Genomic DNA, 55452 nt, shown 5'->3' with positions numbered 1-55452 from the left:
ATGCCGCCCGGCACGCCCATGACGAGGTCGCAGTGCACGCGGCCGCCGTACGGCAGGCCGTAGCGGTCGATCAGCCGCCGCAGCGCGTGCACCTGCCCGAGGTCGAACAGCTCGAACTCCGGCACCACCTCGCGCTCCTGGCTGAGCTGGTAGAGCTCGCACACGAACGGCCACGGGTTGGAGAAGACGTCGTCGCCGAAGTTGGTGGTGCCCATCGTCAGGCTGCACGAATCGGGACGGGCGTCGAGGACCTTGAGGCGGTCCTCGAGCGGGTCGTGGACCGAGCCGCCGGTGGAGAGCTGGACGACGAGGTCGGTGGCCTCGTGCAGCGCCTCGACCGTCGCGGTCAGCCGGCCGAGGTCGAGCGTGGGGCGGTGGTCGTCGTCGCGGATGTGCACGTGGATCATCGCGGCGCCGGCGGCCTGGCACTCCTGCGCGGTGGCGACCAGCTCCTCGAGCGTGGTCGGCAGCTGCGGGCAGTCGGCCTTGGCGGTCTCGGCGCCCGTGGGGGCGACGGTGATCAGGATGCGGTCGGCGGGCACGGCGGTCACGCGGGCATCCTGCCAGAGTGGGTCTCGGCAGGCTCGACCACCGAGCCCTTTTCACGGGAGGTCCTTGCGTTGCGAGCCGTGGTCCAGCGAGTTCTTGCGGCATCGGTCACGGTCGACGGGAAGATCGTCGGCGCGTTCGAGGAGCCGGGGCTGCTCGTCTACCTCGGCGTCACGCACGACGACGGCGCGGCGGAGATCGCCTGGATTGCCCGCAAGATCTGGGAGACCCGCCTGCTGCGTGACGAGCAGTCCGCGTCCGACGTGGGTGCGCCGGTGCTGGTGGTCAGCCAGTTCACGCTGTACGGCGACGCCCGCAAGGGCCGGCGTCCCACGTGGCAGGCCGCGGCGCCCGGCCCGGTCAGCGAGCCAGCGTACGACGCGGTGTGCTCGGCCCTCGTGGAGCTCGGTGCGCGGGTCGAGCGCGGTGTCTTCGGGGCCGACATGCGGGTCGCCTCGGTCAACGACGGCCCGATCACGCTGATCCTGGAGCGGTAGCGCCTCACGCCCGCCGGGCGCGGGTGATCAGCCGCAGCTTCGAGGCGGCCGCCGGGTTGACCTTGCGCACCTCGCGACTCCGCCGCGGGAGCAGGGTGACCAGCGCCCACAGCGCCATCGCGAGCACGAAGACGGCGAGGACGAGCCACCCGAGCGGGGTGCCGTAGGCGAGCCCGGCACCGACGCCGGCGGTGCCGGTCGCGGCGAGGGTGGAGTGCTGTCCGTACATGGTGTCCCCTAGCTCCAGGCCGCGACGGTGCCGCGGCCGATGTCGTAGACGCTCTTGACGTTCACGGCGTGCTTGAAGAGGCCGTAGCCCATCTCGACGACCATGGTCAGCGCGACCAGCACGGCGAGCGGCCCGGCCCGGCGCACGCTCACGACCCGCTCCAGGACGAAGGTGCTGCCGACGGCGAGCCAGAACGGCGAGAACGCCAGGGTGCCGTGGGCGGCCGCGGTCGCCGTGAGGGCGACGTACGTCAGGAAGAAGAGCAGCTCGATCATCGAGAACGCCTGGCGGGCGGCGTACGGCAGCGTCACCCGGGTGAGCCCGTAGGTCCGCAGGTTGTCCAGTGCGCCGCGTTGCCAGCGCACCCGCTGGCGCCACAGCGAGCGCCAGGTGGGCATCACCTCGGTGCTCACCCAGCACTCCATCGGCGAGAGGCACTCGTGCCCAAGGGTCTTGATCGCCAGCGTCAGCTCGCTGTCCTCGGTGATGTTCTGCTCGTGGTAGTAGACGTCCGGACCGTCGGCCGTGCCGCCGGAGAGCTGGCCTTCGCGACGCGCCTGGCCCACCTCGCGGATGGTCGCGACGGTGTACGCCGTGGCGGTGCCCGTGAGCACGAAGGCGCGGTTGTGGGCCCGGCGCGCGAGCTGGCGGGCGTAGCGGACGTACTCCATCCGCTGCAGCAGCCCGATGAACCCTGCACCGCGCTGGCCGTAGAAGATGCCGCCCACCGCGCCCACGCCGGGCTGCGCCAGGGTGGCCAGCGCCCGCTCGACCCAGTCGGGGGCGATCACCGAGTCGGCGTCCATCACCATCACCACGTCGTCCTCGTCGAGCCGCGGCAGCAGCCAGCGCAGGGCCTGGTTGAGCGCCCCCGCCTTCTTGCAGCCGTTGCGGGTGGAGCTGAAGACGCGGGCGCCGGCGGCGCGGGCCCGCACCGCGGTGTCGTCGGTGCAGTTGTCGGCCACGACCACGACCCGCTCGGGCGGGACGGTCTGGCGGGCCAGGGACTGGACGGCGGCCCGGATCCCCGCCGCCTCGTTGTGGGCCGGCACGAGCGCGACGACCCGCCGGGCTCGGCGCGGCGACGGGCCACGGGCCGACACCGGTGCTGGTGTCGCGGCCCGCGGCCCGTCGTACGCAGCCACGGCATGGCGCATGCCGTCCCCCTTGCGCCCCCGAGCGGCAGTCCCCCGGCCGGTCCCCCCTGGTCCGGCTCTGCCTCGACCTTGGTGGCGGGCGTGCTGCGGAGCACCCTGAATCGGGGACGGGTACGCCAAATTGGTGACGCCGGCCGCTGTCCACAGGCCGCTGACGCCCGCGGTTCCACCTGCGAGCACGCGGGCAACCTCGCCCCATGGTCGGTGTCTCGGAGCTGCTCGCCACCCAGGATGGGGTGGTCAGCCGGCGCCAGCTCGAGGCCGCCGGCGTGGAGAAGCACGAGCTCGACCGGATGCTTCGCCGACGCGAACTCGTGCGCGTGCACACCGGCGTGTACGTCGACCACACCGGACCGCTGACCTGGCGGCAACGCGCGTGGGCGGCCGTCCTGGCCGCCTGGCCGGCCGCACTGGTCCTCGGCTCCGCGCTCGAGCCGCCCTGGGATGGGCCGATCCACGTGGCGATCGACGCCGGGCGTCGGATCGCCGACCCCGACGGCGTGCGGGTGCACCGGATGCGCGGTCTCGCACCCAGGGTCCTCTGGCACGTCGGTCCGCCGCGGCTCCGGTTCGAGGACAACACCTGGGAGCTGGTGGGCCGGGCCACCGACGAGCTCGCGGTCATCGAGCTGGTGACGGGCGCAGTCGCCTCGCGGCGTACGACGCCCGAGCGGCTGCGTGCGGCACTCGGCGCACGACCGCGGCTGCGGCATCGCCGCATGGCCCTCCGGCTCCTCGATGATGCGGCCGCCGGCACCTGCTCGGTGCTGGAGCACGGCTACCTGACGCGGGTCGAACGCGCGCACGGCCTCCCCCGCGGCCACCGCCAGCGGCGGCGTCAGGGAGCCCGCGGGTCGGAGTACCGCGACGTGGAATACACGGCGTACGGCCTCGAGGTCGAGCTGGACGGTCGCGTCGGGCACACCGGCTGGGCCGCCCAGAGCCGCGACGCCGACCGCGACCTCGACGACCACGCCGACGGGCGGGAAGCCGTGCGGCTGCGCTGGCGGCAGGTCTTCGGCACGCCGTGCCGCACGGCGAACCGGATCGGGCGCATCCTGCGCCGGCGAGGTTGGGACGGTTCGCTGGTCGCGTGCGGTCCCGGCTGCACCGCGGTGTGATCGTGGAGTCCGCGGCTCACCTGGTGCGCCGCAGACTCCACGATGTCGCGGTCGGCGGGGCCTGGAGCGTCACATGGTCAGCGCGCGGAACACCAGGTAGGCGGTGATCACGGCCATGAGCGCGATCAGAGCGTTGAACACCATCGTGCGACGTCGGTGCTCGACGACCGGATTGGCGCTCCTGCGACGGCTGGACACAGCTTTCCCCCAAGCGTGGTGACAGAACTCCCCGTTGTGTCCCGAGACGGCGCAAGCCTGCCAGCGAATCCCAGCAATGGAAGGGATTCCTCGCAAACTTCATGGGTGCGTAACGCGATCGCATCGGCCATCGGGTCGCCCACCTGAGGGACGTCCAGACCAGTCTCAGCTCGTTGGCAGGGCTGTGGCAGGTCCGCCACCGCCCGCGCCTCCTAGGGTGGGCGCGTGCACGTCAAGGAGATCGCGTCGGCCGCCGAAGCCGCAGACGGTACGTCACCCCTCGACGAGGCGACGCTCCTGACGCTGGCCCACCACCCGGAGCGGGTCCGGACGTGGACGCGCGAGGGTGGGTTCGCGCTGGTGATCGGGGACGAGCTGACCCTGGTGGTCCACCCGGACCACCGCAACGAGCGGATCGGCACGGCGCTGCTCGACGACGTACTGGCCGAGCACGACGGCGAGCTCAACGCCTGGTCGCACACCGACCACCCGGCCGCGGCGCGGCTGGCCCGGAGCCACGGCTTCGACAACGTCCGCGCGCTGTGGGTGATGCGCCGCGACCTGACCGACCCCCTGCCGGAGATGAACGTCCCCGACGGCATCGAGATCCGCGGCTTCCGCCCCGGTGACGAGGACGAGGTCGTGCGCGTCAACGCGGCGGCGTTCGTCGACCACCCCGAGCAGGGGGCGATGGACCGGGCCAACCTCGCGCAGCGGATGGCGCAGCCGTGGTTCGACCCCGAGGGCCTCCTCCTCGCCACCAGGCAGGGCAATGACCAAACGCTGCTCGGGCTGCACTGGACCAAGCACCACCCGGACGCCTTCGGCGAGGTGTACGTCGTGGGCATCGACCCGGCCGCCCAGGGCGGGGGCCTCGGCAAGGTGCTCACGCTGGCCGGCCTGCACCACCTCAAGCAGCGGGGCGCGACCGAGGTGATCCTCTACGTCGAGTCCGACAACGCCCCCGCGATCGCGGTCTACAGCCGTCTCGGATTTGGTCATTCTGCGAGCGACACCCATGTCATGTATCGCCGAAACCCTTAACATCAACCCCACGAGGTACCAACGGACTCGCTCATGAGTCCCCAGACCGGGCGGATCCGGGACAACCCGGAGTCGCAGTCCGGGGCCCGTCAGGGGAGGGACCGAACGTGCGACGCAGTGTCGGGCGATACCTCGAGCGCGACCGGCCGATCACCGGGGACGCGACGTCAGGACGTGTGTTCTGTCTGTGTGAGCACACGCGCTGACGGATTCCAGGCAACCCGCTGGGCGAACCCCGCCAGCACGGTTACCTGCGAGGCCGGTGGGCGTCCACTGCGGTGGACGTCCACCGGTCGCCGCTGACGAGGACGGTCAGCCGCGGAGGTTGGGCCGCACGTGCAGGCCCACGTCGGGATCGACCAGGACCTCCTGGCCGGCCGGCAGCCCGTCGACCGACAGCTGCGCGGTCACGTCGACGTTGCGCTTGAGCATCGCCAGCGCGATCGGGCCGAGCTCGTGGTGCCGGGCGGAGGTGCCGACGAAGCCGACCGCCTTCTCCCCCAGCAGCACCTCGGAGCCGCGCACCGGCAGCCGGTTCTCCGACCCGTCGAGGTGCAGCAGCGTCAGCCGTCGCGGCGGCCGGCCGAGCGTGTGCACCCGCGCGACGGTCTCCTGGCCGCGGTAGCAGCCCTTGTCGAGGTGCACCGCCGACGGGATCCAGCCGGCCTCGTTGGGGATCGTGCGGTGGTCGGTGTCGAGACCCGGGCGCGGCTCGCCGCGGGCGATCCGGAGCGCCTCGAAGGCCCAGAAGCCGCAGGCCGGACCGGCCGCCGCGGCGTACGACGTCAGCGACTCGCGCGGCACGAACTCGTAGGTGTGCGGGGCCGACGGCCGCCACATCACGGCCAGGGCGGGGGTCTCGTCGGTGACCTCGACGCGCATCATGAACTTCATCCGCTCGAGGAAGCCGATCAGCGCCTCGGCCGCGCCGGGCTCGGTGTGCGCGAGGAAGGACTCGCCGTCGTCGTACCCGAAGAAGGCGTGCTCGACGTGGCCCTGCGGCGACAGGATCAGCGCGCCGGTCCAGGTGTCGGGAGCCAGCGAGGACAGGTGCTGCGAGGTGAGCGAGTGCAGCCAGGTCAGCCGGTCGGGGCCCGCGATCCGGAGCACGTCGCGGTGCGAGAGGTCGACGAACCCCTCGCCGCGCTCGAGGGTGTGCTGCTCGCCGTAGAGCGAGCCGTAGTGCGCGGCCACACCCGCGTCGATGCCCTCGGCCGCAACGGCGCCGGGCAGGTCAAGCAGGGGGCTGGGCATCAGTGGTGCACTCCTCGCAATGGCCGAACACGGTCAGGTGACCGACGTCCGCGACGAACCCGTGGTCCGTGCGGAGCCGCTCCAGGAACGGCGCGATCACATCTGGTCCAACCGAGACGACGCGGTGGCAATTCCGGCAGACGAGGTGGAAGTGCTCGTGGTCGGTGACCGAGTGGTACGTCGGAGCGCGGTCGGACAGGTGCGCGTGCCGGACCAGGCCGAGCTCCTCGAGCACCTCCAGCGTCCGGTAGACGGTGGAGACGTTGACCGCCGAGGAGTCCTCGCGGACCCGCGCCAGCACCTCGTCGGGGGTGGCGTGGCCGAGCTCGTTGACCGCGCGCAGGATCAGCTCGCGCTGGGGGGTCAGCCGCTTGCCGCTCCCTCGGAGCCTGTCCCGGAAGTCCTCCTCGGCCACGGCGATCAGCCTCGCTGCAGACGAGCCCAGGTGTGCGGCTGGAGGGCCTCGCCCATGGCGGCCATGTCGTAGGCGTAGAGCAGGTCGCCCTCGACGTTGCCGTAGAGGCGCTTGCCCGCGACGTACTCCTTGGCGGTCTCGGTGCGGACCACCGCGTCGGTGGTCAGGTCGAGCTTCCCGCCCTCGGCGGTGCCGTAGTAGATCTCCACGAAGCCGGTGTTGTGGGTCAGCAGCAGCTCCACCTTGCCCTCGGGGCGGCAGCGCAGGAAGCCGGTCTCGATCGCGCCGTCACGAACCTTCTCGCCGGCCTCGTCGATGATCCACGCGCGCGCCATGTAGTGGAAGAACGGCCGCCCGTCGTGGTTGAAGATGAGCTCCTGGCTGAACTGGTAGGGCTCGATCGTCGGGTAGTCGCCGTGCCCGTTGCCGCGCCAGGTGCCGAGCAGCCAGGCCGCAGGTCCGCAGTCGGGGTGCAGGTTGTCGGGAAGCTCGAAAGGCATGCCCGCCAGTCTAGGGACGTTCGGGCCTGGGGATGCCTAGGGTGGGCCCATGCCCCGTCCCCTCGTCATCAAGGTCACCTGCGGCGACGAGGACGCCGAGCGCTGCAACCAGGCGTTCACCGTCGCCGCGACCGCCGCGGCCGCCGGCGCCGAGGTCTCCCTCTGGCTCACCGGGGAGGCCGCCTGGCTGGGCGTCCCCGGCCGCGCCGAGGCGTTCGCGCTCCCGCTGGCCACCCCGCTCGCCGAGCTCCGCGACGTCATCCTGCAGGCGGGCACGCTCACCGTCTGCACCCAGTGCGCGAGCCGCCGGGGCATCGGCGCGGACGACGTCCTGGACGGGGTGCGCGTCGCCGGGGCCGCGGTGTTCGCGGAGGAGATCCTCCGGCCGGACGCGCAGGCGCTGGTGTACTAGTCCGACCTCGCCTCGTCGCGCCGAAGATCTTCCCGCCGACCGCAAATCGGTCTAGTCTCACTCCGCCCACTCCGGAGGCAACGTCCGGAGCCGGGGCACAGACGCAGGGACAGGCGCCCGGGAGCCCCGTGGGGGGATGCTCCTCCGGCACCGCGGGGATCTCGGGCCCCACCCCTGCGGCGGTCGGTCGCGATCAGTCCAGCGCCGACAGGATCGCGTCGGCCAGCGCCCGCGCGCCGGCCTCGGTCGGGTGCACGCCGTCCCACGACAGGCCCTCGAGCCACTCCCCGGTCGGCCCGGTCAGCCCCGCCACCGGCACGTACGTCGCTCCCGTGTCCGCGGCGACCTGCTCGGCGGCCGCGGCCATCGGCGCGACCGACCGGCCCCAGACCGCACCGATCGGCGGCGGCCCGATGATCCACACCCGGGCGCCGGCGTCCCGCGCGGCCTCGGCCATCCGCCGCAGGCTCTCCACCGACACCTCCAGCGGCAGCTGGCGGAGCACGTCGTTGGTGCCGCCCATGATCACCACCGCCTGAGGCCGGCGGGCGAGGACGTCCCGCTCGAAGCGCGCCTCCATCTCGCCCAGGGTCTGGCCGGGCACGGCGACGTCCGCCTCGAAACGCCACGGCGACCGCGGGCCGCTCACCGCCCACCGCACCCACGACCCCTCGCCGGGCGTCCCGGTCACCGAGGTGGAGTCCGCCCAGGTGATCGAGTCCCCCATGAACACCGTCCGCATCGGCCCCTCCTGCTCGTCGTCCGCACCTCCCGGCCACCACGTGACCGCCGCCAGCACGACCACGACGACGACCGCCACGGCTGTGGCCAGGGTGACCAGCGTGGCGCGGTTCGACGTACGGGAGTGCATGTCGCCACACAACCACCCAGACGATGCCGTGCTACCGCGGACACCCATTACGCTCGGACCCGACATGAACGCGGCTGCCTCCACTCCCCCCGACGACGGCTCGGGCCGGCGCTGGCGTCGGCGCCCCGACGTCCCGGTCGCCGAGTCCCCCGAGCAGGCCCACAAGCGCGCCGCCGAGGCCGTCGCGGCCGCCGATCGCGCCACCAAGCTCCGGCAGGCCGCCGAGCTCGCCGCCGCCGAGCAGGCCGCCGAGCGGCTCGTCGCGGAGGAGTCCGCCGCCCGGGCCGCGGCCGCCCGCGAGCAGGCCGACCGCGCCGCGCAGGAGCACGCCGCCCTCGCCGAGCAGGCCCACCGGGCCCGGACCGAGGCCGAGCAGGCCGCCGCCAAGCACGCCGCCGAGCTGGCGCGCGCCGAGCAGGCCGCCGGCGACGCGACGCTGCGGCGGCAGGACGCCGAGGCCGCCGCCCTCAAGCAGACCGAGGCCGCCACGTCGTCGGAGGCCTACCGGGTCGCCGCCGAGGAGGCTGCGGCCTACCAGGCCGCCCAGCGCAAGGCTGCCGAGGAGGCCGCCGAGGCCCAGGCCGCTCTCGCCGACACTGCCCACACCGGCCGCACGTTCGCCGAGCAGGCCGCCCGCGAGGCCGCCGAGCAGGCCGCCCAGGCCCACGCCAACCGCAAGGCCGCTGAGCGCGCCGCCACCGAGCAGGCCGAGGCCGCCCAGGCCGCCCACGACGACCGGATCGCCGCCGAGGCCCGCGCCCAGGAGCTGGCCGAGGCGGCCGGGCTCGCCGCCGCGGAGTACGAAGCCGCCTGGCGTCGCGCGATCGAGGCCCGCGAGGCGGCCGAGCAGGCCGCCGCCGACCAGGCCGAGGCCCGCGCCGCGGCCGAGGCCATCGCGGCCGAGCAGGCCGCCGCCCGCGCCAAGGCCGAGGAGAAGGTCCAGCAGCACACCGACATCGCCCTGGCAGCCGTCGAGGCGCGTACGGCGGCCGAGGAGCTGGCCCGCCAGCACGCCGACCTCGCCCGGCAGGCCCACCAGGAGCGCACCGCGGCCGAGTCCGCCGCCCACGAGCACGCCGCTGCCGCCGGCCAGGCCGCCGCCGCGGAGGAGGCCGCCCACCGGGCCGCCGCCGAGCTCGCCGACGCCGCCCGGGTCGCCCAGGCAGCCCGCGAGGCCGCCGACCGCACCACCGAGGAGCACGCCGAGGCCGCCCGCGTCGCCCACGAGGCCCGCACCGCCGCCGAGCAGGCCGCCGCCATCCAGGCCGCGGCCCGCGAGGCCGCCGAGCTCACCGCCCTCGAGCACGCCGAGGCCGCGATCGCCGCGCACGAGGCCCGCACCGCCGCCGAGGACGCCAGCCGCGCCCAGGCTGCGCTGGCGGAGCAGGCCCACCTCGACCGCACCGCCGCCGAGGACGCCGCCCGCGAGGCCGTCACCGTCGCCGACGCCGCCGCGACCGCCCAGGCCGCCGCCCAGCGCGCCGCCGAGGAGCTCGCCGAGCAGGCCCGCCAGGCGCACGCCGGCCGGGTCACCGCCGACCGGGCCGCCGCCGAGCACGCCGAGGCCCGACGGGTCGCCGAGGAGTCGGCCGCCGAGGCCCAGCAGCGCCGCGAGGCCGCCGAGTTCGACGCCCGCGAGCACGCCAAGCTGGCCGGCCAGGCCGCCGGCGAGCGGCACTCCGCCGAGGCCCGGCTCGCCGAAGCGCTCCAGGAGCTCACCATCGCCCAGGACGCCCGGGCCGCCGCCGAGGCCGCCGCCGCCGAGCAGGCCAGGGCCCGCGCCCAGGCCGAGGAGGCCGTGGCCGACCGGGCCTACGAGCGCAGTGCCGTCGAGGCCGCCGTACGCCGTCAGGCCGAGGTCGCCGAGGAGGCGATGCGCGAGCGGGCGATCGCCGAGGAGCGCGCCCGCGACCTGGCCGCCGCGCTCGCCGAGACCCGCACGCTGCTCATGGACGAGATGACCCTGCGCCGGCGCTGGTGGCAGCGGCCCCAGCCCGTGGTGCTGCCGCCGCTCCCCGCCGACCACGCCGACATCGACTCGACCCCGCCCGGTCCGGCCCCCGACCTCGACCTGCTTCCCGACGCCGGTCGCCACGCCTCGGGCGCCGCCGCGGTCGTGACGCCGGGCGAGGGCACCGAGGTGATCACGTTCGGCCCGCCGCGCGGGGTGTTGCTCACCTCGAGCATGCTCGTGGGCGGCGCCGTGGTGCTCGCCCTGCTCAGCGCCCTGGCCACCGTCGGCGCGATGCCCGGCTGGCTGGCCTGGCCGACCGCGGTGCTCGTGCTCGTGCTGCTGGTCGGCGCGTGGATCGCGCGGCCGCCGACCTCGCACGTGCGGATCGACCGCGGCCTCGTCGACATCGTCGACGGCGGCCACCACCACCGCTTCGACCTCCGCAACGACCGGACCGAGCTCGCGATGGCGGGCGCGCCCGGCGAGAAGGAGTGGAAGGTCGAGTTCCTGCGCCGCAACCTCGCGCCGGTCAGCGTCGACGCGCGGATGGTCGACTCGGTGGCGTTCACCGAGGCGCTGCGGTCGTGGCGCCCGGGGCTCTGACCGTCAGGCCAGCGCGGCCTTGAGCTTGGCCGCGACCTCCCCCATGCACGCCCGCGACGTCCGGCCGACGCCGACGATGTTGAAGAAGCCGTGGATCTGGTCGGGGAACCGCTTGAGCTCCACGCTCACGCCCGCGTCGGCCAGCTTGCGGGCGTAGGCCTCGCCCTCGTCGCGCAGCGGGTCGAACCCCGCGGTCACGACGTAGGCGGGCGCGAGGCCAGGGTCGAGGTCGGCGTACGCCATCGACAGCCGCGGGTCGGTCAGCGACGTCTCGCCGACGTACGCGTCGTTGGCGAGGTCCATGTAGGCCTTGGTGAGGTAGAAGCCCTCGGAGAACAGCCGCGCCGACTCGGTGTCGCGGACCATGTCGGTCGCCGGGTAGATCAGCAGCTGGAAGGCCAGCGGCAGCCCCTCGCGGCGGGCCTCGATCGCCACCGACGCGGCCAGGTTGCCGCCGGCCGAGTCGCCGCCCACCGCGAGGCGGTCGGGGTCGGCGCCGAGGCCGACCGCGTTCTTGACCGTCCAGCGGTAGGCGTCGATCGCGTCGTCGTGCGCGGCCGGGAAGGGCGACTCCGGCGCGAGCCGGTAGTCCACGGCGAGGATGCGAACGCCGCTCCGCTCGGCCAGGAACCGGCAGCCCGCGTCGTGGGAGTCGAGGTCGCCGAAGACGAACCCGCCGCCGTGGAAGAAGACCAGCAGCGGCCCGGGCGTCGGGGCGTCCGTGGGGACGTACAGGCGGCCCGGCCGGTCGCCGACCGGGACGTCGCGGACCGCGCCGATGCGCTGGCTGCCCCCGGCGGCGCTCGCGTGCCGGACCGTCGCGGCCCGGCCCTCGGACAGCGGCAGCGTCTCCGCGCCGGTCTCGCGGGCCAGCCTCTGCAGCCGGAGCGTGAGCTGGGTGTCCGTGGCCAGGGTCTGCCCGTCCCGGACCACGGGCCGGCCGGCCAGCACCCGCTGGACCCGCTCCGGCAGGCCGAGGGTCGCCCTCAGCAGGGGACCCTGGACGCGGTGGTTGACGGCGGTGAGCTTCTCCTGGATGGTCACGCGGCAAATCTACCCGCGAGTAGGGCTCAGGCGGGCTCGAGTCTCGCCACGAACACGCGCCGGCCGGCCGGCAGCATCTCGGCCGCCACCAGCAGGCGTACGTCGATCTCCGAGCCGTCCTTGCGCAGCACCGGGACCGTGACCCAGCGGTCCAGCAGCGGGGCCCGGCCGTTGGCGAGGTGGAGGGTGAAGCCGGCGACGTGGGCCTGGCGGAAACGGGCCGGGATGATCGTGACGAGCCGGCGGCCGACCAGCTCCTCGGGTCCGGCGTACCCCAGCAGCTCGAGCGCCGACGGGCTGGCCGCGATCAGCCGGTTGGTGTCGTCGGCGGCCATCACCGCCAGCGCCGAGCCGCTGACCTCGTCGGAGGTCCAGCCGAGCGGCATGCGGGCCGCGGGTGCGGGCGCCGAGGTCGGGACGTCGGACCACGGGACCGGCGGCTCGCCGGTCGCCTGGCGCCGGATCTCCCCGCAGATCCAGTGGCGGAACGCCTGGACCTCGGGCTGGGTGGGCGGGGTGAGCAGGAAGCCCGCCTCGGCCATCCCCACGGCGGCCTCGAGCGTCTCGTCGAGCACCCGGAAGTGGTCGACGATCTCGGCCGGGACGTACAGCACCTCGCGGTCGCTGGAGACGAACGGCTCGACGGCGCTGACCATCAGCTCGTCGGCGTCCTCACCGACGTTCGGGGTCGGGAGGTTCTCCTGCAGGAACGACATCGCCTCGCTGGCGAGCGCGTGCGCCCACAGCTCGTCGGTGTTGGAGCCGGCGCCGATCCGGATCAGCAGCAGCTCGCGCAGCAGGGCGTCGGCGTGCTGCTGCCACACGGTGTGCAGCAGGAGCGGCACGTTGAGCAGCTCGACGTCGAGGGGACGCGGCAGCGAGCCGCCCGGCGCGACGACCCGACCAGTCTGGTCGTCCTCGAGGTCGGCGACGTCCCACTCCCCGAGGTCCGGCTCGTGGTCGCCGTCCTCGAGCTCGAACCAGACCACCTTGCCGGTGCCGCGCGGAGTGGTGCCCCAGCGGTCGACCATCGAGGAGACCAGGCGCAGGCCGCGGCCGGTGCCGGCGGTGACGGGGTGGTGGCGCTGCGTCGGCGCGTGCGGGCTCGCGTCCCCCACCTCGACGCGCAGCACGTCGCCCTCGACCCAGGCGGCGATGTCCATGCCGGTCCCGACGTGCACCAGCGCGTTGGTGACCAGCTCGCTCACGAGCAGCTCGGCGGTCTCCACGAGGTCCTCGCGACCCGCCGTCACCAGGGCATCACGGACGTAGCGACGTGCCTCGCGCACGCTCGACGGGTGCGGTTCGAGGACACGACGAACCCCCACCCCACCGTTGCCCACACTCCGTTTTGTACAGCATCCGGGACCCCTCCGACAGCCGCACCGCGTGTTCACCTCCCGATGCCACACTGGGCACATGACTCCGGAGACCGTGCCGAGCCCCGTCGTGACCCCGCCCGACGACCACGCCACGGACGAGACCTTCGACGTCGAGCCGCCCTACGTCCCCGACGACGAGTCCCTCGAGGCCGTCCAGAAGTACGACGACCGCTTCCTCGACCGTGAGCTGTCGTGGCTGCACTTCAACCAGCGTGTGCTGGAGCTTGCGGAGGATCCGACCCTGCCGCTGCTCGAGCGGGTCCGCTACCTCGCGATCTTCAGCAACAACCTCGACGAGTTCTTCATGGTGCGCGTGGCCGGCCTCAAGCGCCGGATCGCGGCCGGCGTCGCCGTACGCGCCGCGTCGGGCCTGCTGCCCCGCGAGGTGCTCGAACAGATCTGGACCACCACCCGCGAGCTGATGGAGCGCCACGCCCTGCTCTTCCGCGAGGTGATCGTGCCGGAGCTGACCGCCGAGGGCATCGAGCTGGCGCGGTGGGACGAGCTGGACCGCGAGGAGCAGAAGTACTGCAAGCGGCTCTTCCGCGACCGGGTCTTCCCGGTGCTGACGCCGCTGGCCGTCGACCCGGCCCACCCGTTCCCCTACATCTCGGGGCTCTCACTCAACATGGCCGTCGTCGTGCGCAACCCGAAGACGGAGAAGGAGCACTTCGCCCGGGTCAAGGTGCCGCCGATCTTCGCCCGCTTCGTGCCGCTCGGCAACCAGCGGTTCGTGCCGCTCGAGGACGTCATCCGCGAGCACCTCAAGCGGCTGTTCCCGGGCATGGAGGTGGGCGACGTCCACAGCTTCCGGGTCACCCGCAACGAGGACCTCGAGGTCGAGGAGGACGACGCCGAGAACCTCCTCGCGGCCCTGGAGAAGGAGCTGCTGCGGCGCCGCTTCGGCCCACCGGTGCGGCTCGAGGTCGAGGAGACGATCTCGCCGCAGGTGCTCGACCTGCTGATCTCCGAGCTCGGCGTGACCGCCGACGAGGTGTTCCGGGTGCCGGGGCTGCTGGACCTGCGCGGCCTGCACGACATCGCCGACCTGGACCGCGAGGAGCTGAAGTACCCCGCGTTCGTGCCGACCACCCACTCCCGGCTGGCCGAGGTCGAGTCCGCCGCTCCGGTCGACATCTTCAAGTCCACGCGCCGCCGCGACGTGCTGCTGCACCACCCCTACGACTCGTTCGCGACGTCGGTGCAGCGGTTCATCGAGCAGGCCGCGGCCGACCCGCACGTGCTGGCGATCAAGCAGACGCTCTACCGCACCTCCGGTGACAGCCCGATCATCGACGCCCTGGTCGACGCGGCCGAGTCCGGCAAGCAGGTGCTGGTGATCGTGGAGATCAAGGCCCGTTTCGACGAGCAGGCCAACATCCGCTGGGCGCGCAAGCTCGAGCAGGCCGGCTGCCACGTCGTCTACGGCCTGGTCGGGCTGAAGACCCACTGCAAGCTGGCGCTGGTGGTGCGCGACGAGCCCGACGGCATCCGCCGCTACGCCCACATCGGCACCGGCAACTACAACTCCAAGACCGCGCGGCTCTACGAGGACCTCGGGCTGCTCACCACCGACGCCAAGATCACCGACGACATCGCCCACCTGTTCAACAACCTCTCCGGGTGGTCGCGGAACGCCTCCTACCAGGAGCTGCTGGTCGCGCCGGACTCCGTGCGCACCGGGCTGGTGGACCAGATCCACCGCGAGATCCAGCACCACGAGGCCGGCCGCGCGGCGCGGATCCGGATCAAGGCCAACTCCGTCGTCGACGAGGCCGTCATCGACGCGCTCTACCTCGCCTCGCAGGCGGGGGTGACGGTGCAGCTGATCGTGCGCGGCATCTGCTCGTTGCGACCGGGCGTGCTGGGGCTGTCGGAGAACATCGAGGTGCGCTCGGTCCTGGGCAGGTTCCTCGAGCACAGCCGGGTGTTCTGGTTCGAGAACGGCGGCGAGCCCTCGGTGTGGATCGGGTCGGCGGACATGATGCACCGCAACCTCGACCGGCGGGTCGAGGTGCTGGTGCGACTGCCCGGGGAGGGCAACGTGTCGGCGATCGGGCGGCTGCTCGACCTGTCCTTCGCACCCGACACGAGCGCGTGGCTGTTGGGTCCCGACGGGGAGTGGGTCCGCAACGGGGGCGCCGTACACCTGCAGGAGGCGCTGATCGAGCACCAGCGCAAGCGACGCAGCCAGGCGGTCCGAGAGCTGGCGAACGGGAGCTGAGCGCGGCCTCACACCGGCGAGGGTTGCGTCTGCGCGCTCGCGACCCCCTAGCATGATGGCCGTTCTGCTTCTCCTCACCAGGAGTTTTCCGTGGGTTTGCGATTCCGTCCGGTCGACACCACCTTCTACGACCTCTTCACCGAATCAGCTCGTCACCTCGTCGTGGGTGCCGAGCTGCTCGCCGAGATGCTCAGCGACTCCTCCGACCGCGAGGACGTCGCCCGCCGCATGCGGGAGGCCGAGCACCAGGCCGACGAGACGATGCACGCCATCGTCCGGCGCGTGAACACCACCTTTGTCACGCCGTTCGACCGCGAGGACATCTACCACCTCGCGTCCGGCCTCGACGACGTCATGGACCTCATGGACGAGGTCGTCGACATGATCCTGCTCTACGAGGTGAAGGTCCTCCCGGCCGAGCTCTCCGCGCAGGTCGAGGTCATCCAGCGCTGCGCCGACATCACCGCCGCGGCCATGCCGCAGCTGCAGTCGATGCAGTCGATGGACGAGTACTGGATCGAGATCAACCGCCTCGAGAACGCCGGCGACAAGAACCACCGCCGTACCCTCGCCAACCTCTTCTCCGGGGAGTTCAAGGCGATGGAGGTGCTGAAGCTCAAGGACATCGTCGAGTCCCTCGAGGGCGCCATCGACGCCTTCGAGAAGGTCGCCAACACGGTGGAGCAGATCGCCGTCAAGGAGTCCTGAGCGTGGATCTCGCGATCGTCATCGCGGTCGTCGGCATCGCTCTCGCCTTCGACTACACCAACGGCTTCCACGACGCCGCCAACGCCATCGCCACCTCGGTCTCGACCCGGGCGCTCACGCCGCGCATCGCGCTGCTGCTCGCCGCGGTGATGAACTTCGTGGGCGCGCTGCTCGGCCAGGAGGTCGCGCACACCGTCTCCGACACCATCGGCGGCGTCGCGGCCCGGCACGGTCTCGTGATCGTGATGTCCGCCCTCCTCGGCGCCATCATCTGGAACCTCATCACCTGGTACTTCGGCCTGCCGTCGTCCTCCTCGCACGCCCTCATCGGCGGCCTGGTCGGCGCCGCGCTCGTCGGCGGCGCCACGGTCAACTGGCAGACCATCCTCGACAAGGTCGTCATCCCGATGGTGGCCTCGCCCGTCTTCGGCTTCATCGCGGCGTTCATCGTGATGCTGTCGATCATGTGGATCTTCCGGAAGCGGAACCCCCACAAGGTCTTCCGCGGCTTCCGGATGATGCAGACGCTCTCCGCCGCCGCCCTGGCCCTCGGCCACGGCCTGCAGGACGCCCAGAAGACGATGGGCGTGATCGTCCTGGCGCTCGGCGCGTACCACACGATCGAGGACCCGTCGTACGTCACCTCCGACGCCCTCCCCCTCTGGGTGGTCATCGCGGCCGCGTCCGCCATCTCGCTCGGCACCTACTCCGGCGGCTGGCGCATCATGCGCACCCTCGGCCGCCGCATCATCCACCTCGACCCCGCCCGCGGCTACTCCGCCGAGGCCGTCGGCGCGTCGGTGCTCTACACGACCGCCTTCGCCTTCCAGGCCCCCATCTCCACCACCCACGTGATCACGTCCTCGATCATGGGTGCCGGCGCCACCAAGCGCTTCTCGGCCGTCCGCTGGGGCATGGCCCGCTCGATCGTCACCGCCTGGGTCCTCACCTTCCCCATGGCCGGTCTGGCCGCCGCCGCCTGCTACGGCGTGCTGCACCTCGTCATTCCTTCCTGAGGGCTGTTGGGGGGATAGTCCGGCACGTTTCTGTTGTTCGGCACGCCCGTGACCAACAGAAACGTGCCGGACTATCCCGCCATCGGGCCCCTCAGACGGTTCCGGTGGGCGATCAACCGAAGATCGCGACCGGTGAGCGCGCGGCGGGCGGCCACGGTGGTGGTGTCGACCCACCACGGGGGTGGCTCGAGCGTCCACCGCCGCGCTCCCTCCGGGAGGTTCCGGGCACGGCGATACGCCCCGAGCAGTCGTCGCACGAACGGTGACGGATCGCGACGGTCCGCCGCCACCATGACGGCGCCCTCCAGCCCCACCGAGCGAAACAGCTCCAGGCGGTCGAGGTCAGGTGCGCGTCGGTCCTCGACGAGGTGGACATGGCCGTCGTACTCGCCGAACACCCCCGCGACAGGATCCAGCAGGTCGGGAGTCCCCAGGTGCCGACCCGCGAGGTCGAAGACGGGCACGTTGCACAGCGGACGCGGCCGGCACGCGTCCAGGATCCACACCAGGCGCATCAGCGTCTCCATCGGCGACCAGCTGTTCTCCTCGGCGAGCGCCAGTGCCGCACGGAGCTGGGGGACGCCGGTCCAGCTCGCTAGCGACCGGGCATAGGCCCGGACCTCCTCGACCGAGACGACGTCGTGGTAGGCCGCCATGTCCAGGACGCCGACGGCGAGCCGGAGGGTCGCGGCGTACCTCATCTCGTAGCAGGCCGAGCGCACCGCTGAGGTGATGCGCAGTCCGTCGACCTCGGTCAGGTCCTCCGGAGCGAGCTTCTCCTCGCACGGGTGGATGCCCTTCTGCGCCCGAACGTTGCACGGGCCGATGGCGAGGTGGACGTCGTCTCGGCCGCCGCCACCGTCGAACCAGGTCGCTCCCAGCCACCGCAGTGCGGCCCAGCCCGTGACTCCGCCGTACTCGGGCAGCACGGCAGCAGCCTCGACGATCCGTTGCTCGGGCTGGGTCAGTTCCAGGTCAGCGGGCAGGTAGAAGCCACTACTCGTACGCCGCCACCTGCTCCACCGGACCGCCTCCGGAGTCGGTCCGGCGCGTCCGCAGGCGTCGATCCGCAGCGGTGCGTAGATGCCCGGCCGCCGCGGGTGAAACGTCGAGGGCGTGAAGGATCGGTCCATGGGGTGGATCTACCCGGTTCGACGACCCCGCTCGTCGGCTATCCACAGGCCCCCGAAACGGCGATAGTCCGGCACGTTTCTGTTGTTCCAGGTGCTCGAGAACAACAGAAACGTGCCGGACTATCCCGACAACACCACCCTCAGCCGAAACGACCCGAGATGTACGCCTCGGTCGACTCCTGGTCGGGGTTGGTGAACATCTTCTTGGTCGGGTTGAACTCCACCAGGTGACCCGGCTGCCCGGCCGCCTTCAGGTTGAAGAAGCCGGTGTCGTCGGAGACCCGCGCGGCCTGCTGCATGTTGTGGGTGACGATCACGATCGTGTAGTCGGACTTCAGGTCGTGGATCAGGTCCTCGATCGCCGACGTCGAGATCGGGTCGAGCGCCGAGCACGGCTCGTCCATCAGCAGCACCTGCGGCTCGACGGCGATCGCGCGGGCGATGCAGAGCCGCTGCTGCTGGCCACCGGACAGGCCCATGCCGGGCTTGCCGAGGCGGTCCTTGACCTCGTTCCAGAGGTTCGCGGCGGTCAGCGAGCGCTCGACGATCACGTCGGCCTCGGCCTTCTTGATCTTCTTGGCGTTCAGCCGGTTGCCCGCGAGCACGTTGTCGTAGATCGACATCGTGGGGAACGGGTTGGGCCGCTGGAAGACCATGCCGATCTGGCGGCGCACGGCGACCGGGTCGATCGAGGCGTCGTACAGCGACTGCCCGTCGACCATGATCTTGCCCTCGACGCGCGCGCCGGGGATGACCTCGTGCATGCGGTTCAGCGACCGCAGCATGGTCGACTTGCCGCAGCCCGACGGGCCGATGAACGCGGTCACCGACCGCGCCTTGATGGTCATGTTGACACCCTCGACGGCCTTGAAGTCGCCGTAGTAGATGTCGAGGTCCGATACATCGATGCTCTTGGCCATGGTCTGGCTCAGCCTTTCTGGGTCAGCCCTTGGAGGGGGCGAAGATCTTGCCGATGAGGCGGGCCAGCAGGTTCAGCACCATCACGAGCACGATGAGGACGAGTGCCGCCCCCCATGCTCGCGCAATGCCCGGCGCCTCGCCATGGCTGCCGAAGGGCACCACGCCCGGCTGGGTGAACTGGTAGTAGATGAACACCGGCAGCGTCGTCATCCGCTCGTGGAACAGGTTGGTGTTGGTCGAGTCCGACAGACCGGCGATCACCAGCAGCGGCGCCGTCTCGCCGATCACCCGGGCGATCGCGAGGGTCACACCGGTGATGATGCCGCCGAGCGCCGTGCGCAGCACGACGCGCGTGATCGTCCGCCACTTCGGCACGCCGAGGGCGTACGACGCCTCGCGCAGGTCGTCCGGCACGAGCCGCAGCATCTCCTCGGTGGAGCGCACCACGATCGGGATCATCAGGAGCGACAGCGCGACCGAGCCGCCGAAGCCCAGGCGCGTCTCGGGGCCGAACAGCAGCACGAACAGCGCCAGCGCGAAGAGGCCGGCCACGATCGAGGGGATGCCGGTCATCACGTCGACCAGGAACGTCATCAGGCGCGCCAGGGTCTTGCCCTTGCCGTACTCGACGAGGTAGATCGCGGCGAAGATCCCGATCGGCACCGAGATGACGGCGGCCGCAGCGGTGATGAGCAGCGTGCCGAGCAGGGCGTGGTAGAGACCGCCGCCGTCACCGAGGACGTTGCGCATCGAGTAGGTCAGGAACTCCACGTTGATGCGGGGCGCGCCGATGCTCGCGACCGTCCAGAGCAGCCACACCAGCGGGATCAGGGCGACGCCGAAGGCGGCCCAGATCAGCGTGGTCATCAGCCGGTCGACCGCGGAGCGGCGGTTCTCGACCAGGCCGGACCACAGCGGGAGCCCCACGGTGAACAGGAGCACGCCGAGCAGGAGCCACGGGACGAGCCCCCACCCCAGGATGATCGCGGGCAGGCCGGCAGCGGCGATCGCCAGGACCGCCACCAGGATCGGCGCCCAGCGGGGCAGCCGGGGCTGGGAGAGGGCGAGCGACGGGCCGTTGGCCATCGCGAGCTGGGTCTCGCTCATCGGGCCATCCTCCGTTCGTTGCGGCCCACGATCCAGCGGGCGGCGAAGTTCACCGCGAACGTCACGGCGAACAGCACGAGCCCGGTCGCGATCAGGACGTGCAGCTTGGCGGGCGTGGCCTCGGCGAAGCTCGTCGCGATGTTGGAGGCGACCGTCGCGGAGTTGGTGTTCGAGATGATGTTCAGCGTGGCGACGGGCGAGGCCGAGAGCACCATCGCGACGGCCATCGTCTCGCCGAGCGCGCGGCCGAGGCCGAGCATGACGGCCGAGACCATGCCGGAGCGGGCGTAGGGGAAGACCGCGAGGCGGATCGCCTCCCACCGGGTGGCGCCCAGCGCGAGCGCGGCCTCCTCGTGGAGACGCGGGGTCTGCGAGAAGACCTCGCGCGAGATCGCGGTGATGATCGGCAGGACCATGATCGCGAGCACGATGGCGGCGGTGAACATGGTGCGGCCGGTGACCGAGGCGGGGCCCTTGAAGAGCGGGATGAACCCGAGGTGGTCCGCGAGCCAGGCGTGCGCCGGGACGATGTACTTGCCGAGGGTGCGGCCGCCCCAGAGGCCGTAGACCACCGACGGCACCGCCGCGAGCAGGTCGATGACGTACGCCACGGGGACGGCGATCCGGCGCGGCGCGTAGTGCGAGATGAACAGCGCGATGCCGAAGGCGAACGGCACGGCGATCACCAGCGCCAGGACGGCGGCCAGCACGGTGCCGAACACGAGCGGCGCGGTGTAGCTGAGGAACGAGTCGTGCGGCGCGTAGGTGCCGGAGGTCTCGTTGAGGCCGGGGATGCCCTCGATGGCGAGGAAGACCACGACACCGGCCAGCGCCGCGAGGATCACCAGTCCGGCGCCGCGCGCCGTACCGGCGAAGAGGGCGTCACCGCGCCGGCGGTTGCCGGTCTGGATCGCCGGCGACGCCTCCGGATCCTTCAGGGTGGGAGTGGCTGACACGGGTGCTCCTGTGATCTCACTCGGAATGCCGGAAGCGGCGGGCCGAGTGTTTCGGCCCGCCGCATCCGATGATGCAGTGTTTCGGACGTTACTTGACGGCGATCTTGTCGACGATCGCTGCGGCTTCCTGCTGCAGCTTGCTGTCGAGCGGCGCCGAGCCGGCCTGCGTCGCCGCGGCCTGCTGGCCCTCGGTCGACACGGCGTAGGACAGGTAGCCCTTGACCAGGTCGGCGTCGGACTGCGTGTCGTAGTGCTGGCAGGCGATGAGGTACGACGTGAGCATCAGCGGGTAGGCGCCCGCGTCGGTGTCCTTGCGGTTCACCTCGATGGCCATGTCGGTGTCGGCCCGGCCCGAGACGCGCGGCGAGTTCGCCAGCACCTGGGCGGCACCCTCGGCGGACGGCGCGTTGTAGCTGTCCCCGACCTTGATCGAGGCGACGCCGAGGTCACCGGCCTGGCTCTCGTCGGCGTAGCCGATGGTGCCGTCGCCGGCCTTGACCGCGGCCACCAGGCCGGAGGTGCCGTCGCCGGCCTCGCCGCCCTTGATCGGCCAGATGCTGTCGGCCGGGTAGGTCCACTTGCCCTCGGAAGCCTGCTCGAGGTAGTCGGTGAAGTTGTTCGTGGTGCCCGAGTCGTCCGAGCGGTGCACGGGCGTGATCGTGGTGCTCGGCAGCTTCACGGAGGGGTTCTGGTCGGCGATGGCCGGGTCGTTCCACTTGGTGATCTTGCCGGCGAAGATCTCGGCGATCGTCGGCGCGTCGAGCTGGAGCTTGTCGACGCCCTGGAGGTTGTAGACCACGGCGATCGGGGACACGTACGCGGGGACCTCGATCGGGTCCTCGCCGCCGCACGCCTGCTTCGCCTTGTCGAGCTCACCCTCGTCGGTGCTGAGCGCCGAGTCGGAGCCGGCGAACTTGTAGGCGCCGGAGATGAAGTTCTCGCGACCCGTGCCGGAGCCGACCGGGTCGTAGTTCACGGTCGCGCCGCTGTTGGCGCCCTGGAAGCCGGCCTTCCACGCAGCCTGCGCGGACTCCTGGGCGGACGAGCCGCCGCCGTTCAGCGTCCCGCTCACCGAGCCGCTCGAGCTGCTGTCGGTGCTGGACGACTCGTTGCCGGCGCCACAGGCGGACAGGGCCAGCGTGAGGGCAGCGATCCCGGGCACGATTGCCCGGCGGATGGAAGTGCTCTTCACTTCGTAACTCCTGATGTCTGGGGTGATGACATCAAGGACGCTAGGCAGCGCAGGTGGACGGCTCCGGGGGCGTCGGTGAACGAGGGGTGAACTCGAATCGCCCAATCGTCCACAAACCGGCGGTGGTGAGACGGCGATCACGTGAACAAGCCCCGGATCGCTTGACAGCGGACCCGGAAATCACCGCACGGACTGGATCTCCGTGGCCACCACGGCCCCCTTGCGCAGGTGCGCCACGAGCATGCTCCCCGGCTCCAGGTCGGGGTCGCGCAGCCCCAGGGCGTCGAACACGGCGGGCAGCACCGGACGGTGGCTGCACAGCACCGCCCCCTCGTCGCCGTGCACCAGGTCGTCGATGATCCGCAGCACGTCGTGGGCCGTCGCCGCCTCCTCGCTGAGCGCGTCCTCGAGCTCGAGCTTCCAGCCCGTGACGTCGGCGTACGGCGCCACCGACTCCACGCAGCGCGTCGAGCTGGAGCTGACCACGCGGGTCACGTCGTACGCCGCGAGCACCGGCACCAGGTGCTGGGCCTGCAGCCGTCCGGCCGCCATCAGCGGGCGCAGCCGGTCGTCCTTGCGCCACGCCTTCCGCGAGCGGGCCTGGCCGTGGCGCAGCACCACCAGCGCCCGGGTCTTGCGGCGCATCTTCGCCGCCTCGCGCAGCGTGTCCACGTCGTGGGGGTAGGTCAGCAGCCCGACCGCCTCGTCGAAGTCCACCCAGCGCACGTCGTCGATCTCGGTGTTGACCAGGTAGCCCGAGACGTCGTCGTCGCCGACCGCCCGGCCGGTCCAGTAGGCGACATTCTTCATCCGGTCGCCGTTGGGATAGCGCTGCGCACTCAGCGGGGCCCCGAGCCGGACGTGGACTCCGGTCTCCTCGGCCACCTCGCGGACCGCCGCCGCCGTCACGTGCTCGCCCGGATCGACCTTGCCCTTGGGGAAGGACCAGTCGTCGTACTTGGGGCGATGGACCAGGAGCACGCGCTTCCCGGGACGGAAGACCACGGCGCCGGCGGCGAGCACGTCCCTCTGGGGCATGCCAGTAGTCTCACATCACCCGAGCCCGATCAGGAGAGCCAGTGCCGCAGCGGACAGTCCTCGCGGGCGTCGGCGTGCTCGTGCTCGCCCTCGTCGCCGGTGGCTTCCTGTGGTGGCGCGCCTCGAGCGGCACCGACTTCGAGGGAGCCGTCCACATGGCCCCGCCCGACGCGGAGCGGCTCTCGTGGACCGACTGGGCCGCCGTGCGCACCGAGCTGGGCGCCTCCCTGTCCGCCGACTCCTCGGTGCACGACATGGACGCCTTCCTGAACAAGGCCTACGAGCGCGACCTCAGCCCGTCCTCGGCGCTGCTGGAGTCCGCCGACGTCCTGCAGCAGAAGTTCGGCTTCTCCCCCGCGTCGGTGCAGTGGGAGCTCTTCAGCCAGTCCAAGCAGGGCGCGGTCGTGATGCTGCGGATGCCCGACTCGACCGACTTCGGCAGCCTCGAGGCCCACCTGACCAGCCTCGGCTTCACCCGGCCGTCCGACGACAAGGGCGTCTGGCAGGGCGGCGGGTCGTTGCTCCCCTCGATCGCGGCCGGGCTGACGCCCGAGCTGCAGTACGTCGCCCTCGACGAGGCCGACCACCTGGTGCTGACCAGCGACACCGCCGACTACCTCCACACGACGATCGGCCATCTCGACGACGGCGGCCCGGAGGGTCTCGCCGACGTCACCGACGCCTCGGGGGAGCCGCTCGCCGCCTCGGTCTACACCGGGGACTACACCTGCTCGGCCCTGGCGATGAGCCAGGCCGACCCCTCCGACCAGCAGGAGGCCGAGTCGCTGGTCACGCAGGCCGGCAAGGTCAACCCGATCAGCGCCTTCGCGATGTCGGTGCAGCCCTCGGGCCACGTGCTCGTGGTCATGGGCTTCGAGTCCGACGACCAGGCCAAGACCAACGCCGACTCGCGCGCCGCCCTCGCCAGCGGCCCGGCCCCCGGCCAGGGTGGCGACTTCGCCGACCGCTTCAAGCTCGGCAAGGTCGCCGCCGACGGGTCGCTGGTGACGATGGACCTCACCCCGGTGAAGGGTGCCTACGTCCTCTCCGACCTGAGCAGCGGCCCGCTCCTCTTCGCCACCTGCTGACCCCGTCAGGAGAAGCGGCGCAGGCGCAGGCTGTTGCTGACCACGAACACCGACGAGAGCGCCATCGCGCCGCCGGCGATCATCGGGTCCAGCAGCCCGGCCGCGGCCAGCGGCAGCGCGGCCACGTTGTAGGCGAACGCCCAGAAGAGGTTGCCCTTGATGGTGCCGAGCGTCCGCCGCGCCAGCCGTACGGCGACCGCCGCCACCCGCAGGTCCCCGCGGACCAGCGTCAGGTCACTGGCCTGGATCGCGACATCGGTCCCCGTGCCCATCGCGAGCCCGAGGTCGGCCTGTGCCAGCGCAGCGGCATCGTTGACACCGTCACCCACCATCGCGACGACCCGACCCTCGGCCTGCAGGCGGCGGATCTCGTCGACCTTGCCGGAGGGCAGCACCCCGGCGACGACCCGCTCGATGCCCACCTCGGCGGCGATGGCCCGCGCGGCCCGCTCGTGGTCGCCGGTCAGCAGCACCGGCGTCAGGCCCAGCTCACGCAGCGACCGGACCGCTTCGGCCGAGGTCGGCTTCACCGTGTCGGCGACCGCGAGCACGCCGCGGGCCCGGCCGTCCCACCCGACGAGCACGGCGACGTGTCCGAGCGCCTGCGCCGTGGAGACCGCGGCGACCAGGTCCTCGGGCACGACGAGGCCACGGTCGGCGAACAACCCGGAACCGCCGACGACCACGGGGATCCCCGCGACCCGGCCGGTCACCCCGAGCCCCGGCTCGTTGGCGAAGTCCTCGACCGGCTCAGGATCCGGCACAGCCGCGGCGACCGCCCGCCCGACGGGGTGCTCCGAGGCGGCCTCGACGGCCGCGGCGAGCCGGCGTACGTCCTCGACGGACTCACCGGACGCGGCCACGACGGAGACCAGCGACATCCGGCCGGTCGTGACCGTGCCGGTCTTGTCGAGCACCACGGTGTCGATGCGCCGCGTGGACTCCAGCACCTCCGGCCCGCGGATCAGGATGCCGAGCTGGGCGCCCCGGCCGGTGCCGACCATCAGCGCCGTCGGCGTGGCCAGACCCAGCGCGCAGGGGCAGGCGATGATCAGGACCGCGACAGCCGCGGTGAAGGCTTCCGTGGCGGTGCCACCGGCCAGCAGCCAGCCGGCGAGGGTCAGCAACGCCAGGACGATCACGACCGGCACGAACACCCCGGAGATCCGGTCGGCCAGCCGCTGCGCCTGCGCCTTGCCGTTCTGCGCCTCCTCGACCAGCCGCGCCATCTGCGCCAGCTGTGTGTCGGTCCCGACGCGCGTCGCGCGCACGACCAGCCGGCCGCCCGCGTTGACGGTCGCGCCCACGACCTCGTCGCCCGGCCCGACCTCGACCGGCACGGACTCGCCGGTCAGCATCGAGGCGTCGACGGCGGACGTGCCGTTCTCCACGACCCCGTCGGTCGCGACCTTCTCCCCCGGCCGCACGACGAAGAGGTCACCCGCCACCAGCCGCTCGGCCGGCACCAGCTGCTCGACGCCGTCGCGGAGCACCGTGACCTCCTTGGCCCCGAGCTCCATCAACGCGCGCAGCGCGGCGCCCGCCCGCCGCTTCGACCGCTTCTCGAACCACCGCCCCGCCAGCAGGAACGTCGTCACGACCGCCGCCGCCTCGAGGTAGAGGTGGCCGCCGATGACCAGCGCCACGACCGACCAGGCGTACGCCGACCCCACCCCCACCGACACCAGCGTGTCCATGGTGGTCGTGAGGTGCCGCGCGTTGGCCAGCGCGGCGCGGTGGAACGGCAGGCCGGCCCACACCACGACCGGCGTGGTCAGCACCAGGGACACCCAGCCCGACCCGGGGAACCCCAGGCCCGGCACCATCCCCAGGAGCAGGACCGGGACGCTCAGCACCGCCGCGACCACCAGCCGCCGACGCAGTACGTCGACCTCCGGGGCGTCGTCGGTCTCCGGGCGCGGCAGCGACGCGACGTACCCCGCCGCCTCGACCGTGGCGACCAGGTCGTCCGTCGTGAGCGTGCCCGGATAAGTGACGCGCGCCCGCTCGGTGGCGTAGTTGACCGTCGCGGTGACGCCCTCGAGCTTGTTGAGCTTGCGCTCGATCCGGTTGGCGCACGACGCGCACGTCATCCCGGAGATCGCGAGCTCGACGTCGGTGCTCATCGGGGGCTCATGTCAGTGCGTAGCCCGCCTCGGTCACGGCAGCCTCGACGCTCGCGCGGTCCAGCTCGTGGCTGCTGGTGACGGTGACGGCACCGGTCTCGAGGACGACGGCGACGTCCTGGACCCCGTCGATCTCGGAGATCTCCTCGGTGACCGAGGCGACGCAGTGGCCGCAGGTCATGCCGTTGACGGTGAAGGTGGTGGAGACGGAAGACATGGATCGCTCCTCAGCGTGGGTCAGGACCGGACGAGCCGGGCGATGGCGTCGACGGCCTCGGCGACCTTCTCGCGGGCCTCGGCATCACCGGCGCGGGCGGCGTCGACGACGCAGTGCTGCATGTGCTCCTCGAGCAGGCCGATCGAGACGGCGTGGAGGGCCTTGGTCACGGCGGACACCTGGGTGAGGATGTCGATGCAGTACTTCTCCTCCTCGACCATCCGCTGGAGGCCGCGGGCCTGGCCCTCGATGCGGCGCAGCCGCTTGAGGTAGTCGTCCTTGCGGTGGATGTACCCGTGCTGGTGCTCGTCGTCCGGCATGCCTCGAGGTTACCCCCATGGGGTATGGCATTCAAGGGCGGGCGACGGCAGCGGCCCGAGAGGAGAGGACGGAGGGAAGGGGCGCGGGCTACTGGGCCTGGCGCGGCTGCGGGACGACGCCGAGGATGTCGTCGATCTGACCCTCGGACAGGTGGTCGTCGGACTCGGACGCAGCGATGATCAGGTTGGTGGTGAGCTCCACCTCGCCGAGAAGGTCGGCGTCCTCAAGGGTGACGTCGAACTGGTCGTGCACCTGGACTCCTCGTGACAAGACAACATTGACTCCCCGTGTGACAAGCCTGCCCGAGCGCCACAACCGCCAAACGCTCTGAACCAAATCTGACCCGTGTGGGTGGTGCCACACCACCCGTCCGGGCCACTCCGCGGGCGGCCGCTGCACAAACGGAACGAGGCCCCACCCCCGAAGGGGTGAGGCCTCGTCACACGAAGACGTCGGACAGGTGCTGCCCGGTCCTCAGGTTCGCGAGATCAGATCGCGCGAACGTTCTCCGCCTGGGGGCCCTTCGGACCCTGGGTGACGTCGAACTCAACCTTCTGGTTCTCATCCAGGGACTTGTAGCCCTGCGTCTGGATGGCCGAGTAGTGCACGAAGACGTCGTCGCCGCCGTCCTCCTGCGCAATGAAGCCGAAACCCTTCTCGGCGTTGAACCACTTAACGGTGCCCTGAGCCATGTGCTCTGTACTCCTATATCGGTGCGATGAGGCCGTCACTTCGACGGCCCCGCATCAGATGCGGTGACACGTCGCTCCGACATGTGGATTTGGAGCCACAAAAACGAAACGCCGTTGGATCACAAACTCCGCGGGCGTCAGACCTGCTGGAACTTGCACCTGTTGCTGGCGTCGACACTAGCAAGGTATGGGCGAGGTTCACGCTTCCGGGACACACTTTCTTCGCCGGAGGCATGAAGGTTCTGCTACGCACGCGTGACAGGCGCGCTAACGACGGCGATCCTCCGGGGGCACGGTCAGCGCGCCAGCTGCTCCCAGGAACGGCCGAACCACCGTTGCACCCGCTCCGCCCCGAACGCCGCCTTGTCGGCGGCCAGCTGGGCCGTCGGCCCTTCCAGCGAGCCCACCGGCATCTCCCCCGGCCGGAAGACCACCTCCACCCGCGCCACCTCGTCGTGGCCGAGCTCGAGGTAGCAGATCCCGCGCCCGTCGTACGTCGCTCCGGCGCCGTCGGAGCGCATCCGTGCGGCGATCGCGTCCGCCACCACCGCCGCCTGGCCCTCGGCGAAGACGCCCGCCTTGGGCGTCCCGACACTGGTCACGTCGCCCACGGCGTAGACGTCGGGGAAGCGGGTCTCGAGCGTGAACGGGTCCACGGGCACCCAGCCGTCCTGGGTCAGCCCGGCCTCGACGACGACCGCCGGCGCCCGGTGCACGGGGACGGCGAGGAGCAGGTCGAACGGCAGCTCGCCGCCGTCGGTGAGGACCGCGACCTTCCGCGCCGGGTCGATGCCGCGCACCAGCGTCTCGGGGTGCCAGGCGATCCCGCGCTCCGCGAACGCCGTGAGGATCGCCCGCGAGGCCTGGGGCGACGGCGGGATCGGCGCCGGCAGCGGCATCACCAGCGACACCTGCGAGCGGTCGAGCAGGCCGCGTCGCTCGAGCAGGTCGTGCACGAGGAAGGCCGTCTCGCTGGGCGCCGGGGGGCACTTGAACGGGGTGGACGTCACGGCCACCACGACGCGGCCGCCCTCGAAGCGCTCCAGGACCTCGCGGACCGCGAACGCGCCCTCCACCGTGTAGAACTCGTGGCCGCCCTCGACCAGGCCGGGCGTCGCCTCGGGATGCAGGTCCGCGCCCAGCGCGATCACCAGCACGTCGGCCTCGAGCACCTCGTCGTCGGTCACCACCCGGCGCGCCACCGGGTCGATCGCGCGCACGGTCGCCCGCGCGAAGCGGACCCCGGGCCGGACCACGTCGGCATAGCGGTGCACGACGTGCTCGGCGCTGGTCCGGCCGAACATCACGTCGAGCTTGCTGAAGCCGAAGACGAACGCGTCGGCCCGGTCGACCAGGACCAGGTCGAGGGCGTCACCGAACTCCGCGGACAGGCGGCTGGCGATCTCGAGGCCCCCGAAGCCCGCACCCAGGACGACGATGCGCATCCCTGCACGCTAGCGATCCGGGGCACCCCTGGCGCCCCGAATCCTGGGGACGGGTCAGTGCTGGCGCTTGGCGTGCTTCCCGTGCTTGGCGTGCCCGGCCTTGTGCTCGGGCTTGGCCTCGTGCTTGGAGCTGTGCTTCGACTCGTGCTTCGACTCGTGCTTCGAGCCGTGCTTGGTGTGGCCGTAGGCGTGGCCGTGCCCGTGGCCGCCGCCCAGGGCGCCGTCGAGCGCCCCCGTGGCGCCGTCGACCACCTGCACGGCTGGTCCGGTGACCGGCGAGCTGGCGCCACCGGTCGCCTGGTCGACGCCGTCGGCGACGATCACGACCGGAGGGTGGATGATCCCGGTGATCGGCCCGGCCGTGTGGCCGTTGCCGGGCACGGGCGAGGTCGGCGGTGACGGGTGACCTCCGGGCGCGTGGCCGCCCGTGGCCGGACTGCTGCCCACGAAGTGCGCCCCGTGACCGCTCGCGGTCCCGGCCGAGGGCGTGGACGTCGCGGGAGCCGAGGGGGTGGCGGGGGTGCTGGCCGGTCCGGGCGCAGGGGCCGGGGTGTGCGGGTGCGGGAGGCGCTCGAGGACGGTGCCGTGGAGCGGCCCGGACGCGACCGGGACCTCGCGGACGAGGTCGGTCAGCTGCCGGCCCGCCTGCGTCACGAGCTGCGGCTGCAGGGCCAGCACGGTCAGGAAGGAGGCGGCACCGAAGAGGACCCCGCCGTAGGCGAGGCGCTGCTGGCGCGTCGGCTTCGGCCGGTACGACGGCACGCGGACACGCGTCACCACGATCGCCCCTCCCCAGGTCGCTCCGAGTCCTGCAGGGACCCTATGACCGGGGACCCCGGCCGACATCCTCCTTTCGGTCGTCCGGGCGTCCCCAATCGGGGGGTGACCGGACCAGACAGGCCCCCGCTCCGTCGTGGAGCGGGGGCCTGCTGGTGTGGTTGACCTGCTGGTCAGCCCTGCTGCGAGATCCGGTCGGTGGGTGTGGGGCCGACCGGGTCGTGGGCGAGGAGGTAGGTGCGGAGCGAGTCGATGTCGAGCCCGCCGACGAGCTTGTTCGCGCCCTCCTTGAAGGTGGTGAAGTTGTCACCGCCGTCGGACATGAAGTTGTTCGCGACGACCCGGTAGGTCGTCCCGTCCACGATGGGCACCATCGGCGTCGCGGCGTCACCGTCGTCGTCGACGAGCACGTCGCCGACGAGGGCGTTGGTGTCGGGGAGGGCGGCGTCCGACTTGTCCCAGGTGTAGGTCAGGCCCGAGACCTGCATGATCTTGTTGGCCGTCTCGTTGGGACCGTTCCACTGCTGGTTGAGCACGGCCTTGATCTGCGCCCCGGTCAGGTCCATCGAGACCACGAAGTTGTTGAACGGCTGCACGGAGAAGGCGGAGCTGTAGGTGACGTCGCCGGCGTCGTTCTCCACGAGGTCCGCACGGATGCCGCCGGGGTTCATCAGGGCGATGACGGGTGCCTTGCCGTTGGACACGACCGAGCCGTCCGCCTTCTGGGCGTCCGCGATCAGGTTGCCGAGGGGCGAGTCGCCGCCGTTGGCGTCGGGGGTCTTGACGATCGAGGTGCCGGGCTCGATGTGGCCGATGACCTCGTTGGCGATCGGGGCGACGAGCGTCTTGTAGGTGTCGATGAGCTTGAGGAGGTCGGCCGACGGGGTCACCGAGTCACCGTTGTCGACGATCATGTTCCGGGCGTACGCCGCCGGCCGTACGACGTCGTGCGTCGCGGGGTCGATCAGCAGGTGCAGCTTGGTGACCATCCGGCCGAACGACGCCGCGCTCGTGAGCAGGCGCGGGTTGCCCGCGGGGTCCTGGACGACGCAGTTGTAGGGCTGGTGCGTGTGGCCCGAGACGACCGCGTCGATGGCGGGGCTGAGGTTCTGGGCGATCTCGAGAGCCGGCCCGACCGGACCGGTGCAGTCGTTGTAGGCCGTGGCGTCGGTGGGCGTCAGGCCCTCGTGCAGGAGCACGATGATCGACTCGACACCCTTCTCCTCCAGCATCGGGACCAGGGCATTGGCGGTCTCGACCTCGTCGGTGAAGGTGAGGCCCTGGATGCCGGCCTGGCTGACGATCGCGGGGGTTCCCTCGAGCGTCATGCCGATGAAGGCGACCTTCTGCCCGTCGACGTCGAAGATCTTGGTGGCCGGGAAGACGGTGTCACGCTTGTGCGCGGACGGGTCGCTCCACTTGACGTTGGCGCCGAGGTACTGGAAGTCCGCTCCGTCGAAGCCCTGGTCCGCCGGGCAGGAGTTCTGGCCGTTGGCGCCGTCGGGGCCGTCGGCGAGGCAGCCGCCGTTCTGCATGCGGCGCAGCTCGCGCCATCCCTCGTCGAACTCGTGGTTGCCGACCGACGCGACCTGCAGGCCGATCTTGTTCATCGCCTTGATGGTCGGCTCGTCGTGGAAGGCCGCCGAGAGCAGCGGCGAGGCACCGATGAGGTCGCCGGCGGCCACGGTCAGCGGGACGGCACCCGCGGCGCGCGAGCTCTTCCTCTCCTGACGGACCAGCTGGGCGAGATAGGCCACCCCACCCGCGGGGGTGTTGTTGATGCGTCCGCTCGAGCTGGTCGACGGCACGGTCTCGAGGTTCCCGTGGAAGTCGTTGAGAGCCAGGAGGTCGAGCTTGACGTAGTCCTTCGCCCCCGACTTCTCCAGGTGGGAGTAGACGCTGCGCGCGTCCGGGTGCGACTGACGGGTGGCCGCTTCGCTCGATCCGGCGATGGCACCGAACCCGAGAGACAGCGACGTGAGCGCGACGACCGAGAGCGCGCTGACACGGCGACCGTTGAGATGCATGTGGAGCTCCTTCCGAGATGGATGCCGGGACCGTATCCCGGCCGACCCCTCCCAGCGCCACAAGAACCCGCGGAGCACGCCACGAACCCCGGACACCGTCCGCAGACGCCGCCTTCGGTCGTCAGGGACCCTGTGTTGCCGCGGGCGTGCTCCCGAACGGCACGAACGCGGCGGTGGCGATGATGTGCTGGAGCTCGGCCAGCTGGTCCGCCGACACCCCGGGAAGGTGCTCGGCGTCCAGCACCACGCGGGAGCCATCGACATCCACGATCCAGAGGTCGTGCACCCACGCTTCGGCCCGCGGGACGTCCCGCTGGTACAGCACCCCGAGGTCCGCGGAGCGCCAGACATTGAGCTCGGCGAGCGAGCAGCCATCCCACACCTGCGCCGCCGGCTGCGACAGGCGGACTCGCAACCCCGGGTAGCCGTCCAGGGTGATCAGCCGGGCGTCACCCAACCGCAGGTCGGGCACCCGCCGGAGTGCCGTCAGGAGGTCCTGAGCGGTGGTTCCCGCGCTGACCCAGTGGTCCGGACCGCGGCAGGCGTTGGTGTTCACGGCGTCGACGGTCCAGAAGGCGAGCTGCCGGTGGGCCCGGCCACTGGCACTCGACTCCGGCCCGTCACCAAGGGCGTCGTACAGCCAGCCATCCGTGCTGAAGCCCGGAGGAACGGTGACAACGACGCGCGGGAACCAGGTCGGTGCCCCCGAGAAGTCGGCGACGTACGAGCCGGGCGCGATGAAGTCGTAGGAACCGAGGTCGCTGAGCCGCCCGGGCAGATCGAGGTGCTTGGTGACCTCCCCCTGACCGGACGACAGGTCCATCCGGGGCACGCCGACGGCGAGCAGACCCACGACGAGCGTCCCGACGACCGCGGCGAGGCGCCGCCGACGACGTAGCCGCGTCGCGGACGCGGCGTACCGTGCCGGGTCGGGCACCGGGGGCACCACCCCGGCACCGACCTCGCGCAGCGCGCCACGCACCCTGTCCTCGACGGTCACCTCGACCTCTTCTCCGAGTGCTCCACCGCGTGGGCGGGATCGTCCAGCAACGTCGCGAGCCGGCGGTGGGCGGCGTTGGCGTGACTCTTGACGGTGCCGACGGCCATGTCGAGCACCTCGGCGGTCTCGGCCTCGGAGAGGTCCTCGTAGTAGCGAAGCACGATGACCGCCCGCTGCCGCGGAGGGAGCTGGAGGACCGCGCGCCACATGGCGTCGCGCTCGGTCACCCGTTGCTCGTGTCCGGGCACCCCGCGATCGCCGAGAGTGGCCACGACGCTCTCGGTCGACGACCTGCGCCGCCACCACGAGAGGGTCTGGTTGGCGACGATCCGCTTCGCGTAGGCACCGGGCTGGCTCATCGACTGGATCCGCCGCCAGCGCAGGAACACCTTGACCAGGGCGGTCTGGACGATGTCCTCGGCGCGCTGGTAGTCCCCCGTCATGAGGTACGCCGTGCGGAACAGGGAGGCGTGCTGGGCGCGGACGAACTCCGCGAACTCCTCCTGCTCCGCAAGGTGCATGGCACCTCCTGCTCCCGCACGCTCACTGCACCATGCTTTCCGTGGCCCCGGCAACCCGATCTGCCTGACTCCCTCAACGCCGCGAACCGGCCGGATGGTTCAGTCCGGCCGGCCGCTGGTTTCCCTGGGCTCAGGTGAGCGAGGTCCGGCGTCGCAGCGACATGGCCACGATGGCTCCGCCGACGACCACGGCACCGGTCGCTGCGCCGAGCCCCGCGTCCTCGTAGTGGAAGGAGGACGGTCCCGGTCGGGTGTCGTGGACGACCGTGACCGGCGTCCAGCGCCCACCCGGGACACCACTGGAGATCTGCTCCGGGTCGTACGACGGGCCGGCGGACGGTTGGTCGGCGATGGCCGCGGGGCAGCCGAGCAGAAGGATCAGGGCAGCGGCTCCCGTCCCTGCGGCGACACTGCCGAACCTGCGGGTGATGGATGCGTTCATCGGACTGCCTTCCTGTGGGGTGTGTGACTTCCTCAACGCCCTCACGGCACTGTCAGGTTCAGCGCGTGGCCGAACCTCCTGGGTTCTGCGGCTGCGTCTGCGTCCACGGCCGCGACGGTCCGGTCGCGGCGATCTGCGAAGATACGGCCGCGCGGACGGCTGCACCGGCGTCCCCGGGCCTCTAGCTCAATTGGCAGAGCAGGAGACTTTTAATCTCTTGGTTGTGGGTTCGAGTCCCACGGGGCCCACCCACCACACCCGCCACAAGCGCCACGGGCCCCCACGCGGGTGTCCAGACATGACCGATCACACACGTAACGCGGGCCTCCGGGCGTAGTTTTTCAGGCATGGGAAACGCGAGCTCGGGCGCGGCGGGCGAGTCGGCCTTCGACCTCTTCGATCGCTGGCTGGCGCACCGCGAGGGTCGCGCCGAGGAGGACAACGACATCGAGCCGCCCATCGAGATCGTGGATGACCCGCTGTTCGACGAGTCCTTCGTCCCCTCCCACCACGAGGAGCTCGCGCTCGAGCCCGACATCGTCCCCATCCTGGCGCTCCCGCCGGAGCCCGAACCGCAGCCCGAGCCGGAGGATCCCGGCCGCGCGGTGTTCGACCTCTTCAACAGCGCACCGGTGACCAGCGCCCCGGTGGCCGAGGAGTCCCGAGGGGCGGTGGCCGCGGAACCGCTGCCCCAGGCCGCCGCCCCGGAGGCCGCACCCGAGCCCCCGGCTGCACGTGAGCCGGAGCCGGAGCACGACGTGATCCCCGGCGTGGTCGAGTTCGCGCCCCGCACCGGCACCCGCCGCCTCGTCGCCCTGCTGCTGCTCGTCTGCGTCGCGGCCACGGCCGTCGCCGGGTACGTCGCCTACCTCGACCGCACCACTCCCGCCATCGGCATCGCCGCCGCCCTGGCGCTGCTGACCATGGTGGTCTGGGGCGTGCGGGCGGGTGCCGCGACGGCCCACCTGACGGTGCGGGGCGGCCAGCTCGAGATCGTCCGCGGCGGCGGCCGCAACGTCTTCGACCTCGCCAGCCACTACACCCCGATCGACGTCATCGGGGAGCCCGGCGACCGCAACTGGCGGGTGCTGTTCCACCGCCGCAGCATGTCGCCGTTCGTCGTCGACGCCTCGATGGTCGACCCGGCCGAGTTCACCCGGGTCCTGCGCCACTACCGCCCGACGCGCGACTGACCCGTCAGCTCGTGGCGATCCAGTAGCGCCGCTTGCCGTTGCGGCTGTCCTCGTAGACGCCGCCGTTGGCCTCGATGGTGCCGCGCGACCCGTCGTTGTCCTCGTCGCAGGTCACCAGCGCCCGCTCCAGGCCGAGCCCCTTGGCCTCGATCAGCGCCAGGGCGAGCGCCCGGGAGGCGTGTCCCTCGCGTCGCCGCGACGGGCGGATCGAGTAGCCGATGTGGCCCCCCTCCTCGAGCAGCCAGTCGTTCAGCTCGTGCCGCAGCGCGAGGAAGCCGATGACCTCGGCGTCCGAACCGTCACCGTCGGTGATCCAGAAGAAGGAGCAGCGCACCCAGTCCTCGCGGATCGGGTGGCTCGCGGCGCCCAGCAGCCAGGCGACGTACGCCGCGCAGCCGGCCTCGTCGTACGTCGGCGCGGGGTCACCCAGGCCGGAGCCGTGCGGGTAGGCCTCGCCGAACTCCTGCATCGAGGCCGCCCACGAGGCGTGCCAGCGGACGTCGGGCGTCACGAGCGCGGTCATGGGTCCATTCCACCAGCGCCGGGACCCGGCGGCCCACCCGTTTTCGGGTCGGCTCAGCCCACGTGGACGCCGCGCTCGCCGGCGTCGGTGAGGCGGGCCTCCTCGGCGGCACGCGCCTCGAGCTCGGCTCGGCGGGTCGTCTCGAGCAGCTCGCGGGCGGCGTCGTAGGCGCCCGGGTCGGAGACCAGGTCGGCGGCGCCACGCTTGAGCCGCGCCAGCGCGCTGCGCGCGAAGATCTGCTGCTCGGTGGTGGTCCGCTCGGAGCGGCCCCGGCCCAGGAACGAGACGAACCAGTGCAGGACCGCGGTGACGCGGTTCTTGAAGCCGGTGATGTAGACGAGGTGCACGGCCAGCCACATCAACCAGGCGATGACGCCCGTGAGGCGGAGCTTGCCGACCATGGCGACCGCCCGGAAGCGGCTGATGATCGCCATCGAGCCCTTGTCGAAGTACTTGAACGCCGGCTGCGAGGGCTTGCCCTTGATCCGGTGGTCGATCTCCTTGGCGGCGTACTTGGCGCCCTGGATCGCGACCTGCGCGACGCCCGGGAGGTTGTCGAGCGAGATCATGTCGCCGACCACGAACACCTCGGGGTGGCCCGGGAGCGTGAGGTCGGGGTTGACGCTGATCCGCCCGGCGCGGTCGAGCGGGGCGCCGGTCTGCTCGGACAGGGTCTTGCCGAGCGGGCTCGCCTGCACGCCGGCGGCCCAGATCTTGGTGACGGTGTTGATCCGCTCGACACGGCCGTCCTTGAACTTCATCTCGATGCCGCGCTCGTCGACGTCGGTCACCATCGCGCCGAGGATGACCTCGACGCCGAGCTTCTCGAGCTCCTGCTGCGTCTTGGCGCCGAGCTTGGCGCCGAAGGGCGGGAGCACCTGCGGGGCGGCGTCGACGAGGACGACGCGCGCGTGCTTGGTGTTGATCCGGCGGAAGTCGCGGCGCAGGGTGCGGTGCGCGAGCTCGGCGATCTGACCGGCCATCTCCACGCCGGTGGGGCCTGCGCCGACGACCACGAAGGTCAGCAAGTGGTCGACGTCGTCGCCGCGGGTCGCGCCGAGCTCGGCCATCTCGAAGGCGCCGAAGATCCGGCCACGCAGCTCGAGGGCGTCGTCGATCGACTTCATGCCGGGGGCGAACTCGGCGAACTGGTCGTTGCCGAAGTAGGACTGGCCGGCGCCGGCCGCCACGATCAGCGAGTCGTAGCCGACGACCGTCTCGCGGCCCAGGACCTGCGAGGTGACGGTGCGGGCCTCGAGGTCGATGTCGGTGACCTCGCCGAGCAGGACGCGGGCGTTCTTCTGGGTGCTGAGCACCTCGCGGGTCGGGGGCGCGATCTCGCCCTCGGAGAGGATGCCGGTGGCAACCTGGTAGAGCAGCGGCTGGAAGAGGTGGTGGGTCGTCTTGGCCACCATCGTCACGTCGACGTCGGCCCGGCGCAGCGCCTTGGTCCCGAACAGGCCACCGAACCCGGAGCCGATCACGACGACCTGGTGACGCTCCTGGGATCCGTTCTCCGGCTGGGTGACGGCCATGTCGAACCTTCCTGCATCGAGGAGGTCGACCCGTCAGGGCCGACCCGTGTGTGGTGCCCATTGTTCCGCCGCGCGCCGCCGGTTGACCAATCAGGTGTCCGGCCGCCACGTTCCCACACCCACAGGGGCCTCCGGGACCGGTGGTGCGGGGGTTGTCCAGACAGACGACAACTTCACTTTCCCGGGGTTTCATTCCCGGATGTCATGGGTAGACGACCGGAGAATGTCGACACCTTCACACACCGGTCCGGAGAAACACTGTGCCGCTCAACCGGCCCGCCCTGTCCTTGGGCTCGGGACCCCGTGGCGTGCAGAACGCACGCCGCTGGGTGGTTGACGCCTGCGCCGACATGGGCCGCGACGAGCTGACCGAGTGCGCCGAGCTGGGGGTCTCTGAGCTCGTCACCAACGCCCTGCTCCACGCCGAGGCACCCATCCAGGTGCGCGTCCGCGGCACCCGTGAGCACCCCCGGGTCGAGGTGCGCGACGGCTCGACCGAGCCCCCTGTCCTGCCGACCGAGGGCATCGACGGCGACGACGACCTCCTCCTGACCTTCGGCCGCGGCCTGGGCATCGTGGCCCGCTGCGCCACGGCCTGGGGCGCCGACATCGACGACGACGGCAAGGTCGTCTGGTTCACCCCCGCGCCCGAGCCCGGCGAGACGATGGTCGACGGGGTCATCACCGGCCGCATGGAGGGCCCCGACGACGACGAGGCCCGCCCCGACGACGTGACGGTGGCGATCGCCGACGTCCCGCTCCGCGACTACCAGCAGTTCCAGCGCCACTACCGCGAGCTGCGCCGCGAGGTCCGCCTGCTGGCGCTCGCGCACGAGGCGGACTACCCGCTCGCCAAGAACCTCTCCGACCTCTTCGGCACCCTCGAGCACGACCTCCGCGAGGGCATGGGGTCCGACCAGATCGAGCTGGCGCTCGGCGCCGGCGACGAGGTCACCGACATCGAGGTGCGGGTGCACCCCGGCACCGTCGAGCAGATCGCCCGGCTGATCGAGCTGCTCGACCTCGCCGACGCCTTCTGCCGCGCGGAGCGTCTCCTCTCGCTCGCGCGCACCCCCGAGCAGCAGCAGTTCCAGGGCTGGTTCCTCGGCGAGTTCGTCCGGCAGGCCGCCGGCGAGCAGCCGGTCGCGTGGCACGATGCCGCCGTGACCAGCCGACGCAGCAGCGTGTCGTGACCCCACCGCCTCCCCCGCGACTCCTCGTCGCGGCGGCGCTGGGCGGCGCCCTCGGCGCGGTCGCCCGCTGGGCGCTCGGGGAGGCCTTCCCCGACAGCGCCGGCTTCCCCTGGACCGTCTTCGCCATCAACGTCGCCGGCTCCGCCGCCCTCGCCCTGCTCCCCGCTCTCCCCCCCGTACGTCGCTCCCGCGAGCTGGCCGTCTTCCTCGGTCCCGGCGTGCTCGGCGGCTTCACGACCCTCTCGGCCGCCTCGGAGCAGACGCGGGCGCTCCTGGCCGCCGGTGACACGCTCCTGGCGGGCAGCTACCTGTTCGGCACCCTCGCCGCCTGCCTCGTGGCCGTCGCCCTGGTCTCGCACCTCGCCACGCCCGCCGAGCAGGCGGAGTTCGAGGCCGAGGAGGGCAACGAGTGACCGCGCTCCTCGTCGCGCTGGGCGCGGCCGTCGGCGCCCCGCTGCGCCTCCTGCTCGCGCACACCGTCGACGGCCGCCTCCACCGCGGGACGCTGGCCGCGAACGTCGCCGGCTCGTTCCTGCTCGGACTGTTCAGCGCGCTCGGCCTGTCGGGCCACGCGATGGCGCTGCTCGGCACGGGCTTCTGCGGCGGCTTCACCACCTACAGCTCGTTCGCCGTCCAGGCGCACGCCGGCGGCCGGCGCGCGGGATCGACGTACGTCGTCGCGACGCTGGGGCTCTCGCTGGCCGCCTGCGCGCTCGGCTTCGCGCTCGGGTCACTGGTGGACCGTTGGGTCAGACAGGCGTAAGTGTCTTGTCTGCACCCCGGCGCTGCCGGGTCACTGCCGAGCTGAGCGAGTCACGTTTCGGCGATGACCTGGCTGAGAGTTGCAGGGCCCGGTGGCCCGGAACGTGCAGATCGGCCATAGGGCTATGCGCCACGGGCCCCTTTGTGATCCCCGGAGCGCCTCAGTGAGCGACCGACCGTCACGTCCCGGACCGGAGTGCTGAATCCGTGGGCTGACGGAAGGAGCACTCACCATGGAGGCTACGCCCACTTTCGCCGGGATCGACTGGTCCTGGCAGCACCACGCACTGTGCATCGTCAACGTCGAGGGACAGCGGATCGACGAGGTCACGGTCCCGCATTCCAGGCCAGGCCTGGGCAAGATCACCACCCTCCTCAAGCGTCACGGCGTGACCCAGGTTGGGATCGAACGTGGCGACGGACCGCTGGTCGACCACCTGATCCGCGACGGGTTCCAGGTCGTAGTGATCTCAGCGCGGCAGGTGAAGTCGCTGCGGGCCCGCTACGGCAGCGCCGGGAACAAGGACGACCGGTTCGACGCCTTCGTGCTGGCCGACGCGCTGCGCACGGACGCCGGCCGCTGGGCTGTCGTCCAACCAGACTCCGATGAGACGGTCGCGCTGCGGATGCTGGTCCGGGCCCGCCAGGACCTGATCGGGCACCGGATCGCGGTCCACAACCAGCTCCTCGCGGTGCTGCAGCACAACTTCCCCGGCGCGATCGGCCTGTTCAGCCAGCTCGACATCGGCATCAGCTTGGCGTTCCTACGGCGCTTCCCGTCCGAAGCGAAGGCTGCCTGGCTGTCCGAGATCCGACTCGCCCACTGGCTCAAGGCCAACAGCTACTTCGGCCGCAAGCCACCAGCCGAGTTGATCGAGCACTTGCATGACGCAGCGACTGGACGTATCAGCGGTGCCGCTGCAGAGGCCGGCGAACTCATCGTGCTGACCCTGGTCGACGTCCTCACGAAACTCCGCGAGGACCAGTCAGCACTCGAGGCCCGGATCAAGGAAGCCCTCCTCGCCCACGCCGACGGCCCGATCTTCCAGTCCCTGCCCCGCGCAGGGGTTGTCCGCGCGGCCACCCTGCTCGCCGAGATCGGCGACTGTCGCGCCAGGTTCCCCGACCCCGCAGCACTCGCCGCGGCAGCCGGCGTCGCACCCTCGACCCGACAGTCCGGCAAACACCTCAACGTCGCCTACCGCCGCGGCTGCAACAAACAACTCCGCCACGCGCTCATCGACTGGGCCCAAGACACCCCACGCGCCAACGCCTGGGCCCACGACACCTACTACCGAGCCCGCGACCGCGGCTGCCGCCACCCACACGCAGCCCGGATCCTGGCCCAAGCCTGGACCAGGATCCTGTGGCGTTGCTGGCAAGACCACCAGCCCTACAACCCCGACCTACACGGCCGACTCAACAACCTCCCTCAGGAGGCTGCTTGACATAGGGCTCTCAGCCGTAGCCCAGCTCGTGCAGCCGGTCGTCGTCGATGCCGAAGTGGTGGGCCACCTCGTGCACGACGGTGATGCGGACCTCCTCGACGAGCTCCGCACGGGACCCGCACAGGTCGAGCAGCGGGTTGCGGAAGATGAAGATCCGGTCCGGCAGGTCCATCGTCGGGTCGCCCCAGCGGTCGGTGAGCGCGATCCCGTCGTAGAGGCCCAGCAGGTCGTCGGGCTCGTCCTCCGGCGGTTCGTCCTCGACGAGCACGACCACGTTGTGCACCAGCGAGGCGATCTCGGTCGGGATGCCGTCGAGGGCCTCGTCGACGAGGGCGTCGAAGGCCTTGGGGTCGAGCTCGAGGGGCATGCCCTCATTGTGTCGGGAAATGACAAACGCTCCGGATCTCGGTGAGATCCGGAGCGTTCGCTGTGGCGACCCCGACGGGACTCGAACCCGCGGCCTCCGCCGTGACAGGGCGGCGCGCTAACCAACTGCGCTACGGGGCCAGGATTGGTGGTGCTGTTGCTTCACTTGGTGAAGCGGGTGGAACTCTAACCCATCGTTGCTGCTGTCTCCCAATCGGGACCCAGCAGGCCGATGACCGCACCCCCAACGGGATTCGAACCCGTGCTACCGCCGTGAAAGGGCGACGTCCTAGGCCGCTAGACGATGGGGGCTGGGACTGCCCGGACAGCATAGGGGCGCGCCTCCGCGGCCTCCAAAATCACTCGTTCACCCCATTTTCGTGGGGCCGACGACCTCGGGTATGGTTGCTCCTCGCTTGGGCAGGTAGCTCAGTTGGTACGAGCGATCGCCTGAAAAGTGATAGGTCGGCGGTTCGACCCCGCCCCTGCCCACAAGCACCGAAGGCCGCGATCCCCCTGGGGTCGCGGCCTTCGTCATTTCCCCTACGGCACGGCGAGGTTCAACTGGGCCAGCACGTCGCTGAGCACGTCGCCCTCCGAGCCGGAGCTCTCCACGGCCCAGCCGTCCGCGGTCTGGGTCCCGCAGCCCACGAGGGTGGAGCCGCGCAGGCAGCCGACGTTGAGCACCTTCACCGACGACACGCGTACGACGGCGGGCAGCCGCCGGGCCTGCTCCACGACCAGCGGGGTGACCAGGGCCAGGGCGCGGTCGGGGGTGGACGCGTCACCGGACCGGTTCACGACACCGCTCGCGTCGTACTCGAGCACGACGGTGACCGCCGACCGGGTGAGGTGGACGGTGGTGCGGTCGCCGAGCTCGAGCGGCTTGACCTCGGCGCTGCCGGGCTCGCGCACAACGAGCGAGCTGACCACGGGCCGGAAGTCGGCACCCGCCCCCATGCGCCGGGGCACGGAGAGGTCGAGCTGCGACCGGGCCGTGGGGAAGGTGACGGTCTCGACGAAGTGCATCCGTCCGGCGTCGCCGATCGAGACCTCCATCTCGGTGCCGACGGCGTTGACGTCGGTGCCGGGGTCGGACGCGCTCACCGGAGTCTCCTCGGTGGCGACCTGGTAGACCTGCCAGCCACCCAGCACCAGGAGCACGGTGAGGGTCGCGAGGATGGGGACCATCCAGACGCCTGGACTGCTTCGCCCGACGGCGCGACGCCGCCCGGCGTGGCTCCCACGCCGCTGGCGTCTGACCTGGGGGGCGCGACTCCCCCCTCCCGAGGACGCGCTGTCGGAACGCATTGGCCCGAAGCCTTCCCTCCCACCCCGCGTGACGAAGTATACGGTGACAACCTGTCAAATCGGCTCGTACAGTGGCCTAGGCCACTGGCGCCGACGGGGGACACCGGGTGGCTGCGCCGTCACCACGAGCACGGCCGTCGACACTCGGACCGCGAACCGGCTCCCTGTCCTGGTTCTCATCACTCGGCCGTCCTCCGGAGTCCCGTCCATGTCGTCCTCCATGTCCCAGACCCGTCCACGCCTCCTCCCCACGTCCGTGCTCCTCGCCGCGATCCTCGCGCTGCTCACCACCTTCCTCACCGGCTCCCCCGCCTCCGCCAAGGTGCCCCCGGCCCTCTACCTGCTCCAGGGCGTCCCCGGCGCCAGCGTCGACATCACCATCGACGGCAAGGCCGTGCAGTCCGGCGTCGCGGCGAAGGACGTCATCGGGCCCGTCGACGTCTCGCCGGGCGACCACACGGTCGTGTTCAAGACCGCGGACTGGGAGGTCTCCAGCTCCGTCAGCGTGGCCGGCAGCCAGGACGTGGTCGTGCACTGGCCGGCCGACGCGGGCAAGCAGCCGGTCGTCACGGTCTTCGACAACGACGTGGCCCCGGTCCCCAGCGACAAGGGCCGCCTGATGGTGGCGCACACCGCCGTGGTGCCCCCGGCCGACATCACCGCCGGCGGCAAGACGCTGTTCACCAACATCGCCAACGGCGAGTTCGTCAGCGCCGAGGTCCCGGCCACGACGTACAGCGTGGCCGTCGTCCCGACCGGTGGCGGCAAGCCGCTGCTCGGCCCGGTCGACCTCGCGATCAAGGCGGGCGCCCTGACCCGGGTCTTCGCCATCGGCGCCCCGCGCGACGGCAGCATGGACGCGATCGTCCAGGTCCTGCCGCTGGAGACCACCAGCGCCACCGGCACCCCGTCGACGGTCGACACCGGATCGGCCGGCTTCGTCCGCCCGGACGGGTCCGTCGACACCGCACGCCTGGTCTTCTGGACACGCATGCTGTCGCTGTTCGGCTGGCTCCGCGGGTGGTCCGTGTAGTGAGGGTGCGCCGCACCCTCGCTCCGGGCGTCGTCACGCTCACCGCCCTCGCCGCGCTGCTCACCGGATGCAGCGCGACGGGGGCGGGTGGCGCCCCCGCCGCCGAGGATGCCCCCACCCCTGCCGCGACCTCGGCCGCCCCGGCGCGGCCCGCGGCGGTCGCGCAGGCCGCCGGGAGCCAGGTCCGTCCGGAGGTGCCTCGCCGGGTGACGCTGCCCAGCGGCCGCACGCTGCCCGTCGACCCGGCCGGCACCCGCGCGGACGGCAGCCTCGCGGTCCCGGACGACATCCAGCGCGCCGGGTGGTGGACCGGCGGCTCCCGGCTCGGCGACCCCTACGGCAGCATCGTGCTGGCCGCCCACGTCGACTCCTTCACCCAGGGCGTGGGGCCCGCCGTCGAGCTGCTCAGCGCGCGGCCCGGCGCCCGGATCCACCTGGTGGGGAAGCGACTGTCCCAGTGGTACCGCGTCACGTCGGTCCGGCTGGTGCCGCAGGCCGACCTCAGCCGTCAGTCCGTGGTCTTCTCCGGGGCCGGGGACCGGCGCCTGGTCCTGGTCACCTGCGGAGGCGTGTACGACGCCTCGCGCGGCGGCTACCAGGACAACGTCGTGGTCGTGGCGAGGCCGGAGTAGACCGGAGCCGTCCGCTTCGGGATCTTCCCCCGAAGTGGGTGTCGTGGAAATACCCTCGAGGAGCGCACGATGGGCCAGGGAGGGGGCCGCATGATCACGGGGGACGAGCAGCTTGCTGCGCTGGGCCAGGCCGTGATCACGACCGACCCGCTCGGGGTCGTCGTCGCATGGAACCCCGCCGCGGAGCAGCTCTACGGCTGGACCGCCGAGGAGGCCATCGGCCAGAACATCGCCGACCTCTGCGTGCCCGACGTGGCCCAGGAGACGGCGGCCGACATCATGGCGGCGCTGCGCGACGGCACGTCGTGGTCGGGCGGCTTCCCCGTGCGCCGCAAGGACGGCAGCATGTTCCCGGCCCTGGTGACCGACGCCGGCATCTACCGCGACGGCGAGGTGGTCGGGGTCGTCGGCGTCTCCACCAACCTCGGCACCGCCCTGCGCCCGCTGCTGGAGCGCTCGACCGACGCGGCCCTCGTGCTCCGCTCGGACGCCGTGATCACCTACGCGAGCCCCGCCGTCGGGCAGCTGTTCGGGTGGGACCAGGACACCCTGGTGGGCAGCTCGGTCGTGCCACTGCTGCACGCCGAGGACCGGCCGGCGCTCGCCCGGCTGCTCGGCAACGTCGTGACCCACCCCGGTGCGCACCCGGCGGTCGACGTACGCGTGATGGCCTTCGACGACTGGCGCTGGGCCGAGGCGGCGCTCACCAACCTGCTGGACGACCCCTTCGTGCGCGGGGTGGTCTGCAACCTGCGCGCCAGCCCGGCCCGGGCGGCCCAGGAGCAGGCCGAGACCCGGGCCGAGCAGCTCGAGACCGCCCTGCGCTCGCGGCTGGCCATCGAACAGGCCAAGGGGTACGTCGCCGCCCAGCTCGGCATCGACCCGGAGGCGGCGTACCCGCTCCTGCGCGGCTACGCGCGGTCGCACCACCTGGCCCTGCGCGAGGTGTGCCGCCGCGTCGTGGCGGGTGAGCTCACCCTCGACCCGTGACCCCCGACCAGCCCGGATATCACCCGTTCGGGTCATTGGTCGCCACCGGACGCCATTGCTAGTGTCCGACGCACGTTGCCGGTTCCCCTCATCACGGGAGCCCACCACCCCAGACACTGGTGGCTCAACACCACTGTCTGGACGGTATTTGATGCTTCCCCAGCAACGACCTTCCCGGACTGCCCTGCGGTCCCGCCTCGACCACGCGGCCGTCACGCTGCTGCGCCTCGTCGCGGACCGACGGTCCTGGAACCTCGAGGCAGCGGCGCGCGACCTGCGCGCCCACGTCGACGACGATGCGGCCCTGCACCTGCTGCGGGCCCGGATCTCGCTGGCGATGCTGGAACGTCCGACTCCCACCGACCAGCGCGCGCTGGCCACCTTGGACCGCGCGTTCCGACCGACCTGGTCCGCCCTGCAGCTCGCGGCGGCCGGACCTCGAGGAGTGAACTGATGACGGCAACCGAACCCATGTCCAGCCCGCTCGTCGAGCAGGCCAAGGGCGTGCTGATGCTCCGCTACGGACACGGCTCCTACGAGTCGCTGGCGACCCTCACGCAGTGGTCGCACGAGGCGGGCGTCACGCTCCAGGCCCTGTGCCGGGCCATGGTCAGCGGCATCTGCCAGGGCCGGGTCGGCCCAGAGGACCGGCACGTCGTGCGGTGGCTGGAGCAGCGGCTGCGCGGGGAGCTGCCGGGCCCGGTCGCGCCGCCCGTGCCGGCGCCGCGGAGCGACGGCGAGGTCGGCCGGAGCAGCCGTCGGTCGGCGCCCGACATCACGATGGTCAAGCGCTGGCGCTACGCCTCCGCCGTGCACGCGGCGCGGGCGCTCGAGACTGGGGTATAGGGGGGAACCCCGCGGGGGAAACAAACGGGGGGACGAAATCGGGGGATGAAAGCGGGGGGTAGGAGCAGTGCCGCAGGTCGGTCAAGGACCTGCGGTGCTGCCTCCCTTGCCATGCCCCCCCGGCTCGTGAGGCTTCAGGCCTCGCCGCGCACCTGACGGGCGGCGAGCCAGGCGTCGAAGCGCCCTGCCGAGGTTCGGAGGTAGTCACGGACCCGGGTCTCGAGCTCGGCGACCTCGTCGCGGAGCCCGAAGAGCTGGTAGTCGGCCAGGCGCTCCGGCGAGCACTCGTGCTGGGAGTCACCGGCCCGGTCGACGGAGGCGCCGCAGTCGGGACAGGGCAGGTAGCGGGAGTGGAACATCGGGGGACCTCGCTTCTCGGTGCTGTCGTGAGCATTCCCAGACGGCACACGGCCCAAACGGTCCATTGCTGCCCGCAGGAGCACAGGTCTAGCGTCGACCAGGGCGGGCAGGTGTCAGAGCGGAGGCTCACATGACAGACAACGCAGACCTCGCACGCAGCATCTACGAGGCGTGGAACCAGCGCGACTTCGACCTCATGGCCGACTCCGTGGCACCCGACGGCACCCTCACCGTCGTCGGCACCGGCGACACCTTCACCGGCCAGGAGGGTTCGCGGCAGTACAACCAGATGTGGGCGAACGCCTTCCCCGACGGCACCATCACCATCGACCGGCTGATCTCCTCGGGCGACCAGGTCGTCGTGGAGTTCACCGGACGCGGCACGCACACCGGCACCCTGGTCACGAGCATGGGCGAGATCCCTGCGACCGGGCGCAGCGTCACGCTGCACCTGTGTGACATCGCCGAGTTCAAGGACGGGAAGGTCCGGACCCAGCGGACCTACTTCGACACCGGATCGCTCATGTCCCAGCTCGGGCTCGGGGTCGGGCAGGCCGCCGCATCGACGCAGCAGTAGCGCACCACCACCACTCCCGAACCAGACACGACACCGACACCTGTCACCGCCCGCACCCTGTCCCACCCGTCGTACCCGACATCGGGGACGCCGGGTCAAGCGGCTGCGAGCCACCGCCACGCCCCGCCAGCATGGGGAGTCATGACGACTGCACCCGGCGGCCGCTCCCGCCGTCTCGGAGCCCTGGGCTGCGCGGCCCTCACGGCCGCCGCCCTCGCCTGCGCCAGCACCACGGTTGGCGGTCCTGCCGACGCCGCACCCGCCGGCACCGTCCACCTGCCCGACCTGACCACGGTCATCCCCACCGACTCCTTCTCCATCGTCGACGGCCCGGACGGGCGGGAGTTCCGCTACACGCACCTGGTCTTCAACCGGGGTGAGGGGCCGTTGCGGATCGAGCCGTCCTACTCCGAGGCCGCCGGGACCTACCTCGGCCACCAGCAGCTCATGACCCACGACGCCGGGGACACCTGGTCGGTCGTGGACCAACGCCGGATCGCCGACGCGTTCACGTTCCACGCCGAGCACGGCCACTTCCACTTCCCGCTCGCGACGTTCGGCCTCTTCGAGGTCGCGCCCGGCGGCGGCGTCGGGGCCGCCGTGACGATGTCGCCCAAGGTCGGCTTCTGCATCTCCGACTCCTACATCTACGACGACTCCCTCGAGCACGCCGGCGTCGGGCACGACTGGTGGGGCAGCTGCGCGGACCCCACCACCCTGCGGGGGCTGTCGGTCGGCGGGGCCGACGAGTACGACTACCGCGACCCCGGCCAGTCGGTGCCCCTGGACGGCGTCCCGGACGGCACGTACTGGTTCCGCGCGATGTCCGACCCCAACAACGACTTCGTCGAGTCCGACGAGAGCAATAACGAGACCGACGTGCTGGTGACCCTGTCCCAGGGCACGGTCACCGTCGGGACGACCACCGAGCCGGACACCACGCCCTGCACCAGCGAGCTGGTGTCACCCGCCGGCGGCGACACGGTCTCGGGCACGGTCGCCCTCACCTCGACGACGTCGGCGGGCAACCCGGCGCGCGTGCGCTACCTCGTCGACGGCACCCCGGTCGGGTCCACGACCGCGGGGGCGCCGTACGCCGTGGACTGGGCCTCGGGGACGGTCGTCGACGGCCAGCACTGGCTCGCCGCCCGGGTGACCACCGGCGCGGGTCGTGTCTGCACCTCGCCGGTGCGGGCGATCACGGTCGACAACAGCAGCGGCCCCGACCACGCGGGTCCGATGGTCACGTTCACCGACCCCGAGGCCGGCAGCACCGTGGGCGGCCGCGTCGCGGTCGCGGTCAGGGCGGTCGACGCGAGCGGCGTCGACCACGTGCAGTTCCTGCTGGACGGGAAGCCCCTCAAGGCGGCCCGCACCGCACCGCCGTACACGGTGATCTGGAACAGCCGCGAGACGACCGCCGGCACGCACCACCTCGGTGCGCGGGCCGTCGACACCCGGGGCAACGCCACGACGAGGACCATCCGGGTCGAGGTCGTGCCCACCACCCCGCCGAAGCCGCTCAGCATCGACGTCTCCGTGGTCGCCCGCGGCTCCGACAGCCTGACCACACCGAAGCTGTCCACCTCCTACCGACGCGAGGTGCTGCTCGCCCTCGTGTCGTACGACGGTCCCGCGGGCGCCGACGGCCAGTCGGCAAAGGTGTCGGGGGCCGGCCTGACCTGGCACCTGGTCAAGCGGAGCAGCTCGCAGTCCGGGGTCTCGGAGATCTGGGCGGCCCGGACGACCGCGCGGGTCGGCTCGCGGACGGTCACGGCCACCCCCGCGACGCCCGGCTACGACGGGATGCTCAGCGTCATCTCGGTGCGCAACGGCGCCCGGGTCGGCGTCGCCGCGGCGGCCGGCGCGCCCAGCGGGGCACCGGACTTCTACGTCCCCGCGGTCCAGGAGGGGTCGCTCGTCCTCGCCGCCGGCAACGACTGGGACGCCGCCGTCGCGCGCACTCCGGTGTCGGGTCAGATCGTGCGCCGGCAGTGGCTCGACACGGCCGCGGGCGACACGTTCTGGGTGCAGGCGCTCACCCGCCCCACGACGGCGCACCGGCTCGTCACGATCCGCGACACCGCGCCCACCGCCGACCAGTGGAACTACGTCGGCGCCGAGGTCGTGGCCCGGCACTGAGCCCCTGGCCCCGCTCGCGCGTGGCGCACCCCACGTCGGACTCTCCTTGTGTGAATAAGTAGTAATATGATCGACTTCGGTTGTTTTGTTGACTACTGCCCCGTACGACAGGAGCTCACGCATGGCAACCGGACCGGCCTCACCCCGGAAGGTGGCTCTGGCCTCAGCGGTCGGCGCGACCATCGAGTGGTACGACTTCTTCCTCTACGGCACGGCCGCCGGCCTCGTCTTCGGCAAGCTCTTCTTCAACGGCCTCGACGGCCCGGCCGCCCAGTTCGCGGCCTTCGGCACCTTCGCGGTGGGCTTCATCGCCCGACCGATCGGCGGCTTCCTCTTCGGCCACTTCGGGGACCGGATCGGCCGCAAGAAGATGCTGATCTGGACGCTGGCGATCATGGGCCTCGGCACCGCCGCGATCGGCCTGCTCCCGTCGTACGACCGGATCGGCGTGTGGGCCCCGGTCCTCCTCATCGTGCTGCGGGTGCTCCAGGGCATCGGCGTGGGCGGCGAGTACGGCGGTGCCGTGCTGCTCGCCGTCGAGTTCGCCCCTCAGGGCCGTCGCGGCTTCTTCGGCAGCTTCGCCCACATCGGCGTCCCCGGTGGGCTCTTCCTCGCCTCGGGCGCGTTCGCCCTGGCGAGCCGCCTGCCCGACGAAGCGTTCCTCGCCTGGGGCTGGCGCGCCTGCTTCCTGGTCAGCGTGGTCCTGCTCGCGATCGGCGCCTGGATCCGGATGAGCGTCATGGAGACGCCGGCCTTCGCCCAGGTGCAGGAGGAGAAGCAGGTCTCGGCGATGCCCGTCGGCCAGCTGCTCCGCCGCCAGCCCCGCCGGCTGCTGCTCGGCATGGGCACCCGCTTCATCGAGGGCTTCACGTTCAACTTCTTCTCGGTCTACCTGCTGGCCTACGCCGTGACCAACGTCGGCGTCTCCCAGCAGACCGTCCTCTACTCGATCATGGCCGGCGCCGCCCTCGGCGTCGGACTCGTGGTCGTGTCCGGCCGGTTGAGCGACCGGTTCGGCCGCAAGACGATCTACAACACGGGCACCGTGGTCGCGCTGCTCTTCGCGTTCCCCGCCGCCTGGCTCGTGCAGACGGGCCAGACCTGGGCGGTGGCCGCGACCTTCATCGGCGGGCTGGGCGTCATCTACGGCGTCGTCTACGGCCCCCTGGCCGCGTTCTGGAGCGAGCTGTTCGACACGCGCTACCGCTACACGGCGCTCAGCACGCTCTACCAGATGTCCGGCATCGTCGCCTCGGGCTTCACGCCGCTCATCGCCGCCTGGCTGGTCTCCCGCGGGGGTGGAGATCTCTGGCTGGTGGCGACGTACAACGTCGGCGTCGCGCTCGTCAGCCTGGTGTGCGCGCGGTTCCTGCCCGAGACACTCGGTCGGGACCTGCAGGTCGACGAGGCGGCCGAGCCGAGCTCGGCGACCGCACCGCGGCACCGGGAGACGGTCGCCGCCTGAGACAGCGGCACGGCCGGACACGTCGAGGGGCGGACCAGGGGTCCGCCCCTCGTTGGCATTCGCCCGCTTCGCGGGCGGGATTCCGCTGCGCGGGGCTGCCTCCCCGGGGGTTCCTCCACCCGGCTGGGCCGGTGGGACGCTCCCGTGGACCCCACGCACGTCGCAGGGTCGGACGCGTCGCCGCCCCCGGCGCCCGCCGTGGTTGCGGTCCGCTGGGGCGGCGCCACGCACGACTTTTACGCGCCGTGCGTGGGGTCCCCGTCCGCGCCCCACCGTCCCGGCTGCTTCCCGGCCACCGGGCGGGCGGGGATGAAGGGGTCGGTCGACCACCCGGTCTGCGCTGCCGCAAGACGACGGACATTCCGCGTCAGCCCGGAACGGGTCAGCTGGCGGCCCTTCAACCCCGCCCGCCCGAGAGCCCGGGGACGGCCCGGGAACGGCGGGACGCGCACGCGGGGCCGAGGCGCGTCGCATAAAAGGCGTGCGCGGCGCCGCGCGGCGGCCCGGAAGGAAACCGCCTGGACGGCGACGCGTCCGCCCAAGCGACGTGCCTCGCGTCCCGCGGGAGCGGCACGCCGGCCCCACCCCGGAGCCCGACGTCCCGGGAAGGCAGCCCCGCGCAGCGGCAACCCGCCCGCGAAGCGGGCGACAGGCTGAGTCGACGTACTCATCTGGACCTGAGCACGGTTTCGCTCCCCCGCAGGGCCCCCGTCGGGCCCAATGAGCGCATGCCTCGCTACGCCGACCCCACCCGCTGCCCGGACTGTGGCTTCCTGCTGCCCGTCGACCCCGACGCCTGCCCGCAGTGCCGGCTGCCGCTCCGCCACCCGCTCGCGAGCCAGCTCTTCGCCACGCTCGTCTCCGCCGACCAGCTGCTCGCCGACCTGCGGGCCACGATCGACCTGACCCCGACCCCGGCTCTCCCCGCCAATCCCACCCCCACCATCGCGCGTCGCCGCGGGCTCGCGGGCGCGTCGGTGCCGCGGATCCTGCTGAGCCTCGGAGCGCTGTGCCTGCTGGTCGCCGCCATCACCTTCCTGGCCGTCGCGTGGTCCTGGCTCGGTGTCGGGGGGCGTACGACGATCCTCGTCGGCCTGACCCTGCTCAGCGGCGCCCTCGGCAACCGCCTGGCCCGGCGCGACCTGCGGGTGGCCGGCGAGGCGCTGACCGTCGTGGCGTTCGGCCTGCTGGCACTCGACGTGGTCGGCGCCGACAACGCGGGCTGGCTCGGCGACCTCGATGTCCACGGCCTGACGCTGGTGGTCGGGCTGGTGCTGGGTGCGGGCGCGCTGGCGATGGTGGTCGCCGACCGCGCCGGTCTCGTCGCGACGCAGCTCGTGGCGGCGTTGGGGCTCTCCGTGGCCGGGGTCGGCGCCCTCGGCTCGACCGTGCACGACCACGTCGTCGCCGTCCTCGTGGTCCTCGCGGCCACCGCGCTGGTGGTGCTCGGCCGCAGCGTCGGCGCGGCGGCCCTCGGGGTCGCGTCGGCGGCGGTCGCCGGCACGTGGTGGACCGGGCTCGCCCTGTCCGGGCTCTCCGACGCCGGCGACCACGCGTCCGTCCGGGCGCTGTGGCTCGACGGGCACGCCGGCGGCCTCGTGTCCGCGGCCCTGCTCGCCCTGCTCCCCCTGGCCTTCCGACCGGGCCGGGTGGTCACCAACGCATCGGCGGCCGTCGCCGCGGTGCTCGCCAGCACCGTCGTGGCGCTCCCGACGCTCGCCGAGGGCATGACCCGGATGGCCCTGACCTGCCTGGTCGCCGTGCTCGTGTGGTCGGGGGTCGCGGCCGTCGTACGTCGTGAGCGGCTGGCCGTGCCGCTGGCCCCGCTGGCGCTCGCCGTCCTCGGCGTCCTCGCGGGTGCCCTCGAGCTCGTCGCGGTCGCGGCGGACAACGTGGTGTCCGCGGGCGATGCCTTCACCCGCACCGCGGGCGTCCGTTTGGTCGCCGCGACACCGGAGACGCACCGGTTGCTGCTCGTCCCGCTGGTCCTCGGGCTGGTGGTGGCCGCCGCGGCGACGGTCGGGCCCCGGCTGCGCCGGACGGTTGGCCTGGCCGCCGTCCCCGTCGTCGCCCTCGCCGCCACCACGACCCTCGCGCTCTTCGCGGTCCCGCTCTGGACGGTGGTCGCCTGCCTCTCGGCGGTCGGGCTGCTCCTCGTCGCCGACGGCGTACGCCGGGCGGGTGGCCGGGGCGCGCAGCAGACCGCCGTCGGTGGGCTGGTGGCCCTGCTCGGCGTGGCTGCCGCACTGCCGAGCGCCGGCCTCGCCGCGGCCGCCACGGCGGTGGTCGTGGTCGGGGCCGCCTGGTGCCTGCTGCGCGGCAGCTTCCCCGGCGGCGAGACCGCAGCGGGTGCCGTCCTGCCGCTGTCGCTGGCCGGGCTGGCCTGGTCGCTGGCCGAGGCGGTCTCGGTGGACACCGCCTACCGCGCCGCGCCGGTCCTGCTCGTCGTCGGGCTGCTCGCGATCGCCCTGCCCCGCGTCGAGATCGAGGCGGCCGCCACCCTCGCCGTGCTGCTCGTAGCGCCGCCGGCGATCGAGGCGGCCGGCCGACCCAACACCTCGCTCGCGCTTCACCTCACGCTGGCCGGCGCGCTGGTCACCGCGACCGCGCTGGTGCACCCGTCGCGCCGTCCGGTGGCGTGGCTGGGCGGGCTGCTGCTCGCGGCTGCCACGTGGGTCCGGCTGGCCGACCTCGGCGTCACGGCCCCCGAGGCCTACACGCTGCCGAGCGCCGTCGCGCTGGTGCTGGTCGGCCTGTGGCGGCTGCGCCGACTGCCGGACAGCAGCACGGCCACGGCCCTGGCGCCCGGCCTGGCGCTCGCCACGACGCCCTCGCTGCTGTGGCTGGTGACCGGCGACCCGGTCTCGTGGCGGGCGGTGCTGCTCGGCCTGGGCTGCCTCGCGCTGGTGCTCATCGGGGTCCGGCTGCGGTGGGGCTCGCCCCTGGTCGTCGGCGGACTGGTCGGCGGGCTGCTGGCCCTGCGCGAGGTGGCGCCGTACACCGCGAACACGCCGCAATGGGTGCTGATCGGGCTGGCCGGGACCCTGCTGACCGTCGTCGGGGTGACGTGGGAGAGCCGCCTGCACGACATCCGCCAGGCCACGGCGTACCTCGCCCGGCTGCGCTGACACCCCGCTGACAGCACGAGGGGCGAGCCGGACGGCTCGCCCCTCGCGGGTGTCCTGCGGTGTCGTCAGCCGGTGACGAGCGTGACCCGCTTGGACTTGTAGGTGCCGTTGTCGGTCACGACCAAGGAGTACAGCGTGACCTTGGTGCCCGGCTTGTAGTGCTTGTCGAGCACCGTGTCGAGGCGACCCAGGCTGTTGAGCTCACCCGAGAACACCGGGACGGCCTTGCCGTCGACGACGCGGAACACCTTGACGCCGGCGTGCGGCGCCGCGGGCAGGGTGTCGACCTTGGCGCGGACGCGGCCGTCGCTGGCCGGCAGCGCCCTGAGGCCCACGCGGGTGTCGTCGTTGACGATGGTGCCGCGCGCGGTGCCGTCGGCGATGGTGCCGAAGCCGGGCGAGCCGAGCGTCAGGGTCAGCGACTCGTCGTCCTCGCGGACCTTGTCGGACATGACGGGCACGCTGATCGTGGCCGTCTTCTGGCCGGCCGGGATGGTGACCTCGCCGCTCGTGGCGGTGTAGTCCTTGCCGGCCTTCGCGGTGCCGTCAGCGGTCTCGTAGGTGACCGTGACGTCCTTGCCGGACGTGCTGTCCAGCGTCACCGGGAACGTCAGAGTCGCGCCGTTGTTGCCCTCGGAGACCCGGGTGTTGCCGACCGAGACCGCCGGCGCGGTGGGCTCGAGGTCGAACTCGTCACTGGTCTTCGTGTGGCCGGTGGCCGCGTCGACCTTGCCGACGGTGATGTCGTCGAGGAAGTACTGGCCGTTCATCTGGGTGTCGGTGCCGCTGCCACCCACGAGGAACGACAGGCCACCGCCGTCGGCGTTGCCACCGGGGGTGTTGTTGACGATCGTCGCGTCCGGGTGGGCGACGAGGTAGTCGTCCAGCGTCACGCTCTGCTGCGGGCCCGGGTCGCCGTCGACGCCCCAGACACCCTCGGCGGCGTGCCACTTCTGCCACGCGTTCTGCTGCACCGCACCGTTGTTGGCCGGGTAGTAGAACAGGCTGGTGTCGCGCTGGCCGTCACCGTTGTCGTCGAGGCTCAGGCGGGCGTAGACCGGCTGCTGCGGGGTCGCGTTGCCGCTGTCGGGCCGCTGGTAGGTGCCGAAGTCGAGCGTGCGCAGGTCGCGCAGCCGGGTGCCGTCGTACTGCGCGGTGCGGAAGAGCTCCACGCGGTCGGGGTTGGTGTCGTTGGACAACGTCATCCGCAGGCTGCCCCCACCGGACGGCGGGTTGCCGGGACCCTCGACGAACTGCTGGTCGGAGGTCAGGTAGTTGACGTTGTCGTAGGCCTGCGAGGCCCAGCCCTGGTCGTGCCCGGGCTCGACCGTCTGCTGGCTGGTGGCACCGCTGGTCTCGCTGTCCGGACCGAAGTCGAACAGCGTGTCCACGCCGGCCTGGCCGACGATGACCCGGTCGACGTCGTACCGGCCGTTGTTCTGCGGGTCGGCGTTGCCGGCGTCGTTGCCGCCGGTGACGAGCGCGAGGGCGCCGCCGTCGGCCTTGCCCCCGTCGTTGTTCACGAGCTTGGCGCCCGGGTTGTCGCTGGCGTACTGGGCCAGGGTCGTCGTCGCGCTAGGCCCGCCGTCGCCGTCGACGCTGATCTTGCCGCTGTCGACGTCCCAGTCCTGCCACTGGCCGTTGGCGACCGGGTGCCCGGCGCGGTCGACGTTGTCGGCCGGGAAGAAGTACAGGCTGTGGTCCCGCTCGTTGTCGCCGTTGGTGTCGACGTTGAGCCGCAGGTACGTCGGCTGCCGGAGGTCACCG

Annotated in this window: 56 protein-coding genes and 4 tRNA genes (2 of these 60 cut by a window edge); 25 read left to right on the top strand and 35 right to left on the bottom strand. The window is 72.0% G+C overall.

Annotation, left to right across the window (positions count from 1 at the left end; all coding sequences use genetic code 11):
• A protein-coding gene (locus tag EJF31_RS13075; RefSeq protein WP_125037443.1) for a 3-keto-5-aminohexanoate cleavage protein crosses the window boundary here: on the bottom strand, positions 1 to 551 show its 5' portion. 286 nt of this gene lie to the left of the window's left edge; the window shows 551 of its 837 coding nt (coding positions 1-551); the start codon lies at positions 549 to 551; its stop codon lies beyond the left edge, outside the window.
• 69 nt (positions 552 to 620) lie between these two features.
• On the opposite strand from EJF31_RS13075, the gene dtd reads away from it, so the two are divergent.
• Positions 621 to 1046 carry a D-aminoacyl-tRNA deacylase gene (gene dtd, locus EJF31_RS13070; RefSeq protein WP_125037442.1) on the top strand — a complete coding sequence of 142 codons (426 nt, stop codon included), beginning with the start codon at positions 621 to 623 and terminating at the stop codon, positions 1044 to 1046.
• Positions 1047 to 1050: 4 nt separating this feature from the next.
• Here the strand turns inward: dtd and EJF31_RS13065 are convergent, their stop codons facing one another.
• Positions 1051 to 1275 (bottom strand): hypothetical protein, encoded by a 225-nt coding sequence (locus tag EJF31_RS13065; protein WP_125037441.1) that lies wholly within the window; start codon positions 1273 to 1275, stop codon positions 1051 to 1053.
• Between the two features lie 8 nt (positions 1276 to 1283).
• On the bottom strand, positions 1284 to 2432 hold the full coding sequence (locus EJF31_RS13060) for a glycosyltransferase (protein WP_125037440.1): 1149 nt from the start codon (positions 2430 to 2432) through the stop codon (positions 1284 to 1286).
• A gap of 197 nt (positions 2433 to 2629) precedes the next feature.
• Between EJF31_RS13060 and EJF31_RS13055 the strand changes: the two genes are divergently transcribed.
• Positions 2630 to 3553, top strand: coding sequence for a type IV toxin-antitoxin system AbiEi family antitoxin domain-containing protein (locus EJF31_RS13055; protein ID WP_125037439.1), 924 nt, complete (start codon positions 2630 to 2632; stop codon positions 3551 to 3553).
• Between the two features lie 69 nt (positions 3554 to 3622).
• Here the strand turns inward: EJF31_RS13055 and EJF31_RS22345 are convergent, their stop codons facing one another.
• Positions 3623 to 3751, bottom strand: coding sequence for a hypothetical protein (locus EJF31_RS22345; RefSeq protein ID WP_260430819.1), 129 nt, complete (start codon positions 3749 to 3751; stop codon positions 3623 to 3625).
• Between the two features lie 225 nt (positions 3752 to 3976).
• On the opposite strand from EJF31_RS22345, the gene mshD reads away from it, so the two are divergent.
• Positions 3977 to 4795: a mycothiol synthase gene (gene mshD / locus EJF31_RS13050; protein ID WP_125037438.1), complete on the top strand. Its 819-nt coding sequence runs from the start codon at positions 3977 to 3979 to the stop codon at positions 4793 to 4795.
• A gap of 312 nt (positions 4796 to 5107) precedes the next feature.
• Here the strand turns inward: mshD and EJF31_RS13045 are convergent, their stop codons facing one another.
• The 3 genes from EJF31_RS13045 to EJF31_RS13035 are packed head-to-tail and all read right to left on the bottom strand — an operon-like array spanning position 5108 to position 6964.
• A complete protein-coding gene (locus EJF31_RS13045; protein WP_125037437.1) occupies positions 5108 to 6049 on the bottom strand; it encodes a folate-binding protein YgfZ in 942 nt (313 codons plus the stop codon).
• A complete protein-coding gene (locus EJF31_RS13040) occupies positions 6030 to 6464 on the bottom strand; it encodes a Fur family transcriptional regulator (protein WP_125037436.1) in 435 nt (144 codons plus the stop codon). The genes EJF31_RS13045 and EJF31_RS13040 overlap by 20 nt, the downstream gene beginning before the upstream one ends.
• A 5-nt stretch (positions 6465 to 6469) precedes the next feature.
• The gene (locus EJF31_RS13035) at positions 6470 to 6964 is read right to left on the bottom strand and encodes an FABP family protein (RefSeq protein WP_125037435.1); all 495 of its coding nucleotides are present in this window, start codon (positions 6962 to 6964) and stop codon (positions 6470 to 6472) included.
• Between the two features lie 49 nt (positions 6965 to 7013).
• Between EJF31_RS13035 and EJF31_RS13030 the strand changes: the two genes are divergently transcribed.
• On the top strand, positions 7014 to 7376 hold the full coding sequence (locus tag EJF31_RS13030) for a DsrE family protein (protein ID WP_125037434.1): 363 nt from the start codon (positions 7014 to 7016) through the stop codon (positions 7374 to 7376).
• 193 nt (positions 7377 to 7569) lie between these two features.
• On the opposite strand, the gene EJF31_RS13025 is transcribed toward EJF31_RS13030, so the two are convergent.
• Positions 7570 to 8247: a GDSL-type esterase/lipase family protein gene (locus EJF31_RS13025; protein WP_185736242.1), complete on the bottom strand. Its 678-nt coding sequence runs from the start codon at positions 8245 to 8247 to the stop codon at positions 7570 to 7572.
• A 64-nt stretch (positions 8248 to 8311) separates the two neighbouring features.
• On the opposite strand from EJF31_RS13025, the gene EJF31_RS13020 reads away from it, so the two are divergent.
• Positions 8312 to 10804: a hypothetical protein gene (locus EJF31_RS13020; RefSeq protein ID WP_125037432.1), complete on the top strand. Its 2493-nt coding sequence runs from the start codon at positions 8312 to 8314 to the stop codon at positions 10802 to 10804.
• A 3-nt stretch (positions 10805 to 10807) separates the two neighbouring features.
• On the opposite strand, the gene EJF31_RS13015 is transcribed toward EJF31_RS13020, so the two are convergent.
• Positions 10808 to 11848 (bottom strand): alpha/beta hydrolase, encoded by a 1041-nt coding sequence (locus EJF31_RS13015; RefSeq protein ID WP_260430818.1) that lies wholly within the window; start codon positions 11846 to 11848, stop codon positions 10808 to 10810.
• Between the two features lie 26 nt (positions 11849 to 11874).
• Complete coding sequence (locus EJF31_RS13010; RefSeq protein WP_125037431.1) at positions 11875 to 13269, bottom strand: PAS domain S-box protein; 1395 nt, start codon at positions 13267 to 13269, stop codon at positions 11875 to 11877.
• On the opposite strand from EJF31_RS13010, the gene EJF31_RS13005 reads away from it, so the two are divergent.
• From EJF31_RS13005 to EJF31_RS12995, 3 genes are all read left to right on the top strand, one after another.
• A complete protein-coding gene (locus tag EJF31_RS13005; RefSeq protein ID WP_125037430.1) occupies positions 13268 to 15454 on the top strand; it encodes an RNA degradosome polyphosphate kinase in 2187 nt (728 codons plus the stop codon). The two genes, EJF31_RS13010 and EJF31_RS13005, sit on opposite strands and share 2 nt — an antisense overlap.
• A 90-nt stretch (positions 15455 to 15544) precedes the next feature.
• Positions 15545 to 16162, top strand: coding sequence for a DUF47 domain-containing protein (locus tag EJF31_RS13000; RefSeq protein ID WP_125037429.1), 618 nt, complete (start codon positions 15545 to 15547; stop codon positions 16160 to 16162).
• Positions 16159 to 17178: an anion permease gene (locus tag EJF31_RS12995; protein WP_373994722.1), complete on the top strand. Its 1020-nt coding sequence runs from the start codon at positions 16159 to 16161 to the stop codon at positions 17176 to 17178. Before EJF31_RS13000 ends, EJF31_RS12995 begins: the two co-directional genes overlap by 4 nt.
• A gap of 71 nt (positions 17179 to 17249) precedes the next feature.
• On the opposite strand, the gene EJF31_RS12990 is transcribed toward EJF31_RS12995, so the two are convergent.
• From EJF31_RS12990 to EJF31_RS12965, 6 genes are all read right to left on the bottom strand, one after another.
• Positions 17250 to 18311, bottom strand: coding sequence for a hypothetical protein (locus tag EJF31_RS12990; protein ID WP_125037427.1), 1062 nt, complete (start codon positions 18309 to 18311; stop codon positions 17250 to 17252).
• 140 nt (positions 18312 to 18451) lie between these two features.
• A complete protein-coding gene (gene pstB, locus EJF31_RS12985; RefSeq protein WP_125037426.1) occupies positions 18452 to 19231 on the bottom strand; it encodes a phosphate ABC transporter ATP-binding protein PstB in 780 nt (259 codons plus the stop codon).
• A 22-nt stretch (positions 19232 to 19253) separates the two neighbouring features.
• Complete coding sequence (gene pstA / locus EJF31_RS12980; RefSeq protein WP_125037425.1) at positions 19254 to 20339, bottom strand: phosphate ABC transporter permease PstA; 1086 nt, start codon at positions 20337 to 20339, stop codon at positions 19254 to 19256.
• Complete coding sequence (pstC, locus tag EJF31_RS12975; protein ID WP_260430817.1) at positions 20336 to 21295, bottom strand: phosphate ABC transporter permease subunit PstC; 960 nt, start codon at positions 21293 to 21295, stop codon at positions 20336 to 20338. Before pstC ends, pstA begins: the two co-directional genes overlap by 4 nt.
• An 88-nt stretch (positions 21296 to 21383) precedes the next feature.
• Positions 21384 to 22487, bottom strand: coding sequence for a phosphate ABC transporter substrate-binding protein PstS (gene pstS, locus EJF31_RS12970; RefSeq protein ID WP_125037424.1), 1104 nt, complete (start codon positions 22485 to 22487; stop codon positions 21384 to 21386).
• 180 nt (positions 22488 to 22667) lie between these two features.
• On the bottom strand, positions 22668 to 23525 hold the full coding sequence (locus tag EJF31_RS12965) for an NUDIX hydrolase (RefSeq protein ID WP_125037423.1): 858 nt from the start codon (positions 23523 to 23525) through the stop codon (positions 22668 to 22670).
• Positions 23526 to 23566: 41 nt separating this feature from the next.
• Here EJF31_RS12965 and EJF31_RS12960 point away from each other — a divergent pair, with 41 nt between their 5' ends.
• On the top strand, positions 23567 to 24613 hold the full coding sequence (locus EJF31_RS12960; protein WP_125037422.1) for a hypothetical protein: 1047 nt from the start codon (positions 23567 to 23569) through the stop codon (positions 24611 to 24613).
• Between the two features lie 5 nt (positions 24614 to 24618).
• On the opposite strand, the gene EJF31_RS12955 is transcribed toward EJF31_RS12960, so the two are convergent.
• From EJF31_RS12955 to EJF31_RS12910, 11 genes are all read right to left on the bottom strand, one after another.
• Entirely contained in the window at positions 24619 to 26739 is a 2121-nt protein-coding gene (locus EJF31_RS12955) for a cation-translocating P-type ATPase (protein WP_125037421.1), read from the bottom strand.
• A 7-nt stretch (positions 26740 to 26746) separates the two neighbouring features.
• On the bottom strand, positions 26747 to 26956 hold the full coding sequence (locus tag EJF31_RS12950; RefSeq protein WP_125037420.1) for a heavy-metal-associated domain-containing protein: 210 nt from the start codon (positions 26954 to 26956) through the stop codon (positions 26747 to 26749).
• Between the two features lie 20 nt (positions 26957 to 26976).
• Positions 26977 to 27276, bottom strand: a complete 300-nt coding sequence (locus EJF31_RS12945; protein ID WP_125037419.1) for a metal-sensitive transcriptional regulator — start codon at positions 27274 to 27276, stop codon at positions 26977 to 26979.
• Positions 27277 to 27364: 88 nt separating this feature from the next.
• Positions 27365 to 27529, bottom strand: a complete 165-nt coding sequence (locus EJF31_RS21895) for a hypothetical protein (protein ID WP_182535807.1) — start codon at positions 27527 to 27529, stop codon at positions 27365 to 27367.
• Positions 27530 to 27765: 236 nt separating this feature from the next.
• Positions 27766 to 27969, bottom strand: coding sequence for a cold-shock protein (locus EJF31_RS12940; protein ID WP_122818838.1), 204 nt, complete (start codon positions 27967 to 27969; stop codon positions 27766 to 27768).
• Between the two features lie 296 nt (positions 27970 to 28265).
• The gene (locus EJF31_RS12935) at positions 28266 to 29414 is read right to left on the bottom strand and encodes an NAD(P)/FAD-dependent oxidoreductase (RefSeq protein WP_125037418.1); all 1149 of its coding nucleotides are present in this window, start codon (positions 29412 to 29414) and stop codon (positions 28266 to 28268) included.
• Between the two features lie 54 nt (positions 29415 to 29468).
• Positions 29469 to 30191 carry a hypothetical protein gene (locus EJF31_RS12930; RefSeq protein WP_125037417.1) on the bottom strand — a complete coding sequence of 241 codons (723 nt, stop codon included), beginning with the start codon at positions 30189 to 30191 and terminating at the stop codon, positions 29469 to 29471.
• A 173-nt stretch (positions 30192 to 30364) separates the two neighbouring features.
• The gene (locus tag EJF31_RS12925) at positions 30365 to 32218 is read right to left on the bottom strand and encodes a bifunctional UDP-sugar hydrolase/5'-nucleotidase (protein ID WP_125037416.1); all 1854 of its coding nucleotides are present in this window, start codon (positions 32216 to 32218) and stop codon (positions 30365 to 30367) included.
• Positions 32219 to 32339: 121 nt separating this feature from the next.
• Positions 32340 to 33218, bottom strand: coding sequence for a hypothetical protein (locus EJF31_RS12920; protein WP_125037415.1), 879 nt, complete (start codon positions 33216 to 33218; stop codon positions 32340 to 32342).
• A complete protein-coding gene (locus tag EJF31_RS12915) occupies positions 33215 to 33739 on the bottom strand; it encodes a SigE family RNA polymerase sigma factor (protein WP_125037414.1) in 525 nt (174 codons plus the stop codon). Before EJF31_RS12915 ends, EJF31_RS12920 begins: the two co-directional genes overlap by 4 nt.
• Before the next feature lie 130 nt (positions 33740 to 33869).
• A complete protein-coding gene (locus EJF31_RS12910) occupies positions 33870 to 34181 on the bottom strand; it encodes a hypothetical protein (RefSeq protein ID WP_125037413.1) in 312 nt (103 codons plus the stop codon).
• Positions 34182 to 34356: 175 nt separating this feature from the next.
• Here EJF31_RS12910 and EJF31_RS12905 point away from each other — a divergent pair.
• Both EJF31_RS12905 and EJF31_RS12900 read left to right on the top strand, forming a co-directional pair.
• Positions 34357 to 34429, top strand: a tRNA-Lys gene (locus EJF31_RS12905).
• A gap of 99 nt (positions 34430 to 34528) precedes the next feature.
• The gene (locus tag EJF31_RS12900) at positions 34529 to 35374 is read left to right on the top strand and encodes a hypothetical protein (protein WP_125037412.1); all 846 of its coding nucleotides are present in this window, start codon (positions 34529 to 34531) and stop codon (positions 35372 to 35374) included.
• 4 nt (positions 35375 to 35378) lie between these two features.
• Here EJF31_RS12900 and EJF31_RS12895 read toward each other — a convergent pair whose 3' ends face one another.
• Both EJF31_RS12895 and EJF31_RS12890 read right to left on the bottom strand, forming a co-directional pair.
• Positions 35379 to 35897, bottom strand: a complete 519-nt coding sequence (locus tag EJF31_RS12895) for a GNAT family N-acetyltransferase (protein WP_185736240.1) — start codon at positions 35895 to 35897, stop codon at positions 35379 to 35381.
• 53 nt (positions 35898 to 35950) lie between these two features.
• On the bottom strand, positions 35951 to 37432 hold the full coding sequence (locus EJF31_RS12890) for an NAD(P)/FAD-dependent oxidoreductase (protein WP_125037411.1): 1482 nt from the start codon (positions 37430 to 37432) through the stop codon (positions 35951 to 35953).
• 308 nt (positions 37433 to 37740) lie between these two features.
• Here EJF31_RS12890 and EJF31_RS12885 point away from each other — a divergent pair, with 308 nt between their 5' ends.
• From EJF31_RS12885 to EJF31_RS12870, 4 genes are all read left to right on the top strand, one after another.
• On the top strand, positions 37741 to 38625 hold the full coding sequence (locus tag EJF31_RS12885; RefSeq protein ID WP_260430815.1) for an ATP-binding protein: 885 nt from the start codon (positions 37741 to 37743) through the stop codon (positions 38623 to 38625).
• Positions 38622 to 39038: a CrcB family protein gene (locus EJF31_RS12880; protein WP_185736239.1), complete on the top strand. Its 417-nt coding sequence runs from the start codon at positions 38622 to 38624 to the stop codon at positions 39036 to 39038. The genes EJF31_RS12885 and EJF31_RS12880 overlap by 4 nt, the downstream gene beginning before the upstream one ends.
• Positions 39035 to 39388: a CrcB family protein gene (locus EJF31_RS12875; RefSeq protein WP_125037408.1), complete on the top strand. Its 354-nt coding sequence runs from the start codon at positions 39035 to 39037 to the stop codon at positions 39386 to 39388. Before EJF31_RS12880 ends, EJF31_RS12875 begins: the two co-directional genes overlap by 4 nt.
• 232 nt (positions 39389 to 39620) lie before the next feature.
• Positions 39621 to 40835 (top strand): IS110 family transposase, encoded by a 1215-nt coding sequence (locus tag EJF31_RS12870; protein ID WP_125037407.1) that lies wholly within the window; start codon positions 39621 to 39623, stop codon positions 40833 to 40835.
• 10 nt (positions 40836 to 40845) lie between these two features.
• Here EJF31_RS12870 and EJF31_RS12865 read toward each other — a convergent pair whose 3' ends face one another.
• The 3 genes from EJF31_RS12865 to EJF31_RS12855 form a co-directional block, all read right to left on the bottom strand.
• Positions 40846 to 41202 carry a metallopeptidase family protein gene (locus EJF31_RS12865; protein WP_125037406.1) on the bottom strand — a complete coding sequence of 119 codons (357 nt, stop codon included), beginning with the start codon at positions 41200 to 41202 and terminating at the stop codon, positions 40846 to 40848.
• Positions 41203 to 41265: 63 nt separating this feature from the next.
• Positions 41266 to 41342, bottom strand: a tRNA-Asp gene (locus tag EJF31_RS12860).
• 98 nt (positions 41343 to 41440) lie between these two features.
• A tRNA-Glu gene (locus EJF31_RS12855) sits at positions 41441 to 41513 on the bottom strand.
• A 106-nt stretch (positions 41514 to 41619) separates the two neighbouring features.
• Between EJF31_RS12855 and EJF31_RS12850 the strand changes: the two genes are divergently transcribed.
• Positions 41620 to 41693: transfer RNA gene (locus EJF31_RS12850), tRNA-Phe, on the top strand.
• A gap of 51 nt (positions 41694 to 41744) precedes the next feature.
• On the opposite strand, the gene EJF31_RS12845 is transcribed toward EJF31_RS12850, so the two are convergent.
• Positions 41745 to 42392 (bottom strand): hypothetical protein, encoded by a 648-nt coding sequence (locus EJF31_RS12845; protein WP_125037405.1) that lies wholly within the window; start codon positions 42390 to 42392, stop codon positions 41745 to 41747.
• 340 nt (positions 42393 to 42732) lie between these two features.
• Here EJF31_RS12845 and EJF31_RS12840 point away from each other — a divergent pair, with 340 nt between their 5' ends.
• The 5 genes from EJF31_RS12840 (at position 42733) to EJF31_RS12820 (ending at position 46013) form a co-directional block, all read left to right on the top strand.
• Entirely contained in the window at positions 42733 to 43545 is an 813-nt protein-coding gene (locus EJF31_RS12840; RefSeq protein ID WP_185736238.1) for a DUF4397 domain-containing protein, read from the top strand.
• A gap of 5 nt (positions 43546 to 43550) precedes the next feature.
• Entirely contained in the window at positions 43551 to 44177 is a 627-nt protein-coding gene (locus EJF31_RS12835) for a class F sortase (protein ID WP_260430814.1), read from the top strand.
• A gap of 90 nt (positions 44178 to 44267) precedes the next feature.
• Positions 44268 to 45167 (top strand): PAS domain S-box protein, encoded by a 900-nt coding sequence (locus tag EJF31_RS12830; RefSeq protein ID WP_185736237.1) that lies wholly within the window; start codon positions 44268 to 44270, stop codon positions 45165 to 45167.
• Between the two features lie 151 nt (positions 45168 to 45318).
• Complete coding sequence (locus EJF31_RS12825; RefSeq protein WP_125037402.1) at positions 45319 to 45621, top strand: hypothetical protein; 303 nt, start codon at positions 45319 to 45321, stop codon at positions 45619 to 45621.
• Complete coding sequence (locus EJF31_RS12820; protein ID WP_125037401.1) at positions 45621 to 46013, top strand: ANTAR domain-containing protein; 393 nt, start codon at positions 45621 to 45623, stop codon at positions 46011 to 46013. Before EJF31_RS12825 ends, EJF31_RS12820 begins: the two co-directional genes overlap by 1 nt.
• Positions 46014 to 46147: 134 nt before the next feature.
• Here the strand turns inward: EJF31_RS12820 and EJF31_RS12815 are convergent, their stop codons facing one another.
• Positions 46148 to 46372 (bottom strand): hypothetical protein, encoded by a 225-nt coding sequence (locus EJF31_RS12815; protein ID WP_125037400.1) that lies wholly within the window; start codon positions 46370 to 46372, stop codon positions 46148 to 46150.
• A 131-nt stretch (positions 46373 to 46503) separates the two neighbouring features.
• Here EJF31_RS12815 and EJF31_RS12810 point away from each other — a divergent pair, with 131 nt between their 5' ends.
• From EJF31_RS12810 to EJF31_RS12790, 4 genes are all read left to right on the top strand, one after another.
• Positions 46504 to 46950 (top strand): ester cyclase, encoded by a 447-nt coding sequence (locus EJF31_RS12810; RefSeq protein ID WP_125037399.1) that lies wholly within the window; start codon positions 46504 to 46506, stop codon positions 46948 to 46950.
• A gap of 141 nt (positions 46951 to 47091) precedes the next feature.
• Complete coding sequence (locus EJF31_RS12800) at positions 47092 to 49092, top strand: Ig-like domain-containing protein (protein ID WP_185736236.1); 2001 nt, start codon at positions 47092 to 47094, stop codon at positions 49090 to 49092.
• Positions 49093 to 49213: 121 nt separating this feature from the next.
• Complete coding sequence (locus EJF31_RS12795) at positions 49214 to 50557, top strand: MFS transporter (RefSeq protein ID WP_125037396.1); 1344 nt, start codon at positions 49214 to 49216, stop codon at positions 50555 to 50557.
• 728 nt (positions 50558 to 51285) lie between these two features.
• Positions 51286 to 53685 (top strand): SCO7613 C-terminal domain-containing membrane protein, encoded by a 2400-nt coding sequence (locus EJF31_RS12790; RefSeq protein ID WP_125037395.1) that lies wholly within the window; start codon positions 51286 to 51288, stop codon positions 53683 to 53685.
• A 65-nt stretch (positions 53686 to 53750) separates the two neighbouring features.
• Here EJF31_RS12790 and EJF31_RS12785 read toward each other — a convergent pair whose 3' ends face one another.
• On the bottom strand, positions 53751 to 55452 hold the 3' portion of the coding sequence (locus EJF31_RS12785) for a Calx-beta domain-containing protein (RefSeq protein WP_125037394.1). The gene runs 371 nt beyond the window's last position; the window shows 1702 of its 2073 coding nt (coding positions 372-2073); its start codon lies beyond the right edge, outside the window; it ends in the stop codon at positions 53751 to 53753.

It is taken from the genome of Nocardioides sp. LS1, from assembly GCF_003865225.1.
GTDB lineage: Bacteria > Actinomycetota > Actinomycetes > Propionibacteriales > Nocardioidaceae > Nocardioides > Nocardioides ginsengisegetis.
This window is presented reverse-complemented; position numbering and strand designations above follow the sequence as displayed.

Coding starts and splice junctions, on each gene's coding strand:
- EJF31_RS13065 (WP_125037441.1), bottom strand. CDS start 1,275: ATGTACGGACAGCACTCCACCCTCGCCGCGACCGGCACCGCCGGCGTC.
- EJF31_RS13060 (WP_125037440.1), bottom strand. CDS start 2,432: ATGCGCCATGCCGTGGCTGCGTACGACGGGCCGCGGGCCGCGACACCA.
- EJF31_RS13055 (WP_125037439.1), top strand. CDS start 2,630: ATGGTCGGTGTCTCGGAGCTGCTCGCCACCCAGGATGGGGTGGTCAGC.
- EJF31_RS13045 (WP_125037437.1), bottom strand. CDS start 6,049: ATGCCCAGCCCCCTGCTTGACCTGCCCGGCGCCGTTGCGGCCGAGGGC.
- EJF31_RS13035 (WP_125037435.1), bottom strand. CDS start 6,964: ATGCCTTTCGAGCTTCCCGACAACCTGCACCCCGACTGCGGACCTGCG.
- EJF31_RS13030 (WP_125037434.1), top strand. CDS start 7,014: ATGCCCCGTCCCCTCGTCATCAAGGTCACCTGCGGCGACGAGGACGCC.
- EJF31_RS13025 (WP_185736242.1), bottom strand. CDS start 8,247: ATGCACTCCCGTACGTCGAACCGCGCCACGCTGGTCACCCTGGCCACA.
- EJF31_RS13020 (WP_125037432.1), top strand. CDS start 8,312: ATGAACGCGGCTGCCTCCACTCCCCCCGACGACGGCTCGGGCCGGCGC.
- EJF31_RS13005 (WP_125037430.1), top strand. CDS start 13,268: ATGACTCCGGAGACCGTGCCGAGCCCCGTCGTGACCCCGCCCGACGAC.
- EJF31_RS13010 (WP_125037431.1), bottom strand. CDS start 13,269: ATGTGCCCAGTGTGGCATCGGGAGGTGAACACGCGGTGCGGCTGTCGG.
- EJF31_RS12990 (WP_125037427.1), bottom strand. CDS start 18,311: ATGGACCGATCCTTCACGCCCTCGACGTTTCACCCGCGGCGGCCGGGC.
- pstB (WP_125037426.1), bottom strand. CDS start 19,231: ATGGCCAAGAGCATCGATGTATCGGACCTCGACATCTACTACGGCGAC.
- pstA (WP_125037425.1), bottom strand. CDS start 20,339: ATGAGCGAGACCCAGCTCGCGATGGCCAACGGCCCGTCGCTCGCCCTC.
- EJF31_RS12965 (WP_125037423.1), bottom strand. CDS start 23,525: ATGCCCCAGAGGGACGTGCTCGCCGCCGGCGCCGTGGTCTTCCGTCCC.
- EJF31_RS12955 (WP_125037421.1), bottom strand. CDS start 26,739: ATGAGCACCGACGTCGAGCTCGCGATCTCCGGGATGACGTGCGCGTCG.
- EJF31_RS12950 (WP_125037420.1), bottom strand. CDS start 26,956: ATGTCTTCCGTCTCCACCACCTTCACCGTCAACGGCATGACCTGCGGC.
- EJF31_RS12945 (WP_125037419.1), bottom strand. CDS start 27,276: ATGCCGGACGACGAGCACCAGCACGGGTACATCCACCGCAAGGACGAC.
- EJF31_RS12940 (WP_122818838.1), bottom strand. CDS start 27,969: ATGGCTCAGGGCACCGTTAAGTGGTTCAACGCCGAGAAGGGTTTCGGC.
- EJF31_RS12935 (WP_125037418.1), bottom strand. CDS start 29,414: ATGCGCATCGTCGTCCTGGGTGCGGGCTTCGGGGGCCTCGAGATCGCC.
- EJF31_RS12925 (WP_125037416.1), bottom strand. CDS start 32,218: ATGCATCTCAACGGTCGCCGTGTCAGCGCGCTCTCGGTCGTCGCGCTC.
- EJF31_RS12915 (WP_125037414.1), bottom strand. CDS start 33,739: ATGCACCTTGCGGAGCAGGAGGAGTTCGCGGAGTTCGTCCGCGCCCAG.
- EJF31_RS12910 (WP_125037413.1), bottom strand. CDS start 34,181: ATGAACGCATCCATCACCCGCAGGTTCGGCAGTGTCGCCGCAGGGACG.
- EJF31_RS12900 (WP_125037412.1), top strand. CDS start 34,529: ATGGGAAACGCGAGCTCGGGCGCGGCGGGCGAGTCGGCCTTCGACCTC.
- EJF31_RS12895 (WP_185736240.1), bottom strand. CDS start 35,897: ATGACCGCGCTCGTGACGCCCGACGTCCGCTGGCACGCCTCGTGGGCG.
- EJF31_RS12890 (WP_125037411.1), bottom strand. CDS start 37,432: ATGGCCGTCACCCAGCCGGAGAACGGATCCCAGGAGCGTCACCAGGTC.
- EJF31_RS12870 (WP_125037407.1), top strand. CDS start 39,621: ATGGAGGCTACGCCCACTTTCGCCGGGATCGACTGGTCCTGGCAGCAC.
- EJF31_RS12865 (WP_125037406.1), bottom strand. CDS start 41,202: ATGCCCCTCGAGCTCGACCCCAAGGCCTTCGACGCCCTCGTCGACGAG.
- EJF31_RS12845 (WP_125037405.1), bottom strand. CDS start 42,392: ATGGTCCCCATCCTCGCGACCCTCACCGTGCTCCTGGTGCTGGGTGGC.
- EJF31_RS12840 (WP_185736238.1), top strand. CDS start 42,733: ATGTCCCAGACCCGTCCACGCCTCCTCCCCACGTCCGTGCTCCTCGCC.
- EJF31_RS12830 (WP_185736237.1), top strand. CDS start 44,268: ATGATCACGGGGGACGAGCAGCTTGCTGCGCTGGGCCAGGCCGTGATC.
- EJF31_RS12825 (WP_125037402.1), top strand. CDS start 45,319: ATGCTTCCCCAGCAACGACCTTCCCGGACTGCCCTGCGGTCCCGCCTC.
- EJF31_RS12820 (WP_125037401.1), top strand. CDS start 45,621: ATGACGGCAACCGAACCCATGTCCAGCCCGCTCGTCGAGCAGGCCAAG.
- EJF31_RS12815 (WP_125037400.1), bottom strand. CDS start 46,372: ATGTTCCACTCCCGCTACCTGCCCTGTCCCGACTGCGGCGCCTCCGTC.
- EJF31_RS12810 (WP_125037399.1), top strand. CDS start 46,504: ATGACAGACAACGCAGACCTCGCACGCAGCATCTACGAGGCGTGGAAC.
- EJF31_RS12800 (WP_185736236.1), top strand. CDS start 47,092: ATGACGACTGCACCCGGCGGCCGCTCCCGCCGTCTCGGAGCCCTGGGC.
- EJF31_RS12795 (WP_125037396.1), top strand. CDS start 49,214: ATGGCAACCGGACCGGCCTCACCCCGGAAGGTGGCTCTGGCCTCAGCG.
- EJF31_RS12790 (WP_125037395.1), top strand. CDS start 51,286: ATGCCTCGCTACGCCGACCCCACCCGCTGCCCGGACTGTGGCTTCCTG.